The organism is Pantoea sp. UBA6567 (genome assembly GCF_002434165.1).
Classification (GTDB): Bacteria; Pseudomonadota; Gammaproteobacteria; order Enterobacterales; family Enterobacteriaceae; genus Pantoea; species Pantoea eucrina.
The window spans coordinates 115,343-173,013 of the sequence record NZ_DJJN01000003.1; the positions used below are offsets into that span (position 1 = coordinate 115,343).

Here is a 57,671-nt window from a genome sequence, read left to right on the forward strand (position 1 = left end):
GCCAGGCTTCGCGGAAGCCCATTTCACGCAGAAAACTCACGGAAAGCTCCGGTAGCGCGCCCATAAACAGTACGTTTTTCACCGGGAGCTGACGCAATTCAGCCGCCAGCGCGCGCGCATCATCCTGATCGGCACCGACAACGCTGGTAAAGTGCTCACGATCCAGCGCGCGATCCAGCGCGACAATCGGCAGCGGATCGTTTATCCAGCGCTGGTAGAACGGGTGCTCCGGCGGCAGCGAAGTGGAGACGATGATTGCATCGACCTGACGCTGCAGCAGATGCTCGATACAGCGCATCTCGTTATCAGGCTGATCTTCTGAACAGGCGATAAGCAGCTGATAGCCGCGCTGGCGCGCCTGACGCTCCAGATAATTAGCAATACGCGTATAGCTGGTGTTTTCGAGATCGGGGATCACCAGTCCGATAGAGCGCGTGCGCCCTGCACGCAGGCCGGCAGCGACCGCATTGGGGTGGTAGTTATACTCGCGTACCACCGCCATCACTTTCTCAACCGTTTTGTCGCTGACACGATACTGCCGCGCTTTACCATTGATCACATAGCTGGCGGTGGTACGCGAGACGCCGGCCAGACGCGCAATTTCATCCAGTTTCACGATAACACCTTCATGTCGATAAGCCAGAGCTGGCGGAGATATCCGCAACGTAGCTGTGGATAAAATCTTTGTTACATCTAACCGCAGAAAACCGGCCTGAGCAACCGCTTTTCATCAGCAAACAAAGCTGGCGCATAAAATAAAAAAACCCGGCATTACGCCGGGTTAGAGTAAAGTGCAGTGATAACAGAGCGGGATTAACGCATGATGCGCTCGCCGCGTGATACGCCAACGATACCTGAACGTGCCACCTCAACAATCTCTGCTACTTCGCGTACGCTGTTGAGAAACGCATCCAGCTTGTCGCTGGTGCCTGCCAGCTGAACCGTGTAAAGCGTCGGTGTGACATCAACAATCTGTCCGCGAAAAATCTCCGCGCTGCGTTTCACTTCTTCACGGCCATAGCCGCTGGCCTGAATTTTGACCAGCATGATCTCACGCTCAACGTAAGCGCCCTGCCCCAGTTCAGTGACGCGCAGTACATCCACCAGCTTATGCAGCTGCTTCTCAATCTGCTCAATCACTTTTTCATCGCCCACGGTCTGAATGGTCATGCGCGACAGAGTAGGATCGTCGGTGGGCGCAACGGTCAGGCTCTCAATGTTATAACCGCGCTGGGAGAAAAGTCCGACCACGCGGGATAACGCGCCCGACTCATTCTCCAGCAGCACCGATAGAATACGACGCATAATTAAGTCCTCTCCGTCTTGCTCAACCACATTTCATCCATTGAGCCGCCCCGAATCTGCATCGGATAGACGTGCTCGCTGCCATCAACGGTGACATCCACAAACACCAGTCGCCCTTTTGCCAGCGTATCCAGCGCCAGCTGCAGCTTCTCTTCCAGCTCGGCCGGATGCTGGATAGCGATGCCGACATGGCCATACGCCTCAGCCAGGCGGACAAAATCGGGCAGCGACTCCATATAGGATTGTGAATGGCGTCCGGAATAGATCATATCCTGCCACTGTTTCACCATGCCGAGGAAACGGTTGTTCAGATTGAGCACCAGCACAGGCAGATCGTACTGCAGCGCTGTCGATAGCTCCTGAATGTTCATCTGGATGCTGCCATCGCCGGTGACACAGATTACCGTCTCTTCCGGCAGCGCCATCTTCACGCCCAGCGCAGCCGGCAGGCCAAAGCCCATGGTGCCAAGGCCACCGGAGTTGATCCAGCGACGCGGCTTGTCAAACGGGTAATAGAGTGCAGCAAACATCTGGTGCTGTCCGACATCAGAGGTCACGTAAGCCTCGCCGCCCGTCAGACGCGCGATTGTCTCTATCACCGCCTGCGGTTTGATCTTATCGCTGCTGCGATCGAACTCCAGACACTTACGGCTGCGCCAGGTTTCAATGTTCTGCCACCAGTCGCGCAGGCTGTCGTGCTGCTGCTGCGTGTCGCTCTGCGCCAGCAGCTCCAGCATCTGCACCAGCGTCTGTTTTGCATCGCCAACGATCGGAATATCTGCGCTGACCGTTTTTGAAATAGACGTCGGATCAACATCAATGTGCATGATGGTGGCATTCGGGCAATATTTTGCCAGATTGTTGGTGGTGCGATCGTCAAAGCGGACGCCGATGCCGAAGATCAAATCGGCGTTGTGCATCGTCATGTTGGCTTCATACGTGCCGTGCATGCCCAGCATGCCGACGCACTGACGGTGCGTGCCAGGAAACGCACCCAGCCCCATCAGCGAGGTAGTTACCGGGATGTTAAGCTGCTCAGCCAGCTGGCGCAGTTCCGCTTCGCATCCTGACGTGATCGCCCCGCCACCGGCATAGATTACCGGTTTATGCGCAGCCAGCAGCGTCTGCAGTGCGCGCTTGATCTGACCTTTATGGCCCTGCAGGGTCGGATTATAAGAGCGCATGCTGACGCTTTCCGGCCAGGCATACGGCAGCTTGTTCGCCGGATTAAGGATATCTTTAGGCAGATCGATCACGACCGGGCCAGGGCGTCCGCTGGCCGCCAGCCAGAACGCTTTTTTCAGTACAGTGGGGATCTCTTCCGTGCTTTTTACCAGAAAGCTGTGTTTGACCACCGGCCGGGAGATACCGACCATGTCACACTCCTGAAACGCATCATAGCCAATCAGCGATGAGGGCACCTGGCCTGACAGGATGACCAGCGGAATCGAATCCATATAGGCGGTTGCGATACCGGTGATGGCATTCGTCGCCCCCGGTCCAGACGTCACCAGCACCACGCCAACTTCGCCGGTTGCCCGTGCCAGACCATCTGCCATATGCACTGCGCCCTGTTCGTGACGCACCAGTACATGGTCAATTCCACCGACCGTCTGCAGCGCATCATAGATATCGAGCACTGCTCCGCCCGGATAACCGAATACCTGTTTTACGCCCTGATCGATCAACGAACGGACGACCATTTCGGCTCCTGACAACATCTCCATTTTCTGCCTCCAGGCGTCAGAAACAGCCGCGACGGGCAGCGCTGTCCAGCGCACGGTGTCGCATCTGTTCCCTTATCGCCAATTAAGATCAAAATCTTATGTTTATGCTCAGAAGAAGGAATTCATTTCCGCCTTCCAGATATCGGGAATCTACCTGAATGAATTCTTTTGAGAGTAGGACGATTACCATAACCGCAGAGCCTGCGGGCTGCAAACCGCCAGGCCCTGCGACGCGCGTTCCCGGACAAGTAAGCCTCTGATGTGCCGGGTCAGGGTACGATGAATAAACTGATCGGCAGGCATAAATTCAGAGGAATATGCTGGTCTGAAGATTATTTTCAGCGAGTTGTAAGAAATATATTTTTGTTATCGCCTGTTGCATCAGCCCACAATGTTTTTAACTTCTTTCTTTGCCGTGTGATTAACGTCAAAAATTGCCAGAGGCATTATATTATTCTGCCTTGCAGCCTGAGATTTGTATTTTCACCTGCCGTATATATTAAAATAGATCAATAAAATCATAAAGTTAATCAAGATAATCGATTTACGATAGCGTACATTACATCTGCCCCTGCGATGCAGCACGCTATTTTTTTCGCGATCCTCCACAGGCGTCAATATTTCCAGCAGATCGCGCTTTTGGCGTAAGAAAAATAGCCGCTGGTTCAGGGTTGACATCACATCGCCAATCCAGTACCAATATGTACAGCACACATTTTATGGGGTCTGATTCATGTTTCGTTCTTTCCGCCTACTCGGTCTACTACTAAACGCATCCAGTTTGCGCGGTAGACTCGTGGGCGAAATCAACAACTGATTCCAACCCGCTGAAAGTTAAAAACCCGCGCCACTGCGCGGGTTTTTTTATGCTCGTTGCACCGGCGAAGTTAATGCAAAAGGAAGATAACCATGAGCCAGCAAGTTATTATTTTCGATACCACTCTGCGCGACGGCGAACAGGCGTTACAGGCCAGCCTGAGTGTTAAAGAAAAATTGCAGATCGCCCTGGCGCTGGAAAGAATGGGCGTGGACGTAATGGAAGTGGGTTTCCCGGTCTCTTCACCCGGTGACTTTGAATCGGTACAGACCATTGCCCGTACGATTAAAAACAGCCGCGTCTGCGGGCTGGCGCGCTGTGTCGAGAAAGATATTGATGCCGCTTACGAATCACTGCGCGTCGCCGATGCGTTCCGTATTCACACCTTTATCGCTACCTCACCGATGCATATTGCAACCAAGCTGCGCAGCACGCTGCCGGAAGTGATTGAGCGCGCGGTGCACATGGTAAAACGCGCACGTAACTACACCGATGATGTGGAGTTCTCCTGTGAAGATGGCGGGCGCACGCCGATTGACGATCTCTGCCGCATGGTTGAAGCCGCCATCAGCGCCGGTGCTACCACCATTAATATTCCCGATACCGTTGGCTATACCCTGCCTGGCGAATACGCCAATATTATCGGGCAGCTGGTTAACCGCGTGCCTAACATCGACAAAGCGATTCTGTCGGTGCACACCCATGATGATTTAGGCATGGCAACCGGCAACGCTATTGCTGCGGTACTGGCGGGCGCGCGTCAGGTTGAAGGCACGCTGAATGGTCTGGGCGAGCGCGCCGGTAACTGCGCGCTGGAAGAGGTGATCATGGCGATCAAAACCCGCCAGCAGATCATGAACGTTCACACCGCTATCAACCACCAGGAGATCTACCGCACCAGCCAGATTGTCAGCCAGATCTGCAACATGCCAATTCCGGCGAACAAAGCGGTGGTCGGCTCAAATGCGTTTGCGCACTCCTCCGGCATTCATCAGGATGGCGTGCTGAAAAACCGTGAAAACTACGAAATTCTGACGCCTGAATCGATCGGCCTGCACAAAATTCAGCTGAACCTCACCTCCCGCTCCGGACGCGCGGCGGTAAAACATCGTATGGAAGAGATGGGCTATAAAGAGGCTGACTACAACCTCGACGCGCTGTATGACGCCTTCCTGAAGCTGGCCGATAAGAAAGGTCAGGTGTTTGACTACGATCTGGAAGCGCTCGCCTTTATCAACAAACAGCATGAAGAGCCGGAATTTTTCCAGCTCAACGAATTCAACGTGCAGACCGGCTCCAGCGTCACGGCAACCGCTTCAGTCCAGCTCGGCTATGGTGAAGAGACCAAAGCGGATGCGGCCACCGGCAACGGTCCGGTTGACGCGGTCTATCAGGCGATCAACCGCATTACCGGCTTTGACGCCGAGCTGGTGAACTACAAGCTGACGGCGAAAGGTCACGGCGAAAATGCCCTGGGCCAGGTGGATATCGTAGTGAACTACAACGGACGCAAGTTCCACGGCGTAGGTCTCGCTACCGATATCGTTGAATCCTCTGCCAAAGCGATGATCAACGCACTGAACAACATCTGGCGAGCCCGACAGGTCGAAAAAGAACTGCAGCGTAAATTTAAAGAACAGAAGGAAACGGTGTAACTATGACTCACTCATATCATATTGCGGTCATGCCTGGCGACGGAATCGGCCCGGAAGTGATGGCGCAGGCGATGAAAGTGCTCGACGCGGTTCGCACCCGCTTTGGCATGCGTATCACCACCAGCGAATATGATGTTGGCGGTATCGCCATCGATCGTCACGGTGAACCACTGCCGCCTGCGACCGTAGCCGGGGCTGAGCAGGCAGACGCGATTCTGTTTGGCTCCGTTGGCGGCCCGAAGTGGGAGCATCTGCCGCCGGCTGGCCAGCCGGAGCGCGGGGCGCTGCTGCCGCTGCGCAAGCATTTCAGACTGTTCAGCAATCTGCGCCCTGCCGCGCTCTATAAAGGTCTTGAAGCATTTTGCCCGCTGCGCAGCGATATCGCGGCGCGCGGTTTTGATATTCTCTGCGTACGTGAGCTCACCGGCGGCATCTACTTTGGCCAGCCAAAAGGACGCGAAGGCAGCGGTGCACACGAGCGGGCGTTTGATACCGAGGTTTACCACCGCTTTGAGATTGAGCGCATTGCACGTAACGCCTTTGAAGCCGCACGCAAGCGCCGGGGTCATGTCACCTCCATCGACAAAGCTAACGTGCTGCAGAGTTCGGTGATGTGGCGCGAAATCGTGAATGAAGTGGCAAAAGCGTATCCTGACGTGCAGCTGGCGCATATGTATATCGACAATGCCACCATGCAGCTGATCAAAGATCCGTCGCAGTTTGATGTCCTGCTCTGCTCCAACCTGTTTGGCGACATTCTCTCTGATGAGTGCGCCATGATCACCGGGTCGATGGGCATGCTGCCGTCAGCCAGCCTGAACGAAGAGGGTTTTGGCCTGTTTGAACCCGCTGGCGGCTCTGCGCCGGATATCGCCGGACAAAATATCGCTAACCCGATTGCCCAGATCCTGTCGCTGTCGATGCTGCTGCGCTTCAGCCTGAACGCCGCCGACGCGGCGAATGCTATCGAACAGGCGGTCAGCCAGGCGCTGGAAGCGGGCCATCGCACCCGCGATCTGGCGGGCGACGGCCCTGCTGTCAGTACGGATGAAATGGGTAGCCTCATCGCGGGCTTCATTGCCGGAGAAAAATAAAAATGAAAAGCTTATACCAGAAGTTATTTGACGCACATGTCGTTCACGAAGCGCCCGATGAAACGCCGCTGCTCTATATTGACCGTCACCTGATCCACGAAGTGACCTCCCCGCAGGCGTTCGACGGCCTGCGCGCGCACGGCCGTAAAGTGCGTCAGCCGGAAAAAACCTTTGCCACCATGGATCACAACGTTTCAACCCAGACGAAAGATATCAATGCGTCGGGTGAAATGGCGCGGATTCAGATGCAGGAACTGATGAAGAACTGCGATGAGTTCGGCATTCAGCTCTACGACCTGAACCATCCCTTCCAGGGCATCGTACACGTGATCGGGCCGGAACAGGGCATGACCCTGCCGGGTATGACCATCGTCTGCGGCGACTCACATACCGCCACGCACGGCGCCTTTGGTTCCCTGGCGTTTGGTATCGGCACCTCTGAAGTCGAGCACGTGTTCGCCACCCAGACGCTGAAGCAGGGCCGGGCGAAAACCATGAAGATTGAAATGCTGGGCGAAGCTGCGCCGGGCATCACCGCCAAAGACATTGTGCTGGCGATCATCGGTAAAACCGGCAGCGCCGGCGGCACCGGTCACGTGGTTGAATTCTGCGGCCCGGCGATTGAAGCGCTGAGCATGGAAGGCCGCATGACGCTGTGCAATATGGCGATTGAGATGGGCGCGAAAGCGGGTCTGGTGGCGCCGGATGACACCACGTTCGCCTACCTGAAAGATAAGCAGTTTGCGCCGAAAGGCGACGACTGGGAGCAGGCCGTGGCCTACTGGCGCACGCTGAAGTCAGATCCGGACGCAGCGTTTGACAGCGTGGTGACGCTGAACGCCGCCGATATTGCCCCGCAGGTCACCTGGGGCACCAATCCGGGTCAGGTGATGGCGGTGGATCAGGCGATACCCGATCCCGCCTCGTTTGCCGATCCGGTTGAGCGCGCCTCCGCTGAAAAAGCGCTGGCTTACATGAACCTGCAACCGGGCGTGAAGCTGACCGACGTGGCTATCGATAAAGTCTTTATTGGCTCCTGCACTAACTCACGTATTGAGGATCTGCGCGCTGCCGCGGCGGTTGCCAAAGGGCGTAAAGTGGCACCCGGCGTGGTCGCGATGGTCGTGCCGGGTTCCGGCCCGGTTAAAGCGCAGGCGGAAGCGGAAGGTCTGGATAAAATCTTTCTTGAGGCGGGCTTTGAGTGGCGTCTGCCGGGCTGCTCTATGTGTCTTGCCATGAACAACGATCGCCTGAATCCGGGCGAGCGCTGCGCCTCGACCAGCAACCGCAACTTTGAAGGCCGTCAGGGCCGTGGCGGCCGTACGCACCTGGTCAGCCCGGCGATGGCTGCCGCCGCAGCGGTCTCCGGCCGTTTTGCCGATATTCGTGAACTGACTCAGGGAGCTTAAGCGATGGCGACTAAATTTACGCAGCACACCGGTATTGTCGCGCCACTGGATGCGGCCAACGTGGATACCGATGCCATTATTCCAAAGCAGTTTCTGCAGAAGGTCACCCGCACCGGCTTCGGTGCCCACCTGTTTCACGACTGGCGTTTTGACGATGATGCCGGCACACAGCCTACCGCCAGCTTTGTGCTTAACAAGCCTGAGTTTGCCGGTGCCAGCATTCTGCTGGCGCGCGAGAACTTCGGCTGCGGCTCCTCCCGTGAGCACGCCCCCTGGGCGCTGACCGACTTCGGTTTCCATGTCGTCATTGCGCCAAGCTTTGCCGATATCTTTTACGGCAACAGCTTTAACAATCAGCTGCTGCCGGTGCGACTGAGCGAAGAGGATGTTGACGCACTGTTCCGGCTGGTTGACGCCAGTCCGGGCATGCGCTTTACGGTGGATCTGGAAGCACAGACGGTCACGGCAGGCGATAAGATCTATACGTTTGAGATCGACAGCTTCCGCCGCCACTGTATGATTAACGGTCTGGACAGTATCGGCCTGACGCTGCAGCATGAAGAGTCGATCGCGCGCTACGAGCAGCAGCAGCCCGCTTTCCTGCGATAATGATTAAACGCCGCTGCGTCAGGTAGCGGCACGCTTTACGCGCCGGCGATCTCCGTCGCCGGCTTCACATCGCGCACGCGCGCGACCAGCAGCAGCGCCAGCACGGACATGCCCAGCGCCACCTGATAAACCGATTCATGCCCGAAGCGCTCGCTCAGGATCCCCTGCAGCAGCCCGGCCACGATCAGCCCGGTGGAGATGGAGGTGGTAAACAGCGTTGTTGCCGCGCCCGCCCGGCCGGGCATCAGATCCTGAAACCAGAGCATGCCAATACCGGCGATAATGCCGATAAAAGCGGCGTTAAACAGCTGCAGCAGCATCAGCGCAGTTTTTGAGGTAAACAGCACCAGCCCGAGATAAAAGAGAATTGCCGCCACGCCCGCCACCAGCATCAGCGCGCGCTTGCCGACGCGCTTCGCGTAAAAGCCCGCCAGCAGCATAATCGGGATCTCCAGGCCGGCGGCCGTTCCCATCAGCAGGCCCGCCAGCTTTTCCGGCAGCCCCAGCGTGTTGCTCATGTAGAGCGGCATATCAATAAAGTACATGGTGTTGCACGCCCACATGATTACTGAGGCGATAAACAGCAGCATCACCTGCGCATCTTTCCACGGGCTGACCTGCAGCAGCAGCTGCTCCGGCGTCGCCACCACGCGCGGTACCGACGGCAGGCCACGCCAGATCAGCAGCATACTCAGTAAAAACATGCCCGCCACCACGGCAAACAGCGTGACGAAACCGAAATTGAGCGCCAGCGCAAATGAGAGCGGCGGACCGATGACCCACGCCAGCGACAGCTGCGCCCGCATCACCGAACTGAACATCACCACTTCACGCGCTGATGCGTCCGCGTACTCCCGCGCCAGCGCAAATATCTGCGGCATTGCGACGCTGGCCAGCGCGGAGAGCAGCACGCCCAGGCTTATCAGCGTGGCGTAGTGACGGTTAAACGCAAACAGCAGCGCGTTCAGAATGGCCATCAGGCAGCAAAAGAGGATCAGGTGGCGCCGGTCGCCGCGCGTGTCGGAGCGCTTTGCTACCAGCATACTGATCACAATGCCGCCGAGTGCGTTAATGGTGAAAAAGAGCCCGACCCAGAAGGGGCGTACCTGCACCTCGCGGGTCAGAAACAGGCTGAGGGTCGGTGCCTGCAGCGCACCCGCAACGCCCGCCATAAAAGTGACAACCATAAAAGCGAGATAGACCGGATCGGGGCGGCGCTGCCGCGTTAACAGCGACTTCATGCAGAAATCCCTTTGGAAAAAACAGAAAAGAGTAGCGAAAGAGCGTAGACGATTTCACACCGCTATGAAAAAAGCCAGCAGAGAAAAATCTGCTGGCGGTGTAATTGCACCCTACTCAGAAAAATGTGCCACACGGGCGACACAGCTGGTTGAGCGCCACCCGGATCGGGTGCCTCCCGCTCTTCCATTGAGTGGCAGTATGCCTCTATTATAGGGCAATAAATACTGAGCGAAATCGCCACGGAGTTCCCCTTTTATGTCTTCGGCCCGTCTGCAGCAGCAATTTATTCGTCTCTGGCAGCAGTGTGAAGGTCAGGATCGGGCGACAACGCTTGATGCACTGGCCAGCAGTCTGCACTGTTCGCGGCGCCATATGCGCAACCTGCTTCAGGCGATGCAGCGTGAAGGCTGGCTGACCTGGCAGGCTGAGGCGGGACGCGGAAAGCGTTCGCAGCTGCGCTTCCGCTGTACCGGTCTGGCGCTGCAGCAGCAGCGTGCAGAAGCGCTGCTGGAGCAGGACGGTATTGACCAGCTGGTTCAGCTGGTTGGCGACAAAGCGCAGGTGCGGCAGATGATTGCCGCCCACCTGGGCCGCAGCGTGCGTCAGGGAAAACATATTCTGCGCGTGCTTTACTACCGTCCGCTGCAGAACCTGCTGCCCGCCTCGCCGCTGCGCCGCTCGGAAACGCATCTGGCCCGCCAGATCTTCAGCGGCCTGACGCGCATAAATGAGGAAAACGGGGAAATTGAACCCGATATTGCTCATCACTGGCAGCAACTCTCCGCGCAGCAGTGGCGCTTTTATCTGCGTCCGGCCATCCGCTTTCATCACGGGCGCGAGCTGGAGATGGCAGATATTCTTGATTCGCTGCAGCGCAGCGCCGCTCTGCCGCTGTTTGCGCATATCTCGCAGCTGCACTCGCCGGCGCCCTGGACGCTGGATATCACTCTGACCCAGCCTGACAGCTGGCTGCCATGGCTGCTGGGCAGCGTCAGCGCCATGATCCTGCCGCGCGAATGGCCGTCCCTGCCCGACTTTGCCCGTCAGCCTGCCGGCTGCGGCCCTTACAGCGTGGTACGCAATCAGCAGACGCAGCTGAAAATTGCCGCGTTTGATGACTACTTTGGTTACCGGGCGCTGATTGACGAAGTCTCAATCTGGGTGCTGCCGGAAGTCAGTGACGAGCTGGTCTACTCTGGCGTAAAACTGCAGGGCAGCGAGGCGGATGAGATAGCGGAAGAGAGCCGTCTGGAGGAGGGCTGCTACTTCCTGCTGTTTGACCAGCGCTCCGCCTGGGGACGCCATGCCCGGTTCCGCCGCTGGGTCAGCGATCTGCTTAATCCGATTACCCTGCTGCATCATGCCGATCCCGGCTATCAGCGTTACTGGTTTCCTGCCTGGGGCCTGCTGCCGCGCTGGCACCATCGCCGCGATCTGCGGGCGGCGGACAAGCCGGAAGGTCTGACCCGGCTGACGTTAAGCTGGTACAGCGACCACGTCGAGCATGAAGGCATCGCCAGCGCGCTGCGTCCCCTGCTGGCGCAGCAGGGGGTGGAACTGATCACCCGGGTGGTGAGCTACGAAGCGTGGTTTGCCGGCGCCGGAGAGAGCGATATCTGGCTCGGCAGCGTTAACTTCACCCTGCCGCTGGAGTATGCGCTGTTTGCGCAGCTCTATGAGCTGCCGCTGATGCAGCACTGCATTCCGCTGGCGTGGCATGAGGATGCTGCGCGCTGGCGTGAGAAACGCCTGCCGCTGGCTGAGTGGGCGCGCCAGCTGGTAGATCAGGACTGGCTGCATCCGCTGTTTCACCACTGGCTGCTGCTGGAAGGCCAGCGCAGCATGCGCGGCGTACGGCTGAACACGCTGGGCTGGTTCGATTTTAAATCTGCCTGGTTTGCGCCGCCGGCGTTATGACGCTTTCACGCCATGGCGGAAATGTCTACACTAAGCCGTTCTCAACGGGGTGTCTGCGTCGTCAGGCTGAGAGAAACCCGTCGAACCTGATCCGGTTAATACCGGCGTAGGGATTTGAGATGTGCCAGCCTCAGATCCTTTGCGACTCACTCATATCCTCTCCTTAAGGAGCGCAAAGTGTTAAAGAACGTTCTGCCTGTCCTGCTGCTGTTGTCCGCACCGGTATTCGCCGCCAGACCGCTACTGACCGTCTATACCTATGATTCGTTCGCTGCTGAATGGGGCCCTGGGCCGGCGGTAAAGAAAGCGTTTGAAGCGGAGTGCGGCTGCGAGCTGCGCTACGTGGCGCTGGAGGATGGCGTCTCGCTGCTCAACCGTCTGCGCATGGAAGGGAAAAACAGTAAAGCGGACGTTGTGCTGGGACTGGATAACAACCTCCTGCAGGCGGCGGAGAAAACCGGCCTGTTTGCTAAAAGTCAGGTCGATACCGCGGCGCTGCAGCTGCCTGAGCGCTGGCAGAACGACACCTTTGTTCCTTTCGATTACGGCTACTTCGCCTTTGTGTATGACAAAAACCGCCTGAAGAATCCGCCCGCAAGCCTGCAGGAGCTGGTTGAAAGCCCGGAGAAATGGCGCGTTATCTATGAAGATCCGCGTACCAGTACGCCAGGCCTCGGCCTGCTGCTCTGGATGCAAAAAGTGTTTGGCGATCGCAGCGACGCGGCGTGGCAGAAGCTGGCGGCGAAAACCGTTACCGTCACTAAAGGATGGAGTGAAGCGTACGGCCTGTTTCTCAAGGGCGAAGGCGATCTGGTGCTGAGCTATACCACGTCGCCCGCTTACCACATTATTGAAGAGAAGAAAGAGAACTACGCTGCTGCCACCTTCAGTGAGGGGCACTACCTGCAGGTCGAAGTCGCCGCCCGGCTGGCCGGCAGTAAACAGCCAGCGCTGGCACAGCGTTTTATGCAGTTTATCGTCAGCCCCGCTTTCCAGCAGACGATCCCCACCGGCAACTGGATGTACCCGGTGATCAAAAGCGATTTGCCGGCTGGCTATCGGGCGCTGAACGTGCCGCAAAAAGCGCTGCAGTTTTCACCGGCAGAAGTGGCTGACCAGCGCGCCGCGTGGATCAGCGCCTGGCAGCGGGCTGTCAGCCGCTGATGCCCGGCTGGCTGATACCCGGCGCGCTGAGCGCGCTGCTGCTGTGCGCCGTGGCGCTGCTCGCTCTGGGGGCGCTGCTGACGGCGGCCCCGCTGCCGGACATGCGCAGCCTGCTCAGTGACAGCTATCTGCACCACGTGCTGGCGTTCTCATTTGAGCAGGCGCTGCTCTCGGCACTCTGCTCCGTGCTGCCGGCCGTGCTGCTGGCGCGCGCGCTCTATCGCCGCCGCTTTCCTGGCCGCGCGCTGCTGCTGCGTTTATGTGCGATGACGCTGGTGCTGCCGGTGCTGGTGGCGGTATTTGGCCTGCTGAGCGTCTACGGCCGCAGCGGCTGGCTGGCACAGCTCTGCACGCTGCTGGGTATTCCCTACCACTTCTCTCCCTATGGCCTGCAGGGTATTTTGCTGGCGCACGTCTTTTTTAACCTGCCGCTGGCCACGCGCATGCTGCTGCAGGCGCTGGAGAGCATTCCGCCGGAGCAGCGTCAGCTGGCGGCTCAGCTTGGGCTGCGCGGCTGGAATCTGTTCCGGCTGCTGGAGTGGCCCTGGCTGCGTCGCCAGATCCTGCCGACCGCGGCGCTGATCTTTATGCTCTGCTTTGCCAGCTTCGCCACGGTGCTGGCGCTGGGCGGCGGGCCACAAGCGACCACGCTGGAGCTGGCGATCTACCAGGCGCTGAGCTTTGATTACGATCCCGGCCGCGCCGCGCTGCTGGCACTGCTGCAGCTCAGCTGTTGTCTGCTGCTGGTGCTGCTCAGTCAGCGCTTCAGTAAAGCGATCCCTGCCGGCAGTCAGACGCTGCAGGGCTGGCGCGATCCGCAGGATAGCGGGTTTGCACGCGTCAGCGACACGCTGCTGATTGCTCTCGCGCTGCTGCTGCTGCTGCCTCCGCTGGCAGCGGTGGTGGTCGATGGCGTGCGCGGCGGTGTGGCCGGCGCACTGCAGCAGCCGGCGCTCTGGCAGGCCACGCTGACCTCGCTGCGCATCGCCCTTGGCGCGGGCGCACTCTGTGTGATCCTGACAATGATGCTGCTGTGGAGCAGCCGCGAGCTGCGTCAGCGCCAGCGTCGGGCGAGCGCACAGGCGCTGGAGCTGAGCGGCATGCTGATTCTGGCGATGCCGGGCATCGTGCTGGCCAGCGGCTTTTTCCTGCTGTTTACCGCTACCTCCGGGCTGCCGGCGCGTGCCGACGGGCTGGTGATCTTTACCAATGCGCTGATCGCCATTCCCTACGCCATGAAAGTGCTGGAAAACCCGATGCGCGATATCGCCGCACGCTATGCGCCGCTCTGCGCCTCGCTCGGTCTCTCCGGCCTCAATCGCCTGAAGCTGATTGAGCTGCGGCTGCTGAAGCGTCCGCTGGCGCAGGCGCTCGCCTTTGCCTGCGTACTCTCGATTGGCGACTTTGGCGTAGTGGCGCTATTTGGCAACGCCGATTTCCGCACCCTGCCCTGGTATCTTTATCAGCAGATCGGCGCCTATCGCGGTGCCGACGGTGCCGCGACCGCCCTGCTGCTGCTGCTGCTCTGCCTGTTACTTTTTACTCTGATGGAAAAACTGCCGGGACGCCATGCTGACACTCACTGATCTTACTTACCTTTATCAGCATCTGCCGATGCGTTTCAGCTTCAGCGCTCAGGCGGGTGAACGGCTGGCGATACTTGGCCCGAGCGGCGCCGGTAAAAGCACGCTGCTGAGCCTGATCGGCGGCTTTCTGCCGGTCAGCCACGGCACGCTGCTGATTAATGGCCGCGATCACACCCGCAGCGTACCGGCGTTGCGTCCGGTCTCGATGCTGTTTCAGGAGAACAATCTCTTTCCGCACCTTTCGGTACAGCAGAATCTGGCCCTGGGTCTGCATCCGGGCCTGAAGCTCACGCGCGACCAGCAGCAGCAGCTGAGGGAGATTGCACACCAGACCGGACTGCATGATTTACTGACGCGCTTGCCTGGCGAGCTCTCCGGCGGCCAGCGGCAGCGGGTGGCGCTGGCGCGCTGCCTGCTGCGCAACCAGCCGGTACTGCTGCTGGATGAGCCTTTTTCGGCGCTCGACCCGGCGCTGCGCCGCGAAATGCTGCAGCTGGTGCGTACGGTGTGTGACGCACGCAATATCACGCTGCTGATGGTGTCGCACAGTCTGGAGGATGCGCAGCAGATTGCCGCACGCAGTCTGGTGATTGCTGATGGCCGGATCGAGTGGGATGGTGAGACGGCGGCGCTGCTTCGGGGTGAGAGCAGCAGCGCCGCGCGCCTGGGTATTACGCCAGCTTAAGCGAAGAAGACTTTCCAGAGCAGCTGCAGGAAAACAGGCATCATCGGATGAAACAGCAGCGCGATAAACGCGGCGCTGCCCGCTACGGCCATCAGCGGCGCCAGCCAGCGCAGGCGCGCTTTCGGCAGGTAGCGGGTTGCCCAGTCGCGCGTTTTGTCACTGCGCCACCAGCGCCAGAGCAGCCATCCGCCCAGCCAGAGCAGAATCGTTACCAGCAGCAGCAGCCATTTAAAGCTGTCGCCCTGCGCCTGCGGCACATCAATGGCCACACCGGCGAGGATCCCCGGCAGCAGATAGGCGGGCGGCCACAAAATACAGCCGATGATATTGGGCGGCAGAAACTTCCGCACCGGCAGCTCAAGCATGCCTGCCGCCAGCGGGATCAGCGGGCGTGTCGGGCCGACAAAGCGCCCCACCAGCACGGTAAACATGCTGTGCTGATGCAGCGCATGCTCGGTCTTATCCAGCAGGCTTTGATACTTTTTCAGATACTTCCAGCGGTGCAGCGGCCCCTGAAACTTCCAGCCGATACCGTAGGAGATCCAGTCGCCCAGCAGGCAGCCAATCAGCCCCGCCGCCCACGCCGGATAGAGGCCAATCTGACCGCTGCCCACCAGCGCCCCCAGGCTGGCCATCAGCACGGTGCCCGGCAGCAGCAGACCCACAAACGCCAGTGATTCAAGAAAGGTCACCAGAGCGACGGCGAACAGCGCGTACTCCAGCGATTGCGTAAACAGGTGTTGAATCCAGGCTTCCATAGCTATCCTCTGCGGAATATGAAGGCTGGATTGTCCTGAGCCTGCGTCAGGGCGTCAAGCTTTTCCCGCTGCGCTGCAGAGAGTTGCCGACACTGTATAAACATCCATGATATACTGCGCATAATTTCTACTCCGGAGTCACCGTGACAGAACCGCGCGCAGGCTATCTGCTGACCCGTCACTGGCGGGATACCCCTTCAGGCAGCGAGATCACGCTGTGGCTGGCAACCGATGCCGGGCCGCAGCGGCTGGTGCTGCCCGCGCAGGAGTCAGTGGCGTTTATTCCGGAAGCGTTCCGCCGTCAGACCGAAGCGCTCATCCGCGACGAAGCCCATACCCGTCTGCAGTCGCTGACGCTGAAGGATTTCCATTATCGTCCGGTGTTTGGCCTCTATTGCCGCAGCCATCGTCAGCTGCAGCAGCTGGAGAAACGCCTGCGGGAAAACGGCATCAGCGTTTATGAAGCCGATATCCGGCCGCCCGAGCGCTATCTGATGGAGCGCTTTATTACCGCTCCGGTCTGGTTCAGCGGCGAGCCGCGCGGTGATACCCTGATCAACGCCCGCCTGAAGCCGCATCCTGACTACCGTCCGCCTCTTCGCTGGGTGTCGCTGGATATTGAAACCACCGAACACGGCGAGCTTTACTGTATCGGGCTGGAAGGCTGCGGTCAGCGTCAGGTGTATATGCTGGGCCCGCCCAACGGCGACGCCAGCGCGCTCAGCTTTGAGCTGATTTACGTTGAGAGCCGCCAGCAGCTGCTGGAGCGGCTTAACGCCTGGTTCGCGCGGCACGATCCCGATGTGGTCATTGGCTGGAACGTGGTGCAGTTCGACCTGCGGGTGCTGCAAAAGCATGCCGATCGCTACGGCATTCCGCTGCGCCTCGGCCGTCAGCAGCAGCCGCTGGAGTGGCGTGAACACGGCTTTAAGCCGGGCATCTTTACCGCCCAGCTCGCCGGCCGCGTCGTGATTGACGGCATTGAAGCGCTGAAGTCTGCCTACTGGGATTTTCCCTCTTTCAGTCTGGAATCCGTTGCGCGCGAGCTGCTGGGTGAAGGTAAAGCGATCAATAATCCGTGGCAGCGCATGGAGGAGATCAACTGGCGCTTTGCCCATGATAAACCCGCGCTCGCGACCTATAACCTGAAAGATTGCGAGCTGGTGACGCGCATTTTTCACCATACCGCCATCATGCCCTTTTTACTGGAGCGGGCCAGCGTTAACGGCCTGGCGCTGGATCGGCACGGCGGCTCGGTTGCGGCGTTCAGTCATCTCTATATTCCGCGTATGCATCGTGCGGGGTATGTAGCGCCCAATCAGGGCGACGTGGCGCCGGAGGCGAGTCCCGGCGGCTATGTGATGGACTCCCGTCCCGGCCTCTACGACTCCGTGCTGGTGCTGGATTACAAAAGCCTCTATCCCTCAATCATCCGTACTTTTCTGATTGATCCCGTCGGGCTGGTTGAGGGCCTGGCCCATCCGTCTGACGCAGATTCTGTGCCTGGCTTTTGCGAAGCGCGCTTCTCGCGCCACCTTCACTGTCTGCCTGACATCGTGGCGCAGATCTGGCAGGGGCGTGAAGCCGCAAAGCGCGACGGCAACGCCCCGCTCTCCCAGGCGCTGAAAATCATCATGAACGCCTTTTACGGCGTGCTGGGCACCAGCGCCTGTCGCTTCTTTGATTCACGCCTCGCCTCCTCCATCACGCTGCGCGGCCACGCCATTATGCAGCAGACGCGGGCGCTGATTGAGGCGGAAGGGTTTACGGTGATCTACGGTGACACCGACTCCACGTTTGTCTGGCTGCAGGGCAAATATAGCGAGGAGCAGGCAGCGGCCACCGGCCAGCGGCTGACGACGCTGATCAACCGCTGGTGGCAGCAGCATCTGCAGCAGACGTTCGGCCTGACAAGCGCGCTGGAACTGGAGTATGAGACGCACTTCAGCCGTTTTCTGATGCCCACCATTCGCAACGCCGAACAGGGCAGCAAAAAGCGCTATGCCGGGCTGACCGGCAGCGGCGCGCAGCAGCGGCTGGTGTTTAAAGGGCTGGAGTCGGTACGTACTGACTGGACGCCGCTGGCGCAGCAGTTTCAGCAGCAGCTCTATGGCCGTATTTTCCGCGGGGAGCCCTGGCAGGATTATATCCGTGAAACTGTCGCACAGCTGATGGCCGGCCAGCTTGACGATCTGCTGGTGTATAAAAAACGCCTGCGGCGACCGCTGCATGAGTATGAGCGCAACGTTCCGCCGCACGTGCGCGCGGCGCGTCTTGCCGATGAACATAACCGCAGGCTGCAGCGTCCGCTGCAGTACCAGAAAGGCGGTTCCATTCGCTATGTGATGGCGACCGCCGGGCCGGAGCCGCTGGAGGTGCGTACCACGCCACTCGACTACGATCACTACGTCAGCAAACAGCTGCAGCCGATAGCGGATGGCATTCTGCCGTTTGTCGGCGACGACTTTGCTACACTGATTACCGGGCAGCTGGGGCTTTTTTGACAGGTGACGAATGCCCTGCCATCCAGTACCATAGCGCCCTTCCTGTATTTCAGCATGCACAACCTGACCAGACATCTGTCTGGCGCTTTGTTATTGCCTGAGAGCAGGCGAACGTCTTTAAGTCATTCAGAGAATCGAGCAAAAAATATATGGTATTTACACTGGGTCAACGCTGGATAAGTGATACGGAAAGTGAACTGGGACTGGGTACGGTCGTGGCGCTGGATACGCGCATGGTCACGCTGATGTTTCCCGCAACCGGCGAGAACCGCCTCTATGCCCGTCATGATTCTCCGGTCACCCGCGTGATTTTCAATCCGGGTGATACCGTTACCAGCCATGAAGGCTGGCAGATGCTGGTTGATGAAGTGCGGCACGAAAATGAGCTGGTGACCTACATCGGTACCCGCGCTGATACTGAAGAGAGCAACGTGGTGCTGCGCGAAGTGATGCTGGACAGCAAGCTGGTCTTCAGCAAGCCGCAGGATCGCCTGTTCGCCGGTCAGCTCGATCGCATGGATCGCTTCGCCCTGCGCTTCCGCGCGCGCAAATACCAGAGCGAGCAGTATCGCCTTGCCGTCAGCGGCCTGCGCGGCATGCGCACCAACCTTATCCCGCACCAGCTGCATATCGCGCACGATGTGGGCCGCCGTCACGCGCCGCGCGTGCTGCTGGCAGATGAAGTCGGCCTGGGTAAAACCATTGAAGCGGGCATGATCATCCAGCAGCAGCTGCTGGCGGGGCGCGCCGATCGCGTGCTGATCGTGGTGCCGGAAACGCTGCAGCATCAGTGGCTGGTAGAGATGCTGCGCCGCTTTAACCTGCGCTTTGCTCTGTTTGATGACGATCGTTATACCGAAGCGCAGCACGACAGCGACAATCCGTTTGAAACAGAACAGCTGATTATCTGCTCGCTCGACTTTGTGCGCCGCAATAAACAGCGTCTGGAACTGCTGGCGGATGCGGAGTGGGATCTGCTGGTCGTGGATGAGGCGCACCACCTGGCGTGGAGTGAAGCGGCACCCAGCCGCGAATATCAGGTAATTGAACAGCTGGCGGAGAACACGCCGGGCGTACTGCTGCTTACCGCCACGCCGGAACAGCTGGGGCTGGAGAGCCACTTTGCCCGTCTGCGCCTGCTCGATCCCGATCGCTTTCACGATTTCAGCCAGTTTGTCGCCGAGCAGCAGCACTATCGTCCGGTGGCCGATGCCGTCAGTTCACTGCTGGCGGATCAGGCGATCAGTAAAGATGAGATGAACCTGATCAATGAGCTGATTGGCGAGCAGGATATCGAACCGCTGCTGCAGGTTGCTAACAGCGACCGCGACGGTAAAGAGGATGCGCGCAAAGAGCTGGTCTCAATGCTGATGGACCGCCACGGCACCAGCCGCGTTCTGTTCCGTAACACCCGTAACGGCGTGAAGGGCTTTCCAAAGCGCGAGCTGCAGCAGATCCGTCTGCCGCTGCCGGCGCAGTACCAGACAGCGATCAAAGTCTCCGGCATTATGGCGGCCCGCAAGTCGCCGGAAGAGCGCGCCCGGGACATGCTCTATCCGGAGCAGATCTATCAGGAGTTTGAAGGCGACAGCGGCACGTGGTGGAACTTTGATCCGCGCGTTGAGTGGCTGATGGGCTATCTCACCAGCAACCGCAAAGAGAAAGTGCTGGTGATTTGCGCCAAAGCGGCCACTGCGCTGCAGCTGGAGCAGGTGCTGCGCGAGCGTGAAGGTATTCGCGCGGCGGTGTTCCATGAAGGTCTCTCCATTATTGAGCGCGATCGCGCCGCGGCGTTCTTCGCCTCGCAGGAAGAGGGCGCGCAGGTGCTGATCTGCTCGGAGATCGGCTCTGAGGGCCGTAACTTCCAGTTCGCCAGCCGGCTGGTGATGTTCGATCTGCCGTTTAACCCCGATCTGCTGGAGCAGCGTATCGGACGCCTCGATCGTATCGGTCAGCTGCACGATATCCAGATTATGGTGCCCTGGCTGGAGAAAACCGCGCAGGCGGTGCTGCTGCGCTGGTATCACGAAGGGCTGGACGCGTTTGAGCACACCTGCCCTACCGGCCGCGCTATTTATGACGCTGAATATAACCAGCTGATTGAGTTCCTGGCGGCACCGGAAAACCCGCAGGGTCTCGATGAGTTCATCCTGAAAAGCCGTAAGCAGCATGATGCGCTGAAAGCGCAGCTGGAGCAGGGCCGCGACCGACTGCTGGAGCTTAACTCCAACGGCGGCGAAGCGGCGCTGGCGCTGGCTGATGCCATTGCAGCTCAGGATAATGATACCGAGCTGGTAAACTTTGCGCTCAACCTGTTCGACATTGTCGGCATCAATCAGGAGGATCGCAGCGACAACCTGATTGTTCTGACCCCTTCCGATCACATGCTGGTGCCCGATTTTCCCGGTCTGCCGGAAGATGGCTGTACGATTACCTTTAACCGTAATCAGGCGCTGTCGCGCGAAGATACGCAGTTCATTACCTGGGAGCATCCGCTGATCCGCAATGGTCTGGATCTTATCCTCTCCGGCGATACCGGCAGCTGCGCCCTGTCGCTGCTGAAGAACAAGGCGCTTCCGGTCGGTACGCTGCTGGTTGAGATGATCTATGTGGTTGAGGCGCAGGCGCCGAAACAGCTGCAGCTTACCCGCTTCCTGCCACCGACGCCGGTGCGCATGCTGATGGATCGCGCAGGTAATAATCTGGCGGGCAAAGTGGAGTTTGAGAGCTTTAACCGTCAGCTTAACGCAGTTAACCGCCATACCGGCAGCAAACTGGTCAACGCTGTCCAGCAGGATGTGCATGCCATTCTGACGCAGGCGGAGCAGGCCGTGGTGCCGGAAGCGCAGGCGCTGATTGCCGCGGCGAAAGCGGAGGCGGATGAAAAGCTGAGCGCAGAGCTGTCGCGACTCGAAGCACTGCGCGCCGTCAATCCCAACATCCGTGACGATGAGGTTGAGGCGCTGGAGAGCAATCGTGCGCAGGTGCTGGCCAGCCTGAGCGAGGCGGGCTGGCGTCTCGATGCGCTGCGCCTGATCGTCGTAACGCACCAGTAAGCAGGCGAGACTGACATGCTGATGGAACCCTACAATCCGCCGTCCGAACCCTGGCTGCATATTCTGTATCAGGACGCGCACATTATGGTGGTCAACAAACCGAGCGGATTGCTCTCGGTGCCGGGCCGGCTGGAGGAGCACAGGGATAGCGTGATGACGCGCATCCAGCGTGATTTTCCGCAGGCGGAATCGGTGCACCGGCTCGATATGGCGACCAGCGGCGTGATTGTGGTGGCGCTGAATAAGGCGGCAGAGCGCGAGCTGAAGCGTCAGTTTCGCGAGCGTGAGCCGTCAAAGCACTACGTGGCGCGCGTCTGGGGCCATCCGGCAGCGGAAAAGGGCCTGATCGATCTGCCACTGATTTGCGACTGGCCGAACCGGCCAAAGCAGATGGTGAGTCACGAACTGGGAAAACCGGCTCAGACGGAGTATGAAGTGCTGGAGTATGCCGCCGATAACAGCGCGCGCGTGCTGCTGAAGCCCATTACCGGTCGTTCACACCAGCTGCGCGTGCATCTGCTGGCGCTGGGACATCCGATCCTCGGCGATCGTTTCTATGCGCATGAGGCGGCGCTGGCGATGGCAGCGCGTCTGCAGCTGCATGCGGAGTCGCTGACCATTACCCATCCGGTATTTGGCAGCAGCATGACATTTCGGCAGCCAGCGGAGTTCTGACCTGCGTCACCCCGCCCTCTTTCCGGTAAAAAGGGCGGGATGGCCGGGCTATTTAAACCCTTTCTCTTTGCGGATCAGGTCGTATGCGGCCTGAATCTCCTGCGCTTTCTGTTTCGCCATCTCCATCATTTCCGGCGGCAGACCTTTCGCCACCAGCTTATCGGGATGATGTTCACTCATCAGCTTGCGATAGGCGCGTTTAATGGTGGTGTTATCATCACTGCTTTTCACGCCCAGTACGCTGCAGGCGTCTTCCAGCGTGGGTCCGCGCTTCGTCTGCTGCCAGCCGCCGCCTGAGGCACCCGCACCGCCAAACTGCTGTCCGCCTTCCATCATGCGCAGAAACTGATCGAACTGCTGGCGTGAAATCCCCAGCTCTTCGGCAATCACATACAGCACCTGCCGCTCGTTCGGATGCAGCGAACCATCCGCAAATGCCGCCTGAATCTGAATTTCCAGAAACATCCGAATCAGATCGAAACGGCCAAAACAGGCGCTGCGCAGCTCACGCAGTTTGTTACGCAGCGGATAATCGCTCTGTTTCCCTTCACGAAAGGCGCGCTGCGCGGCAGTGCGGGCCTCTCCGTGCAGCTGCATACGATCCATAAACAGCGACGCAATCTGAATATCCGCTTCGGTGACGCGCCCTTTCGATTTGGTCAGATGCCCCATGATCTGAAACGTCGTGCTGAAAAACAGCGTCTGCCGCGACTGATTATTGGCAAAGTATCCCTGCCCTTTTACGCTGCGCACTTTATCAATCAGATGACCAATGATCAGACCCAGGACAATGCCCCAGAACCCCGCGCCTGACATCACGCCAAGCGCAAGACCAATAACTTTTCCCCAGTAGCGCATAAACTCCTCAATTCGCCATGCTTGTGGCTGAAAATTGCATTATCATACCTGTCATTTATCTCCGCGCCTAACGGCAACGCAGACAGAAAAGGATTAACGCTGGCACTACGCCGGGCGGTAAGTTAGTCTCTGTCCGGATTGTCGGCATGATGCCAGTGTCCATGGAATTATCGAAACCGCGTATGAAAAAACGTATACCTACCCTGCTGGCAACCATGATTGGTGCCGCACTTTATAGTCAGCACGCGCTGGCCGACGATTTGATGTCGCAGTGTATGCTGGGCGTGCCAAGCTACAACCGCCCGGTTATCAATGGTGACGCTAACTCCCTGCCGGTAACCATCAATTCCGATTCGGCAAAAGGCAATTATCCGGACGATGCAGTATTCACCGGTAATGTCGATGTGCAGCAGGGTAACAGCCGTCTGCGCGCTGACGAAATGCAGCTGCATCAGCGTCAGCAGGAGGGCCAGACCGCGCCGGTACGCACCGTGGATGCGCTGGGCAATGTGCACTATGACGATAATCAGGTCATCCTGAAAGGTCCGAAAGCCTGGTCCAATCTGAACACCAAAGACACTAACGTCTGGAACGGCAACTACCAGATGGTGGGTCGCCAGGGACGCGGTGATGCCGACCAGATGAAGCTGCGTGGCAATAACCGGTATACCATCCTCGAAAATGGCACTTTTACCTCCTGTCTGCCGGGCTCTAACAGCTGGAGCGTGGTGGGATCAGAGGTGATCCAGGATCGTCAGGAAGAGGTGGCGGAGATCTGGAACGCGCGCTTCAAACTCGGCAATGTGCCGGTGTTTTATAGCCCTTATCTGCAGCTGCCGATCGGCGATCGTCGTCGCTCCGGTTTCCTGATCCCGAATGCGAAATATGGCAGTAATAACGGCTTCGAGTTTATGCTGCCGTACTACTGGAATATTGCGCCGCAGGCGGATGCCACGCTGACGCCGCACTATATGAGCAAGCGCGGTACGCAGCTGCAAACGGAGTTCCGTTACCTTACGGTGTTTGGCGCCGGCCTGATGGAGCTGGATTACCTGCCGTCCGATAAGCAGTATGAAAAAGATCGCGCGGCGCGCTCTTCTATTGAAGACGATCAGGACTCTAAACGCTGGCTCTTCTTCTGGCGCCATTCAGGCGTTTACGATCAGCACTGGCGCTTTGCGGCGGATTATACCAAGGTCAGCGATCCCTACTATTTCAACGATATCGACTCGAAATATTACAGCTCGACCAATAACTATGCGACGCAGAAATTCAGCATCGGCTACGCGGATACCAACTGGGATGCGACGCTGTCGACCAAAGATTTCCAGGTCTTCGGCAATACCAGCTCTGCCAACGTCTACCGTGCTGCGCCGCAGCTTGACGTTAACGCCTACCAGAATGATATCGGTCCGTTTGATGGCCGCGTCTACGCCCAGGCGGTGAAGTTTACCAACGTCAGCAACCGGATGCCGGAAGCGACGCGTCTGCATATTGAGCCGACGCTGAATCTGCCGCTCTCCAACGGCTGGGCCAGTCTCGATACCGAAGCAAAACTGCTGGCGACGCACTATCAGCAGGACAATATCGAAAGCTATAACACCCGCTTTAATCCTGACGCCACAAACAACAACAGCGGACGGCTGAAAGATTCCGTAAACCGTACGCTGCCGCAGTTCAAAGTGGATGGCCGTCTGGTATTTGACCGGGATATGGACTGGTCGCAGGGCTATACCCAGACGCTGGAGCCGCGCGTTCAGTATCTCTATATTCCGTATCGCGATCAGAGCAACATCTATCCTTACGACTCTACGCTGCTGCAGACCGACTATACCGGCCTGTTCCGCGATCGCACCTATAGCGGTCTCGATCGCATCGCCTCCTCAAATGAAGTGGCAAGCGGCGTAACAACACGCATTTATGACAACGATCTGGTTGAACGTTTTAACGTTTCTGTAGGTCAAATCTACTCGTTTACTCCGTCGCGTACCGGCGTAAACCAGACGAATAAAGAAGATGATACCGGCAGCCTGGTATGGGCTGGCGACACGTACTGGAAAATCAGCGATCGCTGGAACGTCCGTGGCGGACTGCAGTATGACACCCGTCTCGACAACGTTTCACAGGGTAATACGGTACTGGAGTATCGCCGTGATGCCGATCGCATGCTGCAGCTGAGCTATCGCTACAGCAGCCCGGAATATGTCGCGCAGGCGCGTAACAACGCCAGCCTGATCAACAATCCGATTTATAAAAATGGCATTTCGCAGGTCGGTGCAACCGGCAGCGTACCGATTGCCGATGCCTGGTCGCTGGTGGGGGCATACTATTATGATACCCGCAACAGCCGTCCGGCAGAGCAGCTGGTAGGCGTGCAGTACAGCTCCTGCTGCTACGCTATTCGTCTGGGTTACGAGCGCAAGATTAACGGCTGGGAAAACAACGACAGTAAATATGACAACCAAATCTCATTCAACATTGAGCTGCGTGGTCTGAGTTCCAACTACGGCTTAGGCACTAATGAAATGCTGCGTCAGGGCATTATTCCCTATCAGCGCGCATTCTGATGTTGTGATGTTTGACAGGCGATCCCGCAGTGCGGAAACAATAATGGATAAAGTATGAAGAACTGGAGAATGCTGATTCTGGGTGCGGCGATGTCGGCCGGCACCGCTTTCGCAGCCCCACAGGTAGTTGATAAAGTCGCCGCCGTCGTTAACAACGGCGTGGTGCTGGAAAGTGACGTCGATAACATGATGCGCACGGTAAAATCCCAGGCGCAGCAGGCGGGTCAGCAGTTGCCTGAGGACCGTACGTTGCGTCATCAGATCCTTGAGCGTCAGGTCATGGATAACATTATTCTGCAGATGGGCGAAAAAGCGGGCCTGCAGATTAGCGATCAGCAGCTGGATCAGGCGATCCAGAACATCGCTGCGCAGAACCGTATGAGCGTCGATCAGCTGCGCAGTCGCCTCGCCTACGACGGCATGAACTACAGCGACTACCGTGCACAGATCCGTAAAGAGATGCTGATCTCTGAAGTGCGTAACAATGAAGTGCGCCGTCGCGTCACCATTCTGCCGCAGGAAGTTGATACGCTGGCGACGCAGATTGGTTCACAGAACTCGCAGGGCACCGAGCTAAATATCAGTCAGATTCTGCTGCCGCTGCCGGAAAATCCTACGCAGCAGCAGGTTGACGATCAGGAAGCGCTGGCACGTCAGCTGGTGGGCGAGATCAAAGGCGGTGCCGATTTCGGTAAGCTGGCGGTGACCTACTCAGCCGATCCTCAGGCGCTGAAAGGCGGCAACATGGGCTGGGGTAAAATTGAAGAGCTGCCGACGCTGTTCTCACAGGCGCTGAGCAGCGCGAAAAAAGGCGATGTGGTCGGCCCGATTCGTTCAGGCGTGGGCTTCCATATCCTCAAAGTCAACGATCTGCGCGGTGAGAGCAAGAATATCTCGGTCACTGAGGTACACGCCCGCCATATTCTGCTGAAGCCATCACCGATCCTGAGCGACGATCAGGCGCGTGAAAAAATTACGCAGCTGGCCGCTGACATCAAAAGCGGAAAAACTACCTTTGCCGCTGCTGCCAAACAGTTCTCTGACGATCCGGGTTCAGCTAACCAGGGCGGCGATCTTGGCTGGGCGTCACCCGACATCTACGATCCCGCTTTCCGCGACGCGCTGCTGAAGCTGCAGAAAGGTCAGGTCAGCGCACCGGTGCACTCTTCGTTTGGCTGGCATCTGATTCAGCTGCTGGATACGCGCCAGGTGGATAAAACCGATGCGGCGCAGAAAGAGCGCGCCTATCGCCTGTTGTTCAACCGTAAGTTTGCAGAAGAAGCGCAGACCTGGATGCAGGAGCAGCGCGCCAGCGCCTACGTGAAGATCCTTGATGGCAACTGATAGCTATCGCGTTGCGATCACGCCCGGCGAACCCGCCGGGATTGGTCCCGATCTTACGGTGCAGCTGGCACAGCGCAACTGGCCGGTTGAACTGGTCGTCTGTGCTGACGGCGAAGTGCTGCGGCAGCGTGCCGCGCAGCTTGGCCTGCCGCTAACCCTGCAGCCGTGGCAGCCTGACCGCGCTCCGCAGCCGCAGCAGGCAGGTACCCTGACGCTGCTGCAGATCGATACGGCACAGCCGGTGGTGCCTGGTCAGCTCTGCGTGGCTAACGGTGCGTACGTCCTTGAGACGCTGGCGCGCGCCTGTGACGGTGCGCTTCAGGGCGAGTTTGCGGCGCTGATCACCGGGCCGGTACACAAAGGCGTCATCAACGACGCCGGCATTCCGTTTACCGGCCATACCGAATTTTTTGCCGATCGCGCCGGTGGCGACCGCGTGGTTATGATGCTGGCAACCGAGTCGCTGCGCGTAGCGCTGGCAACTACCCACCTGCCGCTGAAAGATGTCTCTGCCGCCATCACGCGCGAGAGCCTGCGTGAGGTCATCACCATTCTGCATCAGGATTTACAGCAGAAGTTTGGCCTGGCGCAGCCGCATATCTTTGTCTGCGGCCTCAATCCGCACGCTGGCGAAGGCGGGCATATGGGGCGTGAAGAGATTGACACCATTACGCCAGCGCTGGATGCGCTGCGTCAGCAGGGCATCCGTCTGACGGGGCCACTGCCGGCTGATACACTGTTTCAGCCTAAGTATCTGCAACATGCCGATGCGGTGCTGGCGATGTATCATGACCAGGGATTACCGGTCCTTAAATATCAGGGTTTTGGCCGGGCGGTGAATATCACCCTGGGCCTGCCTTTTATCCGAACCTCTGTCGATCACGGTACCGCGCTGGAACTGGCCGGTCTTGGACAGGCAGAGCCGGGCAGCTTTATCACGGCGCTTAATCTCGCCATCACTATGATCAAGAGCAGTAATGAATAATCGCGTCCATCAGGGGCATTACGCCCGTAAACGTTTCGGGCAGAACTTCCTGAACGATCAGTACATTATCGATAGCATCGTCTCTGCTATTCATCCGCAAAAGCAGGAGGCGCTGGTCGAGATCGGTCCCGGTCTCGGTGCCCTGACCGAGCCGGTAGGCGAACGCCTGGACGCGCTGACCGTCGTTGAGCTGGATCGCGATCTGGCGGCTCGTCTGCAGACGCATCCGTTCCTCGGCCCCAAGCTGACCATTTATCAGCAGGATGCGATGACCTTTGATTTTGCGGCGCTGGCGCAGGAGAAAGGTCAGCCGCTGCGCGTGTTCGGCAACCTGCCCTACAACATCTCCACGCCGCTGATGTTTCATCTTTTCAGCTATACTGGTTCGATCAAAGATATGCACTTCATGCTGCAGAAAGAGGTGGTTAACCGTCTGGTTGCCGGCCCGGGCAGTAAAGCATATGGTCGTCTCAGCGTGATGGCGCAATATTACTGCCAGGTGATCCCGGTCCTTGAAGTGCCGCCGCAGTCGTTTACGCCGCCACCTAAAGTGGATTCTGCCGTGGTGCGACTGGTGCCTTATGCACAGCCGCCTTACCCGGTCAGTGATGTTAAGATCCTGAGCCGCATTACCACCGAGGCTTTTGGTCAGCGTCGTAAAACGTTGCGTAACAGCCTGGGTCATCTGGTTGCGGCGGGTGCGCTGGAAGAGTTAAATATTGATACCTCACTGCGTGCTGAAAACGTCAGCGTTGCGCAGTATTGTCAGCTGGCAAACTGGCTGGGTAATCATCAGGCAAAAACAGCGGAGAACTAAGTGCATGAGTGATATGGCGCGCGTCTGTGTTCAGGTACTGAGTCAGTATGTGGAATCGCAATCCTCACCGGACGAGGATCGCTACGTGTTTGCCTATACCATCACTATCCGCAATCCCGGGCGCACGCGCGTTCAGCTGCGCAGCCGCTACTGGCTGATCACCAACGGCAACGGCCGCGAAACGGAAGTTCAGGGCGATGGCGTAGTGGGCGAGCAGCCGTTTATCGAACCGGGTGGCGAATACCAGTATACCAGCGGTGCGATTCTGGAAACGCCGATGGGCACCATGCAGGGCCACTACGTTATGATCGATGAAGAGGGCAGCGCCTTTAACGTCGATATTCCGGTGTTTCGCCTCGCCGTGCAAACCCACATTCACTGATCCCCCCCGCCCGGCTCGTCCGGGCGGCGCGTTTTACCGGACTGATATCATGAGTACATATCTGATTGGCGATATCCACGGCTGTTACGATGAGCTGCGCGCGCTGCTGGCGCAGGTAAGCTTTGATCCGCAGCAGGATGAACTCTGGCTGACCGGCGACCTTGTGGCGCGCGGTCCCGGTTCACTTGATGTGCTGCGCTACGTAAAATCACTGGGTGACAGCGTACGCATGGTGCTGGGTAATCATGACCTGCACCTGCTGGCGGTTTTCGCCGGGATCAGCCGTAATAAACCGAAAGATCGCCTGACGCCGCTGCTGGAGGCGGACGATGCTGATGCGCTGATCAACTGGCTGCGGCGCCAGCCGCTGCTGCAGGTTGATGAAGAGAAAAAGCTCGTCATGGCGCATGCCGGCATTACCCCGCAGTGGGATCTCGCGACGGCAAAAGCATGCGCGCGTGAAGTAGAAGCGGTGCTCTCCAGCGACAGCTATCCGTTGTTTCTGGATGCGATGTATGGCGATATGCCCAACAACTGGACGCCGGAACTGAGTGGCCTGGCGCGCCTGCGATTCAGTACGAATGCCCTGACGCGCATGCGTTTCTGCTTCCCCAACGGCCAGCTGGATATGATCTGCAAAGAGGCGCCCGACTCCGCCCCACCGCCGCTGCGGCCCTGGTTCAACGTGCCGGGTAAAATGGGCAGTGACTACACGCAGATTTTCGGCCACTGGGCCTCCCTTGAAGGCAAAGGCACTCCCGATCACGTTATTGGTCTGGATACCGGCTGCTGCTGGGGCGGCACGCTGACGCTGCTGCACTGGGAAACACAGCAATACTATGTACAGCGCTCCCGGCGTGAAGCCGCACTGGCCGCTGAAGGCGCCGCCGCGACTCCTCCGCTAAACAACACGCCATAAAAAAAGCCCCGCGATGTCAGCGGGGCTTTTGCGCAGGGCGCGCATTTATGCACGCCAGGCAGGGATCAATTAACGACGCCGATCCAGGATCTCAAAGCAGTAGCTGTGCGAATTTTGCGCATCCGCATCGTGGAACTCGCTGAACGTCGACTGCCACTCATCTGGCTCGTAATCAGGGAATTGCGTATCCCCTTCCACTTCAGCATCAATATGCGTCAGGTAAAGACGATCGGCGCGGGGCAGCATCTGCTCATAGATACGCCCGCCGCCAATCACCATAATCTCTTCTGCGTCACCGGCTGCCTCGATTGCCGCTTCCGGTGAAGTGACCCAAGTCACCCCCTCGTGCGTACCGGGCTGGCTGCTGACCACAATATTGAGCCGGCCTGGCAGCGGACGGCCAATCGATTCAAAGGTCAGACGCCCCATGATCACCGGTTTATTCAGCGTAGTACGTTTGAACCAGGCGAGATCGGCGGGTAAGTGCCACGGCATGGCGTTTTCCATACCAATAATGCGATCCGCAGCCAGTGCTGCGATCAGACTAATCATGATTTAAAACCTGCTGGAAAAAATTGGCGCAATGATACGTAAAGGCGAAAGTTTCGTCGATAGGCCAGCCGTGCTATTTGCGTAAAGCTCTTTTTGCCGCCAGATTCAGGCTGCCGGGCAGAGCTTTACACCGACTTTACTGCGATTAACGGAGAGAGCCGCCATAATCGCCTGCGCAGCTGGCACAAATCAGCGGCATTAGCGGCAGGTTTTCAGAAAGAGTGTAAAGAAAAGCGCACTGAGCGGCTCCACGCGGAGCCGCTGCAGTCATCAGAAGTCGTAACGCAGACGGACCAGGTTCACGTTGCCCAGCGCCTTGCTGGTATCGGAGGTGATGACATATTCATAATCAACGCGGAAGCCGTAGTCGAGCTGCGCACTGATGCCCACGCCATTATCGATACGCTTATAGTGGCGTCCGTTGACGAACTCCAGGCGATCACCCATCACGTAAGGCTGCAGGGTTTTCACCGCATACTGGCCTACAGCAAATTTATAACCGGCAAAATATTCGATGCCCCAGGCGTCATCCGCAAAGTAGTTTGTTGCGCTTTTCAGGCGGGTTGGCGCAAAGTTCTGATACCAGCCGGCGCCTGCCGCCAGCGTCCAGCTATCTGGCGTCCAGCTGACCGAGGTGCCCCAGATATTCTGATCGTAGCGCTCGCTGTCGCCGTTGCCCGGATTGCGTACGGTGGCACGGGTATAATTCCACGCGGTTCCCCACGCCAGTTCATCGCTGATGTGATAGTTGACACCCAGCGATCCGCCGCCGTTGCGCTTGTAGCGCAGGCCGTTACCCGGCAGATATTCGGTATCCTCAAACAGATAAGAGGCGTACAGATCGGCGGCGCCGGCACGGGTTTTATACTTCAGCATTTTGCGCGAGCGATAGCTGCCGTCGTAATCGCCGTTGATCCCGACGCCGGAACCCTGGGCCAGCATATCGTAATCCCAGATATCGGTTTTTGCGCCAACCACATCGTAATAGACGCTGTTTTGCTGACCAAAATAGAGTTCGCCGAGGCTGGCACTTTTAAAACCGGTATAGAGCTGACGACGTGAGGTATCGCGTGCGCCGCTGGCATAGTGATGGTCCCAGCCCCACCACGCCGGGAAGTTAACGCCCAGCTCATAGTAGCCTACCCAGCTCAGATCTTCTGCGATCGCGTAGTCTGCGCCAAAGCGAAAGCGCGAGCCACCATCGTAGCCGTTACGCTTATAGGATGTGTCACTTACGCCATTCTGATGCATAAACTGCGGGCGAATGCTGCCGCCCACTTTAAAGCCAAGGCGATCGAACGCATTGTTCGCCTGAGGATCCTGCTTCAGCAGAGTAATTTCAGCCTGGCTGGCGAGCGGCGCAGCCATAAGTAACGCAGCCACTGCGCTAAGAGTCAAAGCACGCATGTTCATTTTATATTTTCCGGTGAAGGTAAAGGCTCTATGGTTGAGCGCGCCAGATAGTAAGGTGCCCTCACCGGATCGCGGGTTATAAATTTGTGCGAAAAATCTTAAAAAGTTGTTTAGCAGCACCAATAGCTAAAAGTTAAGCCAAATCAGCAGGTTTGCTATAGCTACTCTGTTTCAGGCAAAAAAAAACGGCCCCATACGGGGCCGCTGTCTCTTACGGACGCTGCGCTTATTTGCCTTTCAGCTGCGCATGCATCTCCTGTACTGAAGTCACTTTCTCAGTGGGATCCGCATTCAGGGCCATCGCCGTCGCGAAGCCGCCGTTCAGCGTGGTGTCATAATGCACTTTATACTGCAGCGCGCTGCGGCGAATCAGCTTAGAGTCTTCAATCGCCTGACGTCCCGCCGTGGTGTTAACAATATAGGTGTATTCACCGTTCTTCAGGCGATCCTGAATATGCGGGCGTCCCTCATGCACCTTATTGACCAGGCGTGGATTGATACCGGCTTCACCCAGCACCACCGCCGTACCGTGGGTAGCGTCCAGCTCAAAGCCAAACTTCTGCAGCTTCGCCGCCAGATCGACGATGCGCTTTTTATCGCCTTCACGCACCGAGAGCAGCGCACGACCGCTTTTCTTCATGTTGCTCTGCGCGCCCAGCATCGCTTTACCGAAGGCTTCAGCAAAGGTACGGCCGACGCCCATCACCTCACCGGTGGAGCGCATTTCCGGTCCCAGAATCGGATCGACGCCCGGGAATTTATTGAACGGCAGCACCACCTCTTTCACCGAGTAGTAAGGCGGAATGACCTCTTCCGTCACGCCCTGCTCCAGCAGGGTTTTGCCCGCCATGACGCGAGCCGCCACTTTGGCCAGCGGTACGCCGGTAGCCTTGGAGACAAATGGAACGGTACGTGCCGCACGCGGATTCACCTCAATCAGGTAAACCTCGTTATCTTTGACCGCAAACTGCACGTTCATCAGACCGCGTACGTTAAGTTCAAACGCCAGCTTCTCAACCTGCTGACGCATCACGTTCTGGATCTCGCTGCTCAGCGTATAGGCTGGCAGGGAACAGGCTGAGTCGCCGGAGTGAACACCCGCCTGCTCAATATGTTCCATGATGCCGCCAATCAGCACCCGCTCGCCGTCGCAGATGGCATCCACATCGACTTCCACCGCATCATCCAGGAAGCGATCCAGCAGTACTGGCGCATCGTTAGAGACGGATACCGCGGTCTGGAAATAGCGCTTAAGATCCACTTCGTCATAGACGATTTCCATCGCACGGCCGCCCAGTACATAGGAAGGACGTACCACCAGCGGATAACCGATACCGGCAGCTTTCTCTACCGCCTGCTCCAGCGTGGCAACCGTGGCGTTAGCCGGCTGTTTCAGTTTCAGACGATCCACCGCCTGCTGGAAACGCTCGCGGTCTTCAGCGCGGTCAATGGCGTCCGGGCTGGTACCGATAACCGGTACACCGGCCGCTTCCAGCGCACGCGCCAGTTTCAGCGGCGTCTGGCCACCATACTGCACGATAACGCCTTTTGGCTGCTCAATTCGTACAATCTCCAGCACATCTTCCAGCGTAACCGGCTCAAAGTAGAGGCGATCGGAGGTGTCATAATCGGTTGAGACCGTTTCCGGGTTGCAGTTAACCATGATGGTTTCATAACCATCTTCACGCAGCGCCAGCGATGCGTGGACGCAGCAGTAGTCAAACTCAATACCCTGCCCGATACGGTTTGGTCCGCCGCCCAGCACCATGATTTTGTCACGATCCTGATTCGGGTTCGCTTCGCACTCCTCCTCATAGGTGGAATACATGTAGGCGGTATCGGTCGAGAACTCAGCGGCACAGGTATCCACCCGCTTATAGACCGGATGCAGATTGTACTGCTGACGCAGCTTACGGATTTCGCTTTCTGCCACACCCGCCAGCGCTGCCAGACGCGCATCAGCAAAACCTTTACGCTTCAGCGCGCGCAGGAAGCCGGCATCCAGCGCGTTAACGCCTTCACGTGCAACCTGCTCTTCCAGACGCACCAGCTCTTCAATCTGTACCAGGAACCAGCGATCGATGTTGGTGAGATTAAATACGCCATCCACCGACATACCGGCACGAAACGCGTCAGCAACATACCAGATGCGGTCCGAACCAGCGTCTTTCAGCTCGCGGCGGATACGGGTCAGCGCGTCGGCGTCATCCAGATCCACTTTTGGATCGAAGCCGTTAGCGCCGACTTCAAGGCCGCGCAGCGCTTTCTGCATCGACTCCTGGAAGGTACGGCCAATCGCCATCACTTCACCCACTGATTTCATCTGTGTAGTGAGGCGATCGTTGGCACCCGCAAATTTCTCAAAGTTAAAGCGCGGGATCTTAGTCACGACATAGTCGATTGAGGGTTCAAACGACGCCGGCGTGCGACCGCCAGTGATATCGTTCATCAGCTCATCGAGCGTAAAGCCCACCGCCAGCTTAGCCGCGACTTTAGCAATCGGGAACCCGGTGGCTTTGGACGCCAGCGCGGAGGAGCGCGATACGCGCGGGTTCATTTCGATTACGATCAGACGACCATCTTTCGGATTTACGGAGAACTGAACGTTAGAGCCGCCGGTTTCCACACCAATCTCACGCAGCACCGCCAGCGAGGCGTTACGCATGATTTGGTACTCTTTGTCCGTCAGCGTCTGCGCCGGTGCCACAGTGATGGAGTCGCCGGTGTGAATGCCCATGGCGTCGAAGTTTTCAATTGAACAGACGATGATGCAGTTATCATTTTTATCGCGCACCACCTCCATCTCATACTCTTTCCAGCCAATCAGCGATTCATCAATCAGCAGCTCGTTGGTCGGAGAGAGGTCGAGGCCGCGCTCACAGATCTCTTCAAACTCTTCGCGGTTGTAAGCGATACCGCCGCCGGTGCCGCCCATGGTAAAGGAGGGACGAATAATGCACGGGAAACCGACCTCCTCCGCGACCTTCAGCGCCTCTTCCATCGTGTGGGCGATACCCGAACGGGCGGTATCAAGACCGATGCTTTTCATCGCCACGTCAAAGCGACGGCGATCTTCAGCTTTATCGATAGCGTCAGCCGTGGCGCCAATCATGGTCACGCCAAACTCTTCCAGCACGCCCTGGCGCTCCAGCTCCAGCGCGCAGTTCAGCGCGGTCTGCCCGCCCATGGTAGGCAGTACTGCATCCGGGCGCTCTTTTTCGATGATTTTGCGCACCACTTCCCAGTGGATTGGCTCAATATAGGTCGCGTCAGCCATTTCCGGGTCGGTCATGATGGTCGCCGGATTGGAGTTAACCAGAATGACGCGATAGCCCTCTTCACGCAGCGCTTTACACGCCTGCGCGCCCGAGTAGTCAAATTCACACGCCTGACCGATAACGATCGGGCCAGCGCCAAGGATCAGGATAGATTTTATGTCAGTACGTTTTGGCATCGGAGGCTCCTGATTACTTCGCGTTTGAACGGTAGGCTTCAATCAGTTCGATAAAGTGATCGAACAGCGGCGCCGCATCGTGCGGGCCAGGACTCGCTTCCGGATGTCCCTGGAAGCTGAAAGCGGGTTTATCGGTACGATGAATACCCTGCACGGTCTGGTCAAACAGCGACACATGCGTCACACGCAGATTGGCCGGTATCTGGCTCTCATCGACGGCGAAACCGTGGTTCTGTGCGGTGATCATCACAGTATTATTATCGAGATCTTTTACCGGATGGTTGCCGCCGTGGTGACCCAACTTCATTTTGACGGTTTTTGCACCGCTGGCCAGCGCCAGCAGCTGATGCCCCAGGCAGATACCAAATACCGGAATTTCTGTCTCCAGAAACGCCTGAATCGCGCGGATAGCGTAGTCACACGGCTCCGGATCGCCCGGGCCATTGGAGAGGAAGATGCCGTCCGGATTGAGTGCCAGCACCTCTTCTGCTGGCGTCTGCGCCGGCACCACCGTCAGGCGGCAGCCGCGATCCACCAGCATACGCAGAATATTGCGCTTGGCGCCGTAGTCATAGGCGACCACGTGATACGGCAGTGCGTCAGCTGACTGCTGCTCAGGCAGGCCATCCTGCAGCGTCCAGCTCCCCTGCTGCCACGTGTAAGTCTCCGTGGTAGCCACTTCTTTCGCCAGATCCATACCTTTCAGCCCCGGGAACGCCTGCGCTTTCTGCAGCGCCAGCGCGGCATCCGGCGCGTCACCCGCAATGATGCAGCCGTTCAGCGCGCCCTTTTCACGCAGCAGACGCGTCAGCTTACGCGTATCGATATCAGCGATGCCGACAATATTATTGCGCTGTAGCCAGGCAGAAAGGCTCTCTTCACTGCGGAAGTTGCTGGTAATCAGTGGCAGGTCGCGGATCACCAGGCCCTGAGCGTGAATCTGGTTTGATTCATCATCTGCGATATTGACGCCAACGTTGCCGATGTGGGGATAAGTAAGAGTAACAATCTGGCGGGAATAGGAGGGATCAGTAAGGATTTCTTGATAACCGGTCATTGACGTGTTGAAAACGACCTCACCCACTGCCGAACCCGTAGCCCCGATGGCCCGACCGTGGAATTGGGTTCCGTCTTCCAGAACCAAGAGCGCTGACTTAATCAAAACATCCTCCAGGGAATAAACAGTCACAATATATGCATATTAATTCATAATACTGGCCTGAATCAATGTAAAAACCGCCTGACTGCTCGATTTTTGGCAAATTGCGCGCATTCTAATGATCACCTCTGCTGATGTCTACCCGGAAAGGCTATTTTTTTATGTTTTTCGGAGGCTATAACTAAAATATAGTGCAAACAGGGCAAAAGCAGCATCTTAATAGAGTAATTAATCGGTTGCCTGACAACAATAACCGCCGAATAAGCGGAGCTACGCAAAATATTTGACCAAATGGTCAAATTTAATCTTAGCAGCTGAGAAAAAGATGAGTTAACTTGCAAATAAACCCATTACGAAGATATTTTATGGCGAAGAGGTTATTTTGACAAAAATAAAGGGCAATAAAAATATTGCCCTGCCAATCAATGGACTAGCGACTGAAAAACCACATCACGATGGCTCACAACAATCAATTTTTTGCTAAATCAAGCACATCACGCATGTCATAAAGACCATTTTTTCGCAACTCAACCCAGACTGCAGCCCGGACGGCACCTTTTGCAAAGGTCATCCGGCTTGAGGCCTTGTGGCTAATCTCTATCCGTTCGCCGATATCAGCAAACAGAGCAGTATGCTCACCAATGATGTCGCCGGCGCGCACCGTGGCAAAACCGATAGTGTGCGGTTTGCGCTCACCGGTATGGCCTTCACGCGCGTAAACCGCATGATCCTCCAGCTTCCACTCCATGGCGTCCGCAATGGCTTCACCCATTGCCAGCGCGGTTCCTGAGGGCGCATCAACTTTATGGCGATGGTGCGCCTCAACGATCTCGATATCCGCATACTCCCCCATCACTGAGGCCGCCTGCTGCAGCAGATTCAGCATCAGGTTGACGCCAACGCTGAAGTTGGCAGCAAACACGATGCCAATATCCTCTGCCGCTGTACGAATTGCGGCTTTTCCGGCGTCATCAAAACCGGTTGTGCCAATCACCATCGCCTTTTGATGCTGGCGGCAAAAGGCCAAATACTCCAGCGTGCCTTCCGGACGCGTGAAGTCGATTAGCACATCGAAATCGTCCACCACCTTTAGCAAATCATCGGTGACGGTGACGCCGGTTTTACCGATGCCCGCCAGCTCACCCGCGTCTGTACCCAGCAGTGAAGAGCCGCTGCGCGCCAGCGCAGCGCCCACCGCCACGCCTTCCGCCTGATGCGCGGCCTGAATCAGATTTCGTCCCATGCGGCCCGGCGCACCAACAATAGCTAAGCGGATATCACTCATATTTATTCATTCCTGATACAAAACTATGCATGCAAAGCGTAAACAGGTTAACCATCAGCTAACCGTCACGCCACAATAAAAAAGGGATATAAGAATTTCAGGACAGCGATAAAACATTATCAGTAAAAGCAATCCCGGCGGCTGGTTGTGGCGAGGCACGCAGCCGTACATAAAGAAAAGGCCGAACAATGTCGGCCTGATACGGTAGCAAATGTTAAACGCTTACTGCACGTTGCGCACGTCAACGCGCAGCTCTTTCGGCACTTCGAATACGATATTTTCTTCGCGGCCGATCAGCTCAATGGCTGCTTCACCACCGAGTTCGCGCAGGCGCTGGATCACCTGCTGTACCAGAATATCGGGCGCAGAAGCACCTGCCGTCACGCCAATACACTCTACGCCGGTTACCCACTCTTCCTGAATATCATCCGCGGAGTCGATAAGCTTCGCCAGCTTGCCTGCGCGCTGCGCCAGCTCAGCCAGCCGGTTAGAGTTAGAGGAGTTTTTTGAGCCGACCACCAGCACCACTTCAGCATCCTGCGCCAGCACGCGCACCGCTTCCTGCCGGTTAGTGGTGGCATAGCAGATGTCATCTTTGCGCGGGCCGATAATGGCCGGGAAGCGCTGACGTAAGGCGTCAATGACGTCAGAGGTGTCATCAACTGACAAGGTAGTCTGCGTCATAAAGCAGAGGTTGTTCTCATCTTTGACGGTCAGCTTAAACACATCTTCCGGTGATTCCACCAGATACATGCCGCCATTGGGGTTGCTGTATTGCCCCATGGTGCCTTCCACTTCAGGATGACCGGCGTGACCAATCAGGATCGCCTCCACCCCTTTACGGCTGGCACGCGCCACTTCCATATGGACTTTCGTTACCAGCGGACAGGTGGCATCAAACAGCATGGTCAGATCGCGCGCTTTTGCTTCAGCGCGTACCGCCTGCGATACACCGTGTGCTGAGAAGATGAGAATGGCACCATCCGGCACTTCACCGATCTCTTCGATAAAGATCGCGCCACGCTCGCGCAGGCTGCTCACTACATAACGGTTGTGCACCACTTCGTGACGCACGTAGATTGGCGCGCCATACATCTCCAGCGCCCGCTCAACGATGCTGATAGCGCGATCCACACCGGCGCAGAAACCGCGCGGGTTAGCTAACAGGATTTGCATTGTTATCCTCCAGCGCCGGGTCGATCTCAAGGACTTCAATATCAAACCGGACAGGCTGCCCCGCCAGCGGATGATTAAAATCCACGGTGATTGAGTCACCGGAAATTTCGCGGATTACGCCAGGCATCTCGCTGCCGCCCATGCCGCTGAACAGCATGATTGCGCCGATTTCCGGCTCGCCCGCGTCGATAAAGTCGCGACGCGAAAAGTACTGGATCAGATCCGGGCTGCTGGCGCCAAACGCATCTTCCGGCACCAGGGTAAAGGCGAGCTGATCGCCCGCTTTGCGCCCCAGCAGCTCGCGCTCCAGCGCCGCCGACAGGCTGCCGTCACCCAGACGGAACAGCGCAGGCTTGCCGTTAGCACGGGTGGATTCGGCAGTAGAGCCATCCTCCAGCTTGAGCGTGAAATGCACCAGCAGCGCGCTATCGGGCTGAACTGTCTCTGTCATCGGTTACCCTTACTCTCTTTTTCATCATGCCTGCGCCTGCAGCCGTGACCGGCGTGCAGGCAGCAGACGTCAGGATGTTGCTTTTTTGCCGCTGGGGCTGAAGAACCCCTCAAGCACCACCAGCGCCGCGCCGATGCAGATGCCGCAGTCAGCGATATTGAACGTGGCGAAGTGCCAGTTACCGACATAAAAGTCGATAAAGTCGACGACAAAACCGTGCCAGGCGCGATCGAACAGGTTGCCAAGCGCCCCGCCAACAATCAGCGCATACGCAATATTGCTGAGCCTGTTGCTGGCGCGGTTGCGATACATCATCACCAGCAGCGCGACCACAATGGCAATGGCAATACCGGCAAAGAACCAGCGCTGCCAGCCACCTTTGTCTGCCAGGAAACTGAACGCGGCGCCATAGTTATGGGCATAGAACAGGTTCAGAAACGGCATCAGCGGCTGCGTTTCATGCAGCATCATATTGTTCATGACCCACAGCTTGCTGGCCATATCGATGCCAATAACGACCAGCACCAGCCAGCTCCAGCGCAGTCCGGTAGAACTGAGTTTAGTCATCAGGCAAATTTCCGTACTTCACCGTCACCGGCTACGTTTGAGTAACAGCGTCCGCACACGTCGGCGTGCTCCGGATTCTGGCCTATGTCGGTAGTATAGTGCCAGCAGCGCGGGCACTTCTCGCCTTCTGCTTTATGCAGAACGATTTTCAGCCCTTTCAGCAGGTCGCTCTGCTGCGCCTCATCGCTCGCCGTTGCGTAATCGGCTACCGTCGCGCCGGAGGTCAGCAGCACAAAACGCAGCTCGTCGCCAAGCGCCTGCAGCTTCGCGCCCAGCTCCGGTTCCGCATAGAGCGTGACCGTCGCTTCCAGCGCGCCACCGATGCGCTTGTCGCTGCGCGCCTGCTCGATCGCTTTGTTGACTTCGCCGCGGACTTTCAGCAGATCGGCCCAGAACGCATCGTTCATCGGCTCATCCGCCGCAAGACCGAACAGATTGTCATACCACTCTTCAGTGAAGACATACTGCGCGCGTTCGCCCGGCAGGTGACCCCAGATCTCATCAGCGGTAAAGGACATGACAGGCGCCATCCAGCGCACCAGCGCCTCCACAATGTGCCACAGCGCGGTCTGGCAGCTGCGACGCGCCAGGCTGTCGCCCTTCGCGGTGTACTGGCGATCTTTAATCACATCCAGGTAGAACGACCCCATCTCAATGGAGCAGAAGTGCATCAGACGCTGCACCACTTCATGGAAGTCGTAGTTTTCATAGGAGGCAACGATATCCTGCTGTGCAGCCAGCGCACGTCCTACCGCCCAGCGATCGACCACCACCATCTCTTCCGGCGTAACGCAGTCAGTAGCCGGATTAAAGCCCGCCAGGTTAGCCAGCAGGAAGCGTGCGGTGTTACGAATACGGCGATAGCTGTCGGCAGCGCGTTTCAGGATCTCATCCGATACCGCCATTTCGCCGGAGTAGTCGGTAGAGGCGACCCACAGACGCAGAATGTCCGCGCCAAGCTTATCCATCACATCCTGCGGCGCTACCGTGTTGCCGATCGACTTCGACATCTTGCGACCCTGACCATCCACGGTAAACCCGTGCGTCAGAACCTGACGATAAGGCGCTTTGCCTTTCATCGCCGTAGAGATCATCAGCGAGGACATAAACCAGCCGCGATGCTGATCGGAGCCTTCCAGATACATATCCGGCGCGTGTCCCTCAAACTCCGGACGCGCATCGACTACCGAGAAGCTGGTTGATCCCGAGTCAAACCATACATCCAGCGTATCCGGCACTTTCACGTACAGATCGGCGTCGTCACCCATCAGTTCGCGCGGATCGAGATCCCACCACGCCTGAATGCCATCCTGCTCCACGCGCTGCGCAACTTTCTCCATCAGCTCAAGCGTGTCAGGGTGCAGCTGCTCACTCTCTTTATGCACAAACAGCGCCATGGGCACGCCCCAGGTACGCTGACGCGAGATGCACCAGTCAGGACGGTTGGCAACCATCGCTTCGATACGCGCCTGACCCCAGTCCGGGATCCACTGCACGCCTTTAATCTCTTTCAGCGACTGCGCGCGCAGCCCCTGCTGATCCATGCTGATAAACCACTGCGGCGTCGCCCGGAAGATGATTGGCGTTTTGTGACGCCAGCAGTGTGGGTAGCTGTGCAGCAGTTTCTCCACGTGGAGCAGCGCGCCCTTCTCTTTCAGCAGCTCAACAATCATGTCGTTAGCTTTGAAGACATTAACGCCATCAAGCGACGGATAAGTGCCCGGCAGATAGGTACCATCTGGTGCCACCGGGTTAGCGGTCTCGATGCCATACTTCTGACCGATTACGTAGTCATCCGGGCCGTGTCCAGGCGCGGTATGCACCGCACCGGTACCCGCTTCCAGCGTAACATGCTCACCCAGCACCACTTTCGACTGAACCTGCGTCAGGAACGGATGCTGAAACAGCTGCAGCTCCAGCGCTGCCCCCTGGCATTCACCCAGCACCTGCCACTCGCTGATGCCGGCGCGCTTCATCACGCTCTCCACCAGATCTTTAGCGAGGATCAGGCTGCGGCCCTCAATCTGGACCAGCTGGTACTCAAATTCAGGATGCAGGGAGATCGCGCGGTTGGCGGGCATGGTCCACGGCGTGGTGGTCCAGATCACCAGTGAAACCGGCCCCTCTGAGGCGCTGACGCCAAAGGCTGACCGCACCGCGTCGGCATCCAGCGCGTTGAACATCACGTCGATAGACGGCGAGGTTTTGTCGTAATACTCAACTTCCGCTTCCGCCAGCGCTGAACGGCAATCCATACACCAGTGCACCGGCTTCGCGCCTTTATGCAAATGGCCGTTACCGATGATTTTGCCCAGTGCACGGATGATGTTGGCTTCGGTCGTGAAGTTCATGGTCAGATAGGGACGATCCCAGTCGCCCAGCACGCCAAGGCGGATAAAATCTTTTTTCTGCCCTTCTACCTGCTCAGCGGCATAGCTGCGGCAGGCGGCACGAAACTCTGCCGCGCTGACTTTCTCGCCCGGCTTGCCAATCATCTGCTCAACTTTGTGCTCGATCGGTAAGCCGTGACAGTCCCAGCCCGGAACATAGGGTGAGTCGTACCCTGCCATGCCTTTCGACTTGACAATAATGTCTTTCAGAATCTTGTTAACAGAGTGACCAATATGAATATTGCCGTTTGCGTACGGAGGGCCATCATGCAGGATGAAGGTTTTTTTCCCTTTTTTGGCGGCGCGGATGATGCCGTAGAGATTGTCATCGTACCAGCGCTGCAGCATGCCCGGTTCGCGTTTGGCCAGATCGCCACGCATCGGGAACCCCGTTTCCGGCAAATTCAGGGTAGATTTATAGTCACTCATCAGATTCTCGATTCCGTCTGTCGGTCATTAAACCGGTGTTTGTAGCCCAAAGAATTGGCGGGCTGTCACCACATCTTTTGCAATTTGTTCTTTCAGCGCATCCAGCGAGGAAAAGCGCTGTTCGTCGCGGATCTTCTGTTTCAGCACCACCTCAATATGGCGGCCATAGAGATCCATATGTGTGTCGAGCAGATGAACTTCAAGCTGCTGACGTAAACCTTTTACCGTCGGGCGGGTACCGATGTTGGCGACGCCTGGCACCGGCTCTGCGGTCAGACCCAGCACTTCCACGGCAAACACGCCCTTAACCGGCGTGACCGCGCGACGCAGCGGCAGATTAGCGGTCGGAAAACCTATGGTACGGCCCAGTGCATCACCGTGCACCACGCGGCCTGAAATGCTGAAGGGATGGCCAAGCAGCTGCTGCGCCTGCGCAAAATCATCCTGCGCCAGCGCCTGACGGACAGCCGTACTGCTGATGCGCTTACCGCTGTCGCAGAAGGTCTGGGTGCTGATGACCTCAAAGCCATACTCTGCACCCGCTTTCTGTAATAACAGGAAATCCCCTTCGCGACCAGCGCCGAAGCGGAAATCATCACCCACCGCCAGAAAACGCACGTCGAGTTTCTCCACCAGCAGCTCGCTGATAAAACGCTGAGCCGGATAAGCGGCAAACTGACGATCAAACCGGATGCAGAGTACGGCGTCGACGCCAGCACGCTGCAGCCAGCGCAGTTTTTCACGCAGCCGCGTCAGACGGGCCGGTGCTTTTTCACCTGCAAACAGCTCCAGCGGCTGCGGTTCAAACAGCATCACCACCACCGGCAGGTTGCGCTTACGGCCCTCTGCAATCAGCTGCGCCATCAGCGCCTGATGACCGCGATGCACACCATCGAAATTACCAATGGTCAGAACGCAGCCGCGATGCTGCTGTTTCAGATTATAAATACCGCGGATTAACTTCATGGCTGACTCAAACCGGTGGAAATCGGCGGATTATACCCTTGAATAGCGCTCAGGTTAACCCGTATACACGCCTTTCCTGTGCTGAAGCGCCCTCTGGCCCGCCGGCGCGCAACAAATCACCATACCCGATGAAGAAATTGTTGCGAAATACTGTATTCAGAGCGGGGTTGCTGGTAGAATCTTGCGCCATCAATTACGTAAGCGGGTGTCGTGGTTAAAACGACGCTTATTTGCACAAATCCATTGACAAAAGAAGGCGCAAAAGGCATAGTCCTCGGCCTTTGATTTGTCCATATAGAACACATTTGGGAGTTGGACCTTGGCTAATATCAAATCAGCTAAGAAACGCGCCGTAACATCTGAGAAACGTCGCAAGCATAACGCGAGCAACCGTTCTATGATGCGTACTTTCATCAAGAAAGTATACGCGGCTATCGCAACCGGCGACAAAGCTGCTGCGCAGAACGCATTCAACGAAATGCAACCAATCGTGGACCGTCAGGCTGCTAAAGGTCTGATCCACAAAAACAAAGCTGCACGCCATAAAGCAAACCTGGTGGCTCAGATCAACAAACTGGCTTAATCGCCCGTCTGTTTTTCGCTTTGTAGAAAGAACCGGCTTATAGCCGGTTTTTTTGTGCCTGTTATCTGCCGCTGGCAGAGTATGAGGAGGCTGACGCCTCCTCTCCGGTTAACGCAGCTTAACGCGCAATAGCGTATAGCCAATCACCGCTGACAGCAGCGAGCCGCTAAGAATACCCAGTTTCGAGAACGTCACCAGCTCTTCATGCGCGGCGTCAAAGGCCAGCGAACTGATAAAGATAGACATGGTAAAGCCGATACCGCACAGCACGCCTATGGCCATGATATCGCGTATCGTTGTCCCGCCCGGCAGCGCCGCCAGACGCAGTTTTACGGCCAGCCAGCAGAACAGCGTAATACCCAGCGGTTTACCAATCAGTAACCCGAGGATAATCCCCAGCGGCTCCGGTGAGAACACATCACCAAAGGTGATACCACTCAGTGAAATCCCGGCGTTAGCAAACGCGAACAGCGGCAGAATCAGCCAGTTCACCCACGGCATCAGGCCGTGCGCCAGGTGCTCAGCGGGTGAATGCCCCTCTTTCTCCTCCAGCGGTACAAAGAAGCCGACCACCACGCCCGCCAGCGTGGCGTGCACGCCCGACTTCAGCACCGCGGTCCAGAGCACAATCCCGACCAGCATATAGACGGCGATGTTACGCACGCCACAGCGGTTAAGCAGGGCCAGCACCACGATGGCGGCAGCCGCCACGCTGAGCGACAGCACGGAGAGATCGCTGGTATAGAAGAGAGCGATAATCACAATGGCGCCAAGGTCGTCAATGATGGCCAGCGCCATCAGGAACACTTTCAGCGCCACAGGAACACGACTGCCAAGCAGCGCCAGCACGCCCAGGGCGAACGCGATATCGGTCGCGGTCGGGATCGCCCAGCCGTTGCGGGCAATCTCGTTATCATGGTTGAAGATCAGGAAAATCAGCGCCGGGGCGACCATGCCGCCGAGGGCAGCGATCACCGGGAAAATGGCGCGATCGCGACTGGCCAGCTCGCCGCTGATTAACTCGCGTTTGACTTCCAGACCAATCAGCAGAAAGAACAGCGCCATCAGCGCATCGTTGATCCACAGCAGCAGATTTTTGCTGATATCGAGTGCGCCAAAGCGGATCTGTACCGGCTCTGCCAGGAAGCTCTGGTAGCCAGCGGCCGTTTCCGCGCTGTTCGCCAGTACCATAGCTGCGACCGCAGCGAGAATTAATACCATGCCGTTACTGGCATCGCTTTCGATAAAGCTTTTCAGCAACGTTTTGATTGAGCGGGGCTGCTTCATTACTCCTCCTGAGCAAAAACAATTTGTTAAGGAGTGTAACCGCGTTAACCCTGTGATAAAAGCCGCTTGCCGCGTCTTTACGCCAGTTTAAAATCAATAAAAAAGCGGAGAGGCATCTCTCCGCTTTTAGTCTGCACCCCTGGCACTGGATCAGCGCGTCAGGTCATCAAAGAACTTCTTCACGCCGTCAAAAAAGCTTTTTGAACGCGGGCTGTTCTTTTCACCGCTCGGGCCACCAAAGCTCTCTTCCAGCTCACGCAGCAGCGCTTTCTGCTTATCGTTCAGGCTGACCGGGGTTTCCACCACCACGCGGCACAGCAGGTCGCCAACGGCGCCGCCACGCACTGATTTCACGCCTTTACCGCGCATGCGGAACAGCTTGCCGGTCTGGGTCTCCGCAGGCACCTTCAGCTTCACGCGGCCATCCAGCGTCGGCACTTCAATCTCGCCGCCCAGCGCCGCCATCGCAAAGTTGATCGGCACTTCGCAGTAGAGGTTATTCTCTTCACGCTCAAAGATTGGGTGCTTTTTCACCGAGACCTGAACGTAGAGATCGCCTGCCGGTGCGCCATGCTCGCCCGCTTCCCCTTCGCCACTCAGACGAATACGGTCGCCGGTATCTACACCCGCCGGAATTTTTACCGACAGCGTTTTCTGACGCTCTACGCGTCCATGACCATGACAGGCATTGCACGGATCCTTGATGACCGAACCGCGACCGTGACAGGTCGGACACGCCTGCTGTACGGTGAAGAAACCCTGACGCATCTGTACCTGGCCTGCACCGTGGCAGGTCGGACAGGTCTGTGGCTGCGTGCCCGCTTTGGCGCCGCTGCCGTGACAGACGTCGCACTCTTCCAGTACCGGGATGCGGATCTCTTTGGTCACGCCGCGTACCGCTTCTTCCAGCGTCAGCTCCATGTTGTAGCGTAAATCGGCACCGCGTGATGCACGCTGACGGCGACCGCCGCCAAAGATATCGCCAAATACGTCGCCAAAGATATCGCTGAAGTCTGCGCCGCCGCCGCCGAAGCCGCCACCAAAGCCGCCGCCGCCGCCCTGTTCAAAGGCCGCGTGACCATACTGGTCATAGGCTGCACGCTTCTGAGCATCCGTCAGAATTTCGTACGCTTCCTTCACTTCTTTAAATTTTGCTTCGGCTTCTTTGTCGCCCGGATTACGGTCCGGGTGATATTTCATCGCCAGGCGCTTATAAGCCTTTTTAATTTCACGCTCATCAGCCGATTTTGAGACGCCTAAGATCTCGTAAAAATCACTCTTAGCCATTTTGTTCTGCCCTTAACATAGTTGCACGGGCGTGGAGAAACTCCTACGCCCGTGCTGGTTTCAACGGCTGTCAGGCCAGCCGTCGCGCCCGGTCAGGGGCAATTATTTTTTATCTTTAACTTCTTCGAACTCAGCGTCGACCACGTCATCCTGCTGCTGCGCTGACGCGTCGCCGGCGTCCGCTGCGCCTGCCTGACCCTGCTGCTGTGCCATCTCCATCAGTTTGCCGGAGACTTCCATCAGCGCCTGCATTTTCGCTTCGATAGCCGCTTTGTCTTCGCCTTTCAGCGCGGCATTCAGCTCAGTCAGTGCAGCTTCGATAGGTGCTTTGTCTTCTGCAGAGAGCTTATCGCCCGCTTCATCCAGCTGCTTGCGGGTGCTGTGCGCAATCTGGTCACCCTGGTTGCGCGTCTGCACCAGCTCTTCAAACTTGCGGTCAGATTCAGCGTTCGCTTCCGCGTCACGCACCATTTTTTCGATCTCATCTTCGTTCAGACCAGAAGAGGCTTTAATGGTGATTTTCTGCTCTTTACCGCTGTTTTTATCTTTCGCTGACACATGCAGAATACCATCAGCATCGATGTCAAAGGTGACTTCGATCTGCGGCATACCGCGTGGTGCAGGCTGAATGCCGTCGAGATTAAACTGACCCAGCGATTTGTTATCGCCAGAACGCTTACGCTCACCCTGCAGCACGTGAATGGTCACGGCAGACTGGTTATCTTCAGCAGTAGAGAACACCTGACTGTGTTTGGTCGGGATAGTGGTGTTCTTGCTGATCAGCGCGGTCATTACGCCGCCCATGGTTTCAATACCCAGCGACAGCGGCGTGACGTCCAGCAGCAGCACGTCTTTCACATCACCTGCCAGTACGCCACCCTGAACGGCAGCACCAACCGCTACGGCTTCGTCCGGGTTCACATCTTTACGCGGCTCTTTGCCGAAGAACTCGGTCACTTTCGCCTGCACCATTGGCATACGGGTCTGACCACCTACCAGGATGACATCGTTGATGTCAGAGACTGACAGGCCAGCATCCTGCAGCGCAACTTTCAGCGGCTCAATTGAACGGGTTACCAGGTCTTCTACCAGAGATTCCAGTTTCGCACGCGTCACTTTGATGTTCAGGTGCTTAGGACCGGTCGCATCTGCCGTGATGTATGGCAGGTTAACGTCGGTCTGCTGCGCTGAAGAGAGTTCAATTTTTGCTTTCTCAGCGGCTTCTTTCAGACGCTGCATCGCCAGCGGATCGTTATGCAGATCGATACCCTGGTCTTTCTTAAACTCGGCTACCAGATAGTTGATCAGGCGGCTATCGAAGTCTTCACCACCCAGGTGGGTATCACCGTTGGTTGCCAGAACTTCAAAGGTTTTTTCACCATCAACGTCATCGATCTCAATGATTGAGATATCGAAAGTACCACCACCCAGGTCATAAACCGCGATAGTACGGTTGCCCTGGCCTTTATCCAGACCGTAAGCCAGCGCGGCTGCGGTTGGTTCGTTGATGATACGCTTAACGTCCAGGCCCGCGATACGGCCCGCATCTTTGGTCGCCTGACGCTGTGCGTCATTGAAGTAAGCCGGTACGGTAATAACCGCTTCAGTCACCGCTTCACCGAGGAAATCTTCCGCGGTTTTCTTCATTTTTTTCAGCACTTCAGCAGAGATCTGCGGCGGTGCCATTTTCTGGCCCTTCACGTCCAGCCATGCGTCACCGTTATCAGAACCGGTGATTTTGTACGGCATGATTTTGATATCACGCTGTACTTCTTCATCCTGGAAACGACGGCCAATCAAACGCTTGATAGCGAACAGAGTGTTCTGCGGGTTGGTCACTGCCTGACGTTTAGCCGGCTGACCTACCAGCGTTTCGCCGTCTGCGGTATACGCAATGATTGACGGCGTAGTGCGATCGCCTTCAGCGTTTTCCAGCACGCGTGCCTTGCCGCCGTCCATGATCGCCACACAAGAGTTGGTTGTACCCAGGTCAATACCAATAATCTTACCCATCTAAACGTCTCCCACGTAAATTCTTTGTCAAATTGGGTTGTGATGCAGAGATGTGGTCGTTACCGCCACTTTCAACTGCGACTGCAGGCTTTTTTGCTGCCTCACAACGCCCGATGACAAGTAAATGGGGCCGCTTCGATGCGCATCAAGGGTTAAAAGCAAAAAATATTTCGATTCTTTTAGCCGGACGGGATAAATGGCGGGAAAATGTACAACTTCAGCAGCAGTACGGCGGAGCAGTGCTGCCCGCCGTACCGGGCTCATCAGGATAAAGAGCGCGAGGAGTGCCCCGCTGGCTGACGTGCGTCACGCCACAGCCAGCAGCCGACAGCGGCACCGATCGCCGCCAGCGCCAGCACATACCAGGCCGGTGCCACAGGCGTCAGCTGCATCATCAGCGTTACGCTGACGGGCGTCAGGCCGCCGAAAATCGCGTAAGCAACATTGTATGAGAAAGAGATGCCGGTAAAGCGTACCGCTGGCGGAAAGGCGCGCACCATGACAAACGGCACTACGCCTACCACACCGACGCTCAGTCCCGCCACGCCGTACCAGAAAAACAGCATCTGCGGCGCGCTGCCGGTGTTTTGGAAAAAGTGCCAGCTGCAGAAAGCCAGCAGCAGCGATCCCGCTATCAGCGTACGCGCCGCACCCGCGCGATCTCCGATCCAGCCTGCCAGCACGCATCCGACCAGCAGCATTACGGTCGCCAGGCTGTTGGCCTGCAGGCTCAGCGCAGCAGGCACGCCCTGTTTCTGCATCAGTGCGGGCGCCATTAAAATCACCACTACAATGCAGGCGGAGAGCAGCCAGGTCAGCAGCATTGAGATCGCAATACTGCGCTTGTGGTGCAGCAAAATAGCCTGCAGCGGCAGCCGTTCAGACAGCGTTTTCCGCTGCTGCATCTGCTGAAATACCGGCGTTTCATGCAGCCAGCGACGCAGGTACATCGCCAGCAGTCCAAACAGGCCGCCGAGAAAGAACGGCAGCCGCCAGCCGTAATCGCGCATTGCCGCTGGCGAAATCGTGCTGTTAAGCAGCGTCGCTACCAGTGAACCCAGCAGGATACCGGCAGTGAGGCCTGCGGTCAGGGTGCCGCAGGCAAAGCCGGTACGCTTTTCCGGAACGTGCTCAGCAACAAATACCCAGGCGCCCGGCACTTCACCGCCAATTGCCGCCCCCTGCAGCATCCGCAATAGCAGCATTAGCAGCGGTGCAGCGATACCTATGCTTGCATAGGTGGGCAGTGCGCCCATCGCCAGGGTCGGCAGCGCCATCAGCAGAATACTCAGGCTGAACATCTTTTTCCGGCCGACTTTGTCACCAAAGTGCGCCATAACAATGCCGCCCAGCGGTCGCGCCAGATAGCCGGCAGCAAAAATACCAAACGTCTGCACCTGACGCAGCCAGTCAGGCATATCGGGCGGGAAAAAGAGCTCGCCAATGACGGCAGCAAAGAAGATAAAAATAATGAAGTCGTAGAATTCCAGCGCCCCGCCAAGGGCAGCCAGCGACAGGGTTTTATAGTCCTGCCGGTTAAGTCGATGCGAGGTGAGCGAGTCCATAACGGTGCGGTATCCAGAGCCGGGAAAGGTAGAGCAGACGTTACTATACCGGCAAACCCGCACCACACCAGCAAGGCTGAATTTTATGCCTGAAAAGCCTTATATTCAGAGGTTTGTCTCACGCCGCGCGCTTTTCGGACGAAATGCTGCTACCACTGCCGCATGCGTCTCGATATAGGGCCCTTCCAGCAGCTGCAGGCAGTAAGGTACGGCGGCAAAAATTCCGGGTACCCTTACGCTGCCATCCTCCGCTTTTACCCCTTCCAGCGTCTCTTTAATCGATTTCGGCTGGCCGGGCAGATTCAGGATCAGCGACTGTTTGCGGATAACCCCTGCCTGACGTGACAAAATGGCAGTGGGTACAAACTGCAGGCTGATCTGACGCATCTGCTCACCAAAGCCAGGCATTTCACGATCCGCTACCGCCAGCGTCGCATCCGGCGTCACGTCGCGTCGTGCCGGCCCGGTACCGCCGGTGGTGAGCACCAGATGGCAGAAACGTTCATCTACCAGCTCGCAGATCGCCTGTTCAATCATCGGCTGTTCATCCGGCACCAGCCGCGTCTCCAGCTCGAAGGGTGTTGCCAGCGCAGTGCTGAGCCAGCTCTCCAGTGCCGGAATGCCCTGATCCTGATAAATGCCGTTTGCTGCGCGATCGGAAACGGAAATTAATCCAATGCGTAAAGTATCCATAAGAGTATCGCTGTGGTTAGCCGCGTGGCGGCAAAGAAAGAGAGATGCAGAAAGGATAATACAAAGCGCAGAGCAGAGAAATGCGTAATGCCGCGGCGGCAAGGCACCGCCACGGCGTCATGCTTACAGCAGTTCGGTCAGCATCTTTTCAAGTTTGCCCTGATCAACGGCAAAGTTGCGGATGCCTTCCGCCAGCTTAGTCACCGCCATAGGATCCTGGTTATGCTGCCACAGGAACTCCGCTTCGGTCATTTTCGCCGGACGCTCGCTGATCTCGCCGCTGTAGCTCAGCTTGCGCTCAACGCTGCCTTCGCTCTCAGCCAGCTCTTTCAGCAGGCCCGGAGAGATGGTCAGACGGTCGCAGCCCGCCAGCTCAATGATTTCGCCCACGTTACGGAAGCTGGCGCCCATCACCACGGTCTCATAGCCGTGCTGTTTGTAGTAGCTGTAGATTTCAGAAACGGACACCACGCCCGGATCTTCATGCGGCGCATACTCTTTTTTATCGGTGTTCTGCTTGTACCAGTCGAGAATACGGCCTACGAATGGAGAGATCAGGAAAACGCCCGCTTCTGCACAGGCGCGTGCCTGCGCAAAGGAGAACAGCAGCGTGAGGTTACAGTTAATACCCTCTTTTTCCAGCTGCTCCGCTGCACGGATGCCCTGCCAGGTTGAAGCGAGTTTGATCAGAATACGATCGTTGCTGATGCCTGCGTCGTTGTAGAGTTTGATCAGGCTGCGCGCTTTCGCGATGCTCGCTTCGGTATCGTAGGAGAGGCGTGCATCAACTTCTGTGGAAATGCGGCCCGGGATCAGTTTGAGGATCTCCAGCCCGATGTTGACAGCCAGTTTGTCAGAGACCAGCGCCAGCTGCTCTTCCTTGTTGCTGCTCTGCTGACGCGCCCAGCCGATCGCTTCATCAATCAGCTTGCGGTATTCAGGGATTTGGGCAGCGTTGAGGATCAGGGAAGGGTTTGTCGTGGCATCCTGCGGCTGATAGAGCTTCATCGCTGCAATATCACCGGTGTCGGCGACCACGGTAGTCAGCTGACGCAGGGAAGTAAGTTTATCCGTCATGGTTCTCTTTTCTCTTTGGTTGACTGTCAGGGTATAAAAGGCTGAATCGATAATATCACGCGCAATCAGCGGCGCAACATCGTGGCGTGCCCTTTACGATAGCGCTGACGAATAGGAGTGATTTGCCGATTGATGCCGCTTTTTTGATACACTCCGCGCAATAAATTTTCCGTTAATGTCCTGATATTTAAGCAGGCGCACAAGGAGACCCGGTATGCTGATGGTGATTTCACCGGCTAAAACGCTGGATTATGAGAGCCCGCTTGCCACCCCCCGCTTTACCCAGCCTGAGCTGCTGGAAAAATCGCAGCAGCTGATTGACGTTGCGCGCGCCCTCTCCCCGGCTGATATCGCTTCGCTGATGCGTATCAGCGACAAGCTGGCGCACCTGAACGCTGAGCGCTTTAACCAGTGGCAGCCGCACTTTTCGCCGGAAAATGCGCGTCCGGCTATTCTGGCGTTCAAAGGGGATGTTTATACCGGCCTGCAGGCTGAACGCTTTAGCGAGGCAGATTTTGATTTTGCCCAGCAGCACCTGCGTATGCTCTCTGGTTTGTATGGCCTGCTGCGCCCGCTGGATCTGATGCAGCCCTACCGGCTGGAGATGGGTACCCGACTGGCAAACCCGGCTGGCCGCGATCTCTATAGTTTCTGGGGCGATATGCTCACGGAAGCGCTGAATCAGGCGCTACAGGCGCAGGGTGACCAGGTGCTGATTAACCTGGCGTCAGATGAATATTTCCGGGCAGTAAAGCCGGCAAAACTGAATGCCCGGCTGATTAAGCCGGTGTTTCTGGATGAAAAGAACGGTCACTATAAGGTCATCAGTTTTTATGCCAAAAAAGCGCGCGGTCTGATGAGCCGTTTTGTGATTGAGCATCGCCTGACACAGCCAGATCAGCTGAAGCAGTTTGATGCAGATGGATACCGTTTTGATGCGGCAGCCAGCCAGGGAAATGAGCTGGTGTTTAAGCGTCAGGAACAGCGATAAATCAGTTTATGCCGGGGCGTCATCGCGTTTCGTATGCGCATCAATCCGGGCGCCATTAATGACGCCCCTACGGGACCATCCGATATCCGTAGGGGGCGCATTTATGCGCCCCTGGCGTGTTTATGCGCCCCTGGCCGCCATGAACTGCGCCCCGATCTGTTACTGCAGCAGGAATTTGCGTAGTGCGGCAAACTCTGCCGGCATCTGATGCGACAGCAGCGGCAGATCGGCGCGATCGGCCAGCGCCTGCGGCAGCGTAAGCGTCTGTCCCAGAATCTCCTCTACGCTCTCGCGGAATTTCGCCGGATGCGCTGTACCAAGGAACAATCCATACTCACCTTCCTGCAGCTGATCGCGCAGCAGACGATAAGCGATGGCCGCATGCGGCTCTGAGAGATAACCCAGATCGGCCAGCTCGCGCATCGTGGCCTGCGTCGTCTCATCAGAGACCGCGCCGTAAGCGAGATCGGTCAGACGCCAGGTTTTACGGCGGAACAGCTCTTCCACGCGCGGCCAGTTATTCGGCTGGCTGACATCCATCGCGTTTGACAGGGTAGCCACGGTGGCATTTGGCTGCCAGGCACCGTTGCCGAGAAAGCGCGGTACGGTGTCATTGGCGTTGGTTGCGGCAATAAACCGTTTAATTGGCAGACCGAGCGATTTCGCCAGCAGGCCGGCCGTGAGATCGCCAAAGTTACCGCTGGGTACGGAAACCACCAGCTGATTACGCTGCTCCTGCGGAAGCTGTGCGACCGCCTCAAAGTAGTAGCAGATCTGCGCCAGCAGACGGCTGATATTGATGGAGTTAGCGGAGTTAAGGCCAATCGCTTTTTTCAGCTCCTCATCATCAAACGCCTGCTTAACCAGCGACTGACAGGTATCGAAATCGCCATCAATTGCGATAGTTTCAATATTGCCACCCAGCGTGCAGAACAGTTTTTCCTGCAGGGCGCTGATTTTGCCCTGCGGATAGAGGATCACTACACGCACATTGTCCATACCGTAGAAAGCGTGCGCCACGGCAGCCCCGGTATCACCCGAGGTGGCAGTCAGAATAGTGATCTGCTCATCTGCGCCGGAGACATAGGAGAGCATCTGCGCCATAAAGCGGCCGCCGAAATCTTTGAATGCCAGCGTCGGGCCGTGGAACAGCTCCAGACAGGCGATATCTTCGCTGACTTTCGCCACCGGTGCCGGGAAGGTAAAGGCCGTTTTGACCCGCTCAGCCAGCTGATGCGGGGTAACTTCATCCCCGATATAAGCAGACAGGATTTTGCTGCTGCGGCTGACAAAGTCCATCTCCAGCATCGCATCGATATCGGTCAGTTCAAATTCCGGCAGCTCCAGTGGAAAGAACAGCCCCTGCTGCGAGCCCAGCCCCTGTTTGACTGCCTGCGAGAAGCTGACCTGCTCGTTGTGATCCTTAAGATTATAGAGTTTCATACGTTATCCCAGTTTACGTGCGCCAGCCGTATCAAGACGGCAGATATGGACGAAGCCTTCTTCATTCTGCAGATAGTGCTGGCTCAGCCAGTCTGCCATCCGCTGCGCCGTTGCCATCTCATTGCAAACAGCGAAAAGCGTCGGACCGGAGCCCGAAATGCCGCAGGCCAGCGCGCCGATATCGGCTGCCGCCTGCCGTGCCGCGGCGAAGCCCGGCAGCAGTTTGGTGCGGTACGGTTCGGCCACCACATCCTGCATTAACTTAGCCGCCAGCTGCGGCTGCCGGGTATGGCAGGCGTGAATAAAGCCCGCCAGCAGGCGGCCATGTTTAATCACATCCTGCTTGCGATATTGCGCCGGCAGAATCGCCCGCGCTTCCGCGGTAGAAACTTTAATGCCGGGATACGCCATAACCCACAGCCACTCATCAAAGCACGGCACCTGCTGGCTGATAATCCCCTGCTCTTCAATCATTAATTGTACGCCGCCGAGGAAGCAGGGAGCCACATTGTCATAATGTACGCTGCCAGAGATACGCCCTTCCAGCTCGCCCATCAGCGCCAGCAGTGCGGTATCGCTGAGCGGCTTGCCGCAGAATTCGTTCATCGCCATTAAGCCTGCCACGACGGAACAGGCGCTGGAGCCGAGGCCGGAGCCGATCGGCATATTTTTCTCCAGCGTCATCGCAACCGGCACTTCTTTGCCAATCGCCTGACAGAAACGCTCCCAGCACTGATAAACGATATTTTCTTTGGGATCGTCAGGCAGCTTGCTGACAAAACGACCGCGATTCTCAAGGCTGAAACGATCGGCTGCTTCAACTGCCACACAGTCGCCCAGCAGCGATCCATCCACCGGCGACACCGCGGCTCCCAGCACGTCAAAGCCAACGCTGACGTTGCCGATGGAGGCCGGTGCATAAATTTTTACCATCATTAAACTCCTAACTTCCACGACAGCGTACGCAGCAAATCAGCAAACACGCCCGCTGCGGTAACATCATTCCCTGCACCATACCCGCGCAGTACCAGCGGAATCGGCTGATAGTAGCGGCTATAGAACGCCAGCGCATTTTCACCGTTTTTCACTTTGCACAGCGGATCGTTGCCATCTACCGCCTCAATTTTAACGCTGCAGTGACCATCTTCTGCAATCGCTCCGACAAAACGCAACACTTTGCCTTCATCGCGCGCCTGAGCGACGCGTGCTGCAAAGGCATTATCCAGCTCCGGCAGACGCGCCATAAACTGATCCGCATCCGCCAGTTCAGTCAGGCTGGCAGGCAGAAGCGGCTCGATGGTGATATCGCTCAGCTCCAGCTGATGCCCCGCTTCGCGCGCCAGGATCAGCAGCTTGCGCGCCACATCCATTCCTGACAGGTCGTCACGCGGATCGGGTTCAGTAAAGCCCATCTCGCGCGCCAGCGTGGTTGCCTGGGAGAGCGACATCCCCTCATCCAGTTTGCCGAAGATAAAAGAGAGCGAGCCGGAGAGAATGCCGGAAAACTTAATCAGTTCATCGCCCGCGTTCAGCAGGTTCTGCAGGTTTTCAATCACCGGCAGACCGGCACCGACGTTGGTATCATAAAGAAACTTGCGACGCGACTTCGCAGCGGCAGCCCGCATCTGCTGGTAGTAGTTCCACGAGGAGGTGTTCGCCTTTTTATTAGGCGTCACGACATGAAAACCCTCGGCAAGGAAGTCAGCATACTGGTCGGCCACCGCCTGACTTGAGGTACAGTCGACGATCACCGGATTAAGCAGGTGATACTCTTTTACCAGCCGGATCAGACGTCCGAGGTTAAACGGCTCGCGCGCCTCACTCAGCGCCCCTTTCCAGTCTTTAAGGTCGATACCGTGGACGTTGGTCAGCAGCGCGCGCGAATTTGCGATCCCGCAGACGCGCAGATCGATATGTTTGCCTTTCAGCCACGCCTGCTGGCGATGCAGCTGATCCAGCAGCGCACCGCCGACGCCGCCGACGCCGACAACGAACACTTCAATCACCTGATCGGTCGCGAACAGCATCTGATGCACAACGCGCACGCCGGTAGTCACATCGTCATTGCTTACCACGACAGAGATTGAGCGTTCGGAAGAGCCCTGGGCGATCGCCACGATATTAATATTGGCGCGTGCCAGTGCCGAAAAGAATTTTGCGGAGATGCCGCGCAGCGTACGCATGCCATCGCCTACCACCGAAATCACCGCCAGCTGCTCCAGCACATCCAGCGGATCGAGCAGGCCCTCTTTCAGCTCAAGATGAAACTCCTCTTCCAGCACGCGCCGCGCGCGCGCCTGCTCGCTCTGGGGTACGCAGAAGCTGATACTGTATTCGGAGGAGGATTGGGTTATCAGCACTACGGAGATGCCGGTGCGGGACATCGCAGCAAACACGCGCGCGGCCATGCCCACCATGCCTTTCATTCCGGGGCCGGAGACGTTGAACATCGCCATGTTGTTCAGGTGGGTGATGCCTTTGACCGGATTTTCGTCATCGCTGCCCTCGCCGCCAATCAGCGTACCGGGCGCCTGCGGATTAGCGGTGTTTTTAATCAGGCAGGGGATCTGAAACTGTGCGATCGGCGCAATGGTACGCGGGTGCAGAACTTTGGCGCCAAAGTAGGAGAGCTCCATCGCCTCCTGATAGGACATCGACTTCAGCAGGCGTGCATCGGGCACCTGACGCGGATCGCAGGTATAGACGCCATCGACATCGGTCCAGATTTCGCAGCAGTCAGCGCGCAGGCAGGCGGCCAGTACGGCAGCAGAGTAGTCGGAACCGTTGCGCCCCAGTACGACCAGCTCGCCTTTTT

The 57,671-nt window shown here is 57.4% G+C and carries 46 protein-coding genes and 1 riboswitch (2 of these 47 running past the window's edge); of the genes, 21 read left to right on the forward strand and 25 right to left on the reverse strand.

Going from position 1 to position 57,671, the window contains the following annotated elements:
• From cra to ilvI, 3 genes are all read right to left on the reverse strand, one after another.
• Positions 1 to 616: the 5' portion of a catabolite repressor/activator gene (gene cra / locus B4M48_RS01885; protein ID WP_039382560.1), read on the reverse strand. The gene continues 395 nt to the left of window position 1, outside the view; 616 of the gene's 1,011 nt are visible here — the first part of the coding sequence; its start codon is at positions 614 to 616; its stop codon lies beyond the left edge, outside the window.
• 197 nt (positions 617 to 813) lie between these two features.
• Positions 814 to 1,305: an acetolactate synthase small subunit gene (ilvN, locus tag B4M48_RS01890; RefSeq protein ID WP_039382558.1), complete on the reverse strand. Its 492-nt coding sequence runs from the start codon at positions 1,303 to 1,305 to the stop codon at positions 814 to 816.
• 2 nt (positions 1,306 to 1,307) lie between these two features.
• Positions 1,308 to 3,032, reverse strand: coding sequence for an acetolactate synthase 3 large subunit (gene ilvI, locus B4M48_RS01895; protein ID WP_039382556.1), 1,725 nt, complete (start codon positions 3,030 to 3,032; stop codon positions 1,308 to 1,310).
• 733 nt (positions 3,033 to 3,765) lie between these two features.
• Here ilvI and leuL point away from each other — a divergent pair.
• From leuL to leuD, 5 genes are all read left to right on the forward strand, one after another.
• Positions 3,766 to 3,849 carry a leu operon leader peptide gene (gene leuL, locus B4M48_RS18015; protein ID WP_108569992.1) on the forward strand — a complete coding sequence of 28 codons (84 nt, stop codon included), beginning with the start codon at positions 3,766 to 3,768 and terminating at the stop codon, positions 3,847 to 3,849.
• A gap of 92 nt (positions 3,850 to 3,941) precedes the next feature.
• Positions 3,942 to 5,504, forward strand: coding sequence for a 2-isopropylmalate synthase (gene leuA, locus B4M48_RS01900; RefSeq protein WP_039382552.1), 1,563 nt, complete (start codon positions 3,942 to 3,944; stop codon positions 5,502 to 5,504).
• A 2-nt stretch (positions 5,505 to 5,506) separates the two neighbouring features.
• A complete protein-coding gene (gene leuB, locus B4M48_RS01905) occupies positions 5,507 to 6,598 on the forward strand; it encodes a 3-isopropylmalate dehydrogenase (RefSeq protein ID WP_039382550.1) in 1,092 nt (363 codons plus the stop codon).
• A gap of 2 nt (positions 6,599 to 6,600) precedes the next feature.
• Positions 6,601 to 8,007 (forward strand): 3-isopropylmalate dehydratase large subunit, encoded by a 1,407-nt coding sequence (gene leuC, locus B4M48_RS01910; protein ID WP_288655810.1) that lies wholly within the window; start codon positions 6,601 to 6,603, stop codon positions 8,005 to 8,007.
• Positions 8,008 to 8,010: 3 nt separating this feature from the next.
• Positions 8,011 to 8,616: a 3-isopropylmalate dehydratase small subunit gene (leuD, locus tag B4M48_RS01915; protein WP_104085543.1), complete on the forward strand. Its 606-nt coding sequence runs from the start codon at positions 8,011 to 8,013 to the stop codon at positions 8,614 to 8,616.
• A 35-nt stretch (positions 8,617 to 8,651) separates the two neighbouring features.
• On the opposite strand, the gene B4M48_RS01920 is transcribed toward leuD, so the two are convergent.
• On the reverse strand, positions 8,652 to 9,857 hold the full coding sequence (locus B4M48_RS01920) for an MFS transporter (RefSeq protein ID WP_071669079.1): 1,206 nt from the start codon (positions 9,855 to 9,857) through the stop codon (positions 8,652 to 8,654).
• 256 nt (positions 9,858 to 10,113) lie between these two features.
• Here B4M48_RS01920 and sgrR point away from each other — a divergent pair, with 256 nt between their 5' ends.
• The 4 genes from sgrR to thiQ all read left to right on the forward strand — a co-directional run bounded on the left by sgrR (position 10,114) and on the right by thiQ (position 15,210).
• Positions 10,114 to 11,775: an HTH-type transcriptional regulator SgrR gene (sgrR, locus tag B4M48_RS01925; protein ID WP_039382543.1), complete on the forward strand. Its 1,662-nt coding sequence runs from the start codon at positions 10,114 to 10,116 to the stop codon at positions 11,773 to 11,775.
• Between the two features lie 35 nt (positions 11,776 to 11,810).
• Positions 11,811 to 11,906: riboswitch (TPP riboswitch) on the forward strand.
• Between the two features lie 46 nt (positions 11,907 to 11,952).
• Positions 11,953 to 12,939, forward strand: coding sequence for a thiamine ABC transporter substrate binding subunit (thiB, locus tag B4M48_RS01930; RefSeq protein WP_039382540.1), 987 nt, complete (start codon positions 11,953 to 11,955; stop codon positions 12,937 to 12,939).
• Entirely contained in the window at positions 12,915 to 14,525 is a 1,611-nt protein-coding gene (thiP, locus tag B4M48_RS01935) for a thiamine/thiamine pyrophosphate ABC transporter permease ThiP (protein WP_250341115.1), read from the forward strand. Before thiB ends, thiP begins: the two co-directional genes overlap by 25 nt.
• The gene (gene thiQ / locus B4M48_RS01940) at positions 14,509 to 15,210 is read left to right on the forward strand and encodes a thiamine ABC transporter ATP-binding protein ThiQ (RefSeq protein ID WP_039382537.1); all 702 of its coding nucleotides are present in this window, start codon (positions 14,509 to 14,511) and stop codon (positions 15,208 to 15,210) included. The genes thiP and thiQ overlap by 17 nt, the downstream gene beginning before the upstream one ends.
• Here the strand turns inward: thiQ and B4M48_RS01945 are convergent.
• Positions 15,207 to 15,968, reverse strand: coding sequence for a DedA family protein (locus B4M48_RS01945; RefSeq protein WP_039382534.1), 762 nt, complete (start codon positions 15,966 to 15,968; stop codon positions 15,207 to 15,209). The two genes, thiQ and B4M48_RS01945, sit on opposite strands and share 4 nt — an antisense overlap.
• 143 nt (positions 15,969 to 16,111) lie before the next feature.
• Here B4M48_RS01945 and polB point away from each other — a divergent pair, with 143 nt between their 5' ends.
• From polB to rluA, 3 genes are all read left to right on the forward strand, one after another.
• Positions 16,112 to 18,472, forward strand: a complete 2,361-nt coding sequence (polB, locus tag B4M48_RS01950) for a DNA polymerase II (RefSeq protein WP_288655812.1) — start codon at positions 16,112 to 16,114, stop codon at positions 18,470 to 18,472.
• A gap of 149 nt (positions 18,473 to 18,621) precedes the next feature.
• Entirely contained in the window at positions 18,622 to 21,528 is a 2,907-nt protein-coding gene (gene rapA, locus B4M48_RS01955) for an RNA polymerase-associated protein RapA (protein WP_039382530.1), read from the forward strand.
• Positions 21,529 to 21,543: 15 nt separating this feature from the next.
• Complete coding sequence (gene rluA, locus B4M48_RS01960; protein ID WP_039382528.1) at positions 21,544 to 22,203, forward strand: bifunctional tRNA pseudouridine(32) synthase/23S rRNA pseudouridine(746) synthase RluA; 660 nt, start codon at positions 21,544 to 21,546, stop codon at positions 22,201 to 22,203.
• A gap of 48 nt (positions 22,204 to 22,251) precedes the next feature.
• Here the strand turns inward: rluA and djlA are convergent, their stop codons facing one another.
• Complete coding sequence (djlA, locus tag B4M48_RS01965) at positions 22,252 to 23,061, reverse strand: co-chaperone DjlA (protein ID WP_039382525.1); 810 nt, start codon at positions 23,059 to 23,061, stop codon at positions 22,252 to 22,254.
• A 182-nt stretch (positions 23,062 to 23,243) separates the two neighbouring features.
• On the opposite strand from djlA, the gene lptD reads away from it, so the two are divergent.
• The 6 genes from lptD to apaH are packed head-to-tail and all read left to right on the forward strand — an operon-like array spanning position 23,244 to position 30,075.
• A complete protein-coding gene (lptD, locus tag B4M48_RS01970; RefSeq protein WP_052246515.1) occupies positions 23,244 to 25,628 on the forward strand; it encodes an LPS assembly protein LptD in 2,385 nt (794 codons plus the stop codon).
• Between the two features lie 54 nt (positions 25,629 to 25,682).
• The gene (surA, locus tag B4M48_RS01975; RefSeq protein ID WP_094110725.1) at positions 25,683 to 26,972 is read left to right on the forward strand and encodes a peptidylprolyl isomerase SurA; all 1,290 of its coding nucleotides are present in this window, start codon (positions 25,683 to 25,685) and stop codon (positions 26,970 to 26,972) included.
• Positions 26,962 to 27,957, forward strand: a complete 996-nt coding sequence (gene pdxA / locus B4M48_RS01980; protein WP_071669083.1) for a 4-hydroxythreonine-4-phosphate dehydrogenase PdxA — start codon at positions 26,962 to 26,964, stop codon at positions 27,955 to 27,957. Before surA ends, pdxA begins: the two co-directional genes overlap by 11 nt.
• The gene (gene rsmA, locus B4M48_RS01985) at positions 27,950 to 28,774 is read left to right on the forward strand and encodes a 16S rRNA (adenine(1518)-N(6)/adenine(1519)-N(6))-dimethyltransferase RsmA (protein ID WP_039382519.1); all 825 of its coding nucleotides are present in this window, start codon (positions 27,950 to 27,952) and stop codon (positions 28,772 to 28,774) included. The genes pdxA and rsmA overlap by 8 nt, the downstream gene beginning before the upstream one ends.
• Before the next feature lie 4 nt (positions 28,775 to 28,778).
• The gene (gene apaG / locus B4M48_RS01990) at positions 28,779 to 29,156 is read left to right on the forward strand and encodes a Co2+/Mg2+ efflux protein ApaG (protein ID WP_039382517.1); all 378 of its coding nucleotides are present in this window, start codon (positions 28,779 to 28,781) and stop codon (positions 29,154 to 29,156) included.
• 49 nt (positions 29,157 to 29,205) lie between these two features.
• A complete protein-coding gene (gene apaH / locus B4M48_RS01995; RefSeq protein ID WP_094110724.1) occupies positions 29,206 to 30,075 on the forward strand; it encodes a bis(5'-nucleosyl)-tetraphosphatase (symmetrical) ApaH in 870 nt (289 codons plus the stop codon).
• A 69-nt stretch (positions 30,076 to 30,144) separates the two neighbouring features.
• Here the strand turns inward: apaH and folA are convergent, their stop codons facing one another.
• The 10 genes from folA to ribF form a co-directional block, all read right to left on the reverse strand.
• Positions 30,145 to 30,627 carry a type 3 dihydrofolate reductase gene (gene folA, locus B4M48_RS02000; protein WP_039382513.1) on the reverse strand — a complete coding sequence of 161 codons (483 nt, stop codon included), beginning with the start codon at positions 30,625 to 30,627 and terminating at the stop codon, positions 30,145 to 30,147.
• Positions 30,628 to 30,897: 270 nt separating this feature from the next.
• Positions 30,898 to 32,040, reverse strand: coding sequence for a porin (locus B4M48_RS02005; protein WP_039382510.1), 1,143 nt, complete (start codon positions 32,038 to 32,040; stop codon positions 30,898 to 30,900).
• A gap of 226 nt (positions 32,041 to 32,266) precedes the next feature.
• Positions 32,267 to 35,494, reverse strand: coding sequence for a carbamoyl-phosphate synthase large subunit (gene carB, locus B4M48_RS02010; protein ID WP_039382507.1), 3,228 nt, complete (start codon positions 35,492 to 35,494; stop codon positions 32,267 to 32,269).
• A 13-nt stretch (positions 35,495 to 35,507) separates the two neighbouring features.
• Entirely contained in the window at positions 35,508 to 36,656 is a 1,149-nt protein-coding gene (gene carA, locus B4M48_RS02015) for a glutamine-hydrolyzing carbamoyl-phosphate synthase small subunit (RefSeq protein ID WP_039382504.1), read from the reverse strand.
• 466 nt (positions 36,657 to 37,122) lie between these two features.
• Positions 37,123 to 37,938 carry a 4-hydroxy-tetrahydrodipicolinate reductase gene (gene dapB / locus B4M48_RS02020; RefSeq protein WP_288655815.1) on the reverse strand — a complete coding sequence of 272 codons (816 nt, stop codon included), beginning with the start codon at positions 37,936 to 37,938 and terminating at the stop codon, positions 37,123 to 37,125.
• A 222-nt stretch (positions 37,939 to 38,160) separates the two neighbouring features.
• Complete coding sequence (gene ispH / locus B4M48_RS02025) at positions 38,161 to 39,114, reverse strand: 4-hydroxy-3-methylbut-2-enyl diphosphate reductase (protein WP_039382499.1); 954 nt, start codon at positions 39,112 to 39,114, stop codon at positions 38,161 to 38,163.
• Positions 39,095 to 39,565, reverse strand: coding sequence for an FKBP-type peptidyl-prolyl cis-trans isomerase (fkpB, locus tag B4M48_RS02030; protein ID WP_071669088.1), 471 nt, complete (start codon positions 39,563 to 39,565; stop codon positions 39,095 to 39,097). Before fkpB ends, ispH begins: the two co-directional genes overlap by 20 nt.
• A gap of 69 nt (positions 39,566 to 39,634) precedes the next feature.
• Complete coding sequence (gene lspA, locus B4M48_RS02035; protein ID WP_039382492.1) at positions 39,635 to 40,132, reverse strand: signal peptidase II; 498 nt, start codon at positions 40,130 to 40,132, stop codon at positions 39,635 to 39,637.
• On the reverse strand, positions 40,132 to 42,951 hold the full coding sequence (ileS, locus tag B4M48_RS02040; protein WP_094110720.1) for an isoleucine--tRNA ligase: 2,820 nt from the start codon (positions 42,949 to 42,951) through the stop codon (positions 40,132 to 40,134). Before ileS ends, lspA begins: the two co-directional genes overlap by 1 nt.
• A gap of 27 nt (positions 42,952 to 42,978) precedes the next feature.
• Positions 42,979 to 43,917, reverse strand: a complete 939-nt coding sequence (gene ribF, locus B4M48_RS02045; RefSeq protein ID WP_039382487.1) for a bifunctional riboflavin kinase/FAD synthetase — start codon at positions 43,915 to 43,917, stop codon at positions 42,979 to 42,981.
• 319 nt (positions 43,918 to 44,236) lie between these two features.
• Between ribF and rpsT the strand changes: the two genes are divergently transcribed.
• Positions 44,237 to 44,500, forward strand: coding sequence for a 30S ribosomal protein S20 (gene rpsT / locus B4M48_RS02050; protein ID WP_039382484.1), 264 nt, complete (start codon positions 44,237 to 44,239; stop codon positions 44,498 to 44,500).
• 108 nt (positions 44,501 to 44,608) lie between these two features.
• On the opposite strand, the gene nhaA is transcribed toward rpsT, so the two are convergent.
• The 3 genes from nhaA to dnaK form a co-directional block, all read right to left on the reverse strand.
• Positions 44,609 to 45,787, reverse strand: a complete 1,179-nt coding sequence (gene nhaA / locus B4M48_RS02055) for a Na+/H+ antiporter NhaA (protein WP_039382481.1) — start codon at positions 45,785 to 45,787, stop codon at positions 44,609 to 44,611.
• Between the two features lie 150 nt (positions 45,788 to 45,937).
• Positions 45,938 to 47,074, reverse strand: a complete 1,137-nt coding sequence (dnaJ, locus tag B4M48_RS02060; RefSeq protein ID WP_288655820.1) for a molecular chaperone DnaJ — start codon at positions 47,072 to 47,074, stop codon at positions 45,938 to 45,940.
• A 102-nt stretch (positions 47,075 to 47,176) separates the two neighbouring features.
• On the reverse strand, positions 47,177 to 49,087 hold the full coding sequence (dnaK, locus tag B4M48_RS02065; protein WP_288655823.1) for a molecular chaperone DnaK: 1,911 nt from the start codon (positions 49,085 to 49,087) through the stop codon (positions 47,177 to 47,179).
• A gap of 50 nt (positions 49,088 to 49,137) precedes the next feature.
• Between dnaK and B4M48_RS02070 the strand changes: the two genes are divergently transcribed.
• Entirely contained in the window at positions 49,138 to 49,359 is a 222-nt protein-coding gene (locus B4M48_RS02070; protein WP_139239684.1) for a hypothetical protein, read from the forward strand.
• On the opposite strand, the gene B4M48_RS02075 is transcribed toward B4M48_RS02070, so the two are convergent.
• The 3 genes from B4M48_RS02075 to tal all read right to left on the reverse strand — a co-directional run bounded on the left by B4M48_RS02075 (position 49,351) and on the right by tal (position 52,422).
• A complete protein-coding gene (locus tag B4M48_RS02075; protein WP_039382476.1) occupies positions 49,351 to 50,652 on the reverse strand; it encodes an MFS transporter in 1,302 nt (433 codons plus the stop codon). The genes B4M48_RS02070 and B4M48_RS02075 overlap by 9 nt on opposite strands.
• Positions 50,653 to 50,757: 105 nt before the next feature.
• Positions 50,758 to 51,345, reverse strand: coding sequence for a molybdopterin adenylyltransferase (gene mog, locus B4M48_RS02080; protein WP_071669094.1), 588 nt, complete (start codon positions 51,343 to 51,345; stop codon positions 50,758 to 50,760).
• A 123-nt stretch (positions 51,346 to 51,468) separates the two neighbouring features.
• Positions 51,469 to 52,422, reverse strand: coding sequence for a transaldolase (gene tal, locus B4M48_RS02085; RefSeq protein ID WP_094110716.1), 954 nt, complete (start codon positions 52,420 to 52,422; stop codon positions 51,469 to 51,471).
• 214 nt (positions 52,423 to 52,636) lie between these two features.
• On the opposite strand from tal, the gene yaaA reads away from it, so the two are divergent.
• Positions 52,637 to 53,413, forward strand: coding sequence for a peroxide stress protein YaaA (yaaA, locus tag B4M48_RS02090; protein WP_283340878.1), 777 nt, complete (start codon positions 52,637 to 52,639; stop codon positions 53,411 to 53,413).
• A gap of 159 nt (positions 53,414 to 53,572) precedes the next feature.
• On the opposite strand, the gene thrC is transcribed toward yaaA, so the two are convergent.
• The 3 genes in view from thrC to thrA are tightly spaced (at most 3 nt apart) and all read right to left on the reverse strand, a layout consistent with a single transcriptional unit that may run on beyond the window.
• Entirely contained in the window at positions 53,573 to 54,856 is a 1,284-nt protein-coding gene (gene thrC, locus B4M48_RS02095; RefSeq protein WP_071669097.1) for a threonine synthase, read from the reverse strand.
• A gap of 3 nt (positions 54,857 to 54,859) precedes the next feature.
• Positions 54,860 to 55,789 carry a homoserine kinase gene (gene thrB, locus B4M48_RS02100; RefSeq protein ID WP_039385707.1) on the reverse strand — a complete coding sequence of 310 codons (930 nt, stop codon included), beginning with the start codon at positions 55,787 to 55,789 and terminating at the stop codon, positions 54,860 to 54,862.
• Positions 55,790 to 55,791: 2 nt separating this feature from the next.
• On the reverse strand, positions 55,792 to 57,671 hold the 3' portion of the coding sequence (gene thrA / locus B4M48_RS02105; protein ID WP_071669098.1) for a bifunctional aspartate kinase/homoserine dehydrogenase I. 583 nt of this gene lie beyond the right edge of the window; only the last 1,880 of its 2,463 coding nucleotides appear in the window; its start codon lies off the right edge, out of view; the stop codon is at positions 55,792 to 55,794.

Coding starts and splice junctions, on each gene's coding strand:
- ilvN (WP_039382558.1), bottom strand. CDS start 1,305: ATGCGTCGTATTCTATCGGTGCTGCTGGAGAATGAGTCGGGCGCGTTA.
- ilvI (WP_039382556.1), bottom strand. CDS start 3,032: ATGGAGATGTTGTCAGGAGCCGAAATGGTCGTCCGTTCGTTGATCGAT.
- leuL (WP_108569992.1), top strand. CDS start 3,766: ATGTTTCGTTCTTTCCGCCTACTCGGTCTACTACTAAACGCATCCAGT.
- leuA (WP_039382552.1), top strand. CDS start 3,942: ATGAGCCAGCAAGTTATTATTTTCGATACCACTCTGCGCGACGGCGAA.
- leuB (WP_039382550.1), top strand. CDS start 5,507: ATGACTCACTCATATCATATTGCGGTCATGCCTGGCGACGGAATCGGC.
- leuC (WP_288655810.1), top strand. CDS start 6,601: ATGAAAAGCTTATACCAGAAGTTATTTGACGCACATGTCGTTCACGAA.
- leuD (WP_104085543.1), top strand. CDS start 8,011: ATGGCGACTAAATTTACGCAGCACACCGGTATTGTCGCGCCACTGGAT.
- B4M48_RS01920 (WP_071669079.1), bottom strand. CDS start 9,857: ATGAAGTCGCTGTTAACGCGGCAGCGCCGCCCCGATCCGGTCTATCTC.
- sgrR (WP_039382543.1), top strand. CDS start 10,114: ATGTCTTCGGCCCGTCTGCAGCAGCAATTTATTCGTCTCTGGCAGCAG.
- thiQ (WP_039382537.1), top strand. CDS start 14,509: ATGCTGACACTCACTGATCTTACTTACCTTTATCAGCATCTGCCGATG.
- B4M48_RS01945 (WP_039382534.1), bottom strand. CDS start 15,968: ATGGAAGCCTGGATTCAACACCTGTTTACGCAATCGCTGGAGTACGCG.
- rapA (WP_039382530.1), top strand. CDS start 18,622: ATGGTATTTACACTGGGTCAACGCTGGATAAGTGATACGGAAAGTGAA.
- rluA (WP_039382528.1), top strand. CDS start 21,544: ATGCTGATGGAACCCTACAATCCGCCGTCCGAACCCTGGCTGCATATT.
- djlA (WP_039382525.1), bottom strand. CDS start 23,061: ATGCGCTACTGGGGAAAAGTTATTGGTCTTGCGCTTGGCGTGATGTCA.
- lptD (WP_052246515.1), top strand. CDS start 23,244: ATGAAAAAACGTATACCTACCCTGCTGGCAACCATGATTGGTGCCGCA.
- surA (WP_094110725.1), top strand. CDS start 25,683: ATGAAGAACTGGAGAATGCTGATTCTGGGTGCGGCGATGTCGGCCGGC.
- pdxA (WP_071669083.1), top strand. CDS start 26,962: ATGGCAACTGATAGCTATCGCGTTGCGATCACGCCCGGCGAACCCGCC.
- rsmA (WP_039382519.1), top strand. CDS start 27,950: ATGAATAATCGCGTCCATCAGGGGCATTACGCCCGTAAACGTTTCGGG.
- apaG (WP_039382517.1), top strand. CDS start 28,779: ATGAGTGATATGGCGCGCGTCTGTGTTCAGGTACTGAGTCAGTATGTG.
- apaH (WP_094110724.1), top strand. CDS start 29,206: ATGAGTACATATCTGATTGGCGATATCCACGGCTGTTACGATGAGCTG.
- folA (WP_039382513.1), bottom strand. CDS start 30,627: ATGATTAGTCTGATCGCAGCACTGGCTGCGGATCGCATTATTGGTATG.
- B4M48_RS02005 (WP_039382510.1), bottom strand. CDS start 32,040: ATGAACATGCGTGCTTTGACTCTTAGCGCAGTGGCTGCGTTACTTATG.
- carB (WP_039382507.1), bottom strand. CDS start 35,494: ATGCCAAAACGTACTGACATAAAATCTATCCTGATCCTTGGCGCTGGC.
- dapB (WP_288655815.1), bottom strand. CDS start 37,938: ATGAGTGATATCCGCTTAGCTATTGTTGGTGCGCCGGGCCGCATGGGA.
- ispH (WP_039382499.1), bottom strand. CDS start 39,114: ATGCAAATCCTGTTAGCTAACCCGCGCGGTTTCTGCGCCGGTGTGGAT.
- fkpB (WP_071669088.1), bottom strand. CDS start 39,565: ATGACAGAGACAGTTCAGCCCGATAGCGCGCTGCTGGTGCATTTCACG.
- lspA (WP_039382492.1), bottom strand. CDS start 40,132: ATGACTAAACTCAGTTCTACCGGACTGCGCTGGAGCTGGCTGGTGCTG.
- ileS (WP_094110720.1), bottom strand. CDS start 42,951: ATGAGTGACTATAAATCTACCCTGAATTTGCCGGAAACGGGGTTCCCG.
- ribF (WP_039382487.1), bottom strand. CDS start 43,917: ATGAAGTTAATCCGCGGTATTTATAATCTGAAACAGCAGCATCGCGGC.
- nhaA (WP_039382481.1), bottom strand. CDS start 45,787: ATGAAGCAGCCCCGCTCAATCAAAACGTTGCTGAAAAGCTTTATCGAA.
- dnaJ (WP_288655820.1), bottom strand. CDS start 47,074: ATGGCTAAGAGTGATTTTTACGAGATCTTAGGCGTCTCAAAATCGGCT.
- dnaK (WP_288655823.1), bottom strand. CDS start 49,087: ATGGGTAAGATTATTGGTATTGACCTGGGTACAACCAACTCTTGTGTG.
- B4M48_RS02070 (WP_139239684.1), top strand. CDS start 49,138: ATGTGGTCGTTACCGCCACTTTCAACTGCGACTGCAGGCTTTTTTGCT.
- B4M48_RS02075 (WP_039382476.1), bottom strand. CDS start 50,652: ATGGACTCGCTCACCTCGCATCGACTTAACCGGCAGGACTATAAAACC.
- mog (WP_071669094.1), bottom strand. CDS start 51,345: ATGGATACTTTACGCATTGGATTAATTTCCGTTTCCGATCGCGCAGCA.
- tal (WP_094110716.1), bottom strand. CDS start 52,422: ATGACGGATAAACTTACTTCCCTGCGTCAGCTGACTACCGTGGTCGCC.
- yaaA (WP_283340878.1), top strand. CDS start 52,637: ATGCTGATGGTGATTTCACCGGCTAAAACGCTGGATTATGAGAGCCCG.
- thrC (WP_071669097.1), bottom strand. CDS start 54,856: ATGAAACTCTATAATCTTAAGGATCACAACGAGCAGGTCAGCTTCTCG.
- thrB (WP_039385707.1), bottom strand. CDS start 55,789: ATGGTAAAAATTTATGCACCGGCCTCCATCGGCAACGTCAGCGTTGGC.